38 protein-coding genes, 4 tRNA genes and 2 rRNA genes are annotated in these 45,367 nt (G+C 51.8%); 18 read left to right on the forward strand and 26 right to left on the reverse strand.

Annotated features, from left to right (window positions below):
- Positions 1 to 154: 154 nt before the first annotated feature.
- Complete coding sequence (gene polA, locus BZG20_RS14995; RefSeq protein WP_077579511.1) at positions 155 to 2,905, reverse strand: DNA polymerase I; 2,751 nt, start codon at positions 2,903 to 2,905, stop codon at positions 155 to 157.
- 453 nt (positions 2,906 to 3,358) lie between these two features.
- Here polA and elbB point away from each other — a divergent pair, with 453 nt between their 5' ends.
- Complete coding sequence (gene elbB / locus BZG20_RS15000; RefSeq protein WP_046074457.1) at positions 3,359 to 4,009, forward strand: isoprenoid biosynthesis glyoxalase ElbB; 651 nt, start codon at positions 3,359 to 3,361, stop codon at positions 4,007 to 4,009.
- Between the two features lie 559 nt (positions 4,010 to 4,568).
- Here elbB and BZG20_RS15005 read toward each other — a convergent pair.
- From BZG20_RS15005 to recQ, 4 genes are all read right to left on the reverse strand, one after another.
- Entirely contained in the window at positions 4,569 to 5,003 is a 435-nt protein-coding gene (locus BZG20_RS15005; RefSeq protein ID WP_077579512.1) for a GNAT family N-acetyltransferase, read from the reverse strand.
- A gap of 61 nt (positions 5,004 to 5,064) precedes the next feature.
- Positions 5,065 to 5,733 carry a 7-cyano-7-deazaguanine/7-aminomethyl-7-deazaguanine transporter gene (locus BZG20_RS15010; protein ID WP_046074459.1) on the reverse strand — a complete coding sequence of 223 codons (669 nt, stop codon included), beginning with the start codon at positions 5,731 to 5,733 and terminating at the stop codon, positions 5,065 to 5,067.
- A gap of 112 nt (positions 5,734 to 5,845) precedes the next feature.
- Entirely contained in the window at positions 5,846 to 6,148 is a 303-nt protein-coding gene (locus tag BZG20_RS15015) for a DUF3630 family protein (protein WP_046074460.1), read from the reverse strand.
- On the reverse strand, positions 6,135 to 7,949 hold the full coding sequence (gene recQ / locus BZG20_RS15020; RefSeq protein ID WP_198531505.1) for an ATP-dependent DNA helicase RecQ: 1,815 nt from the start codon (positions 7,947 to 7,949) through the stop codon (positions 6,135 to 6,137). Before recQ ends, BZG20_RS15015 begins: the two co-directional genes overlap by 14 nt.
- A 237-nt stretch (positions 7,950 to 8,186) precedes the next feature.
- Between recQ and rarD the strand changes: the two genes are divergently transcribed.
- Together rarD and BZG20_RS15030 are read left to right on the forward strand one after the other, a co-directional pair.
- Positions 8,187 to 9,119 carry an EamA family transporter RarD gene (gene rarD, locus BZG20_RS15025; protein WP_077579529.1) on the forward strand — a complete coding sequence of 311 codons (933 nt, stop codon included), beginning with the start codon at positions 8,187 to 8,189 and terminating at the stop codon, positions 9,117 to 9,119.
- Positions 9,116 to 9,760, forward strand: coding sequence for a LysE family translocator (locus tag BZG20_RS15030; protein WP_077579513.1), 645 nt, complete (start codon positions 9,116 to 9,118; stop codon positions 9,758 to 9,760). The genes rarD and BZG20_RS15030 overlap by 4 nt, the downstream gene beginning before the upstream one ends.
- A gap of 86 nt (positions 9,761 to 9,846) precedes the next feature.
- Here the strand turns inward: BZG20_RS15030 and uvrD are convergent, their stop codons facing one another.
- Positions 9,847 to 12,027: a DNA helicase II gene (gene uvrD, locus BZG20_RS15035; RefSeq protein WP_069360776.1), complete on the reverse strand. Its 2,181-nt coding sequence runs from the start codon at positions 12,025 to 12,027 to the stop codon at positions 9,847 to 9,849.
- A 241-nt stretch (positions 12,028 to 12,268) separates the two neighbouring features.
- Here uvrD and BZG20_RS15040 point away from each other — a divergent pair, with 241 nt between their 5' ends.
- From BZG20_RS15040 to BZG20_RS15055, 4 genes are read left to right on the forward strand one after another with little or no spacing between them, the layout of a single operon-like run.
- Entirely contained in the window at positions 12,269 to 12,529 is a 261-nt protein-coding gene (locus tag BZG20_RS15040) for a DUF2282 domain-containing protein (RefSeq protein ID WP_046074463.1), read from the forward strand.
- A gap of 54 nt (positions 12,530 to 12,583) precedes the next feature.
- Complete coding sequence (locus BZG20_RS15045; protein WP_046074464.1) at positions 12,584 to 13,423, forward strand: DUF692 domain-containing protein; 840 nt, start codon at positions 12,584 to 12,586, stop codon at positions 13,421 to 13,423.
- Positions 13,420 to 14,160 (forward strand): DNA-binding domain-containing protein, encoded by a 741-nt coding sequence (locus tag BZG20_RS15050; RefSeq protein ID WP_077579514.1) that lies wholly within the window; start codon positions 13,420 to 13,422, stop codon positions 14,158 to 14,160. The genes BZG20_RS15045 and BZG20_RS15050 overlap by 4 nt, the downstream gene beginning before the upstream one ends.
- 3 nt (positions 14,161 to 14,163) lie before the next feature.
- Positions 14,164 to 14,607, forward strand: coding sequence for a DoxX family protein (locus BZG20_RS15055; RefSeq protein WP_046074465.1), 444 nt, complete (start codon positions 14,164 to 14,166; stop codon positions 14,605 to 14,607).
- Here the strand turns inward: BZG20_RS15055 and BZG20_RS15060 are convergent.
- Genes BZG20_RS15060 through BZG20_RS15955 form a run of 6 tightly spaced genes read right to left on the reverse strand, consistent with a single transcriptional unit; the run spans position 14,604 to position 19,218 of the window.
- Positions 14,604 to 15,332 carry an HAD-IA family hydrolase gene (locus BZG20_RS15060; RefSeq protein ID WP_157891182.1) on the reverse strand — a complete coding sequence of 243 codons (729 nt, stop codon included), beginning with the start codon at positions 15,330 to 15,332 and terminating at the stop codon, positions 14,604 to 14,606. The two genes, BZG20_RS15055 and BZG20_RS15060, sit on opposite strands and share 4 nt — an antisense overlap.
- 1 nt (position 15,333) lies before the next feature.
- Positions 15,334 to 16,305, reverse strand: a complete 972-nt coding sequence (xerC, locus tag BZG20_RS15065; RefSeq protein WP_077579516.1) for a tyrosine recombinase XerC — start codon at positions 16,303 to 16,305, stop codon at positions 15,334 to 15,336.
- Positions 16,302 to 16,994 (reverse strand): DUF484 family protein, encoded by a 693-nt coding sequence (locus BZG20_RS15070; protein WP_077579517.1) that lies wholly within the window; start codon positions 16,992 to 16,994, stop codon positions 16,302 to 16,304. The genes xerC and BZG20_RS15070 overlap by 4 nt, the downstream gene beginning before the upstream one ends.
- Complete coding sequence (gene dapF, locus BZG20_RS15075) at positions 16,991 to 17,821, reverse strand: diaminopimelate epimerase (protein ID WP_077579518.1); 831 nt, start codon at positions 17,819 to 17,821, stop codon at positions 16,991 to 16,993. The genes BZG20_RS15070 and dapF overlap by 4 nt, the downstream gene beginning before the upstream one ends.
- 8 nt (positions 17,822 to 17,829) lie before the next feature.
- Positions 17,830 to 19,083, reverse strand: a complete 1,254-nt coding sequence (lysA, locus tag BZG20_RS15080; RefSeq protein ID WP_046074470.1) for a diaminopimelate decarboxylase — start codon at positions 19,081 to 19,083, stop codon at positions 17,830 to 17,832.
- Positions 19,084 to 19,107: 24 nt separating this feature from the next.
- On the reverse strand, positions 19,108 to 19,218 hold the full coding sequence (locus BZG20_RS15955) for a lipoprotein (protein WP_046074471.1): 111 nt from the start codon (positions 19,216 to 19,218) through the stop codon (positions 19,108 to 19,110).
- 77 nt (positions 19,219 to 19,295) lie between these two features.
- Here BZG20_RS15955 and cyaY point away from each other — a divergent pair, with 77 nt between their 5' ends.
- Positions 19,296 to 19,607, forward strand: a complete 312-nt coding sequence (gene cyaY, locus BZG20_RS15090) for an iron donor protein CyaY (protein ID WP_046074472.1) — start codon at positions 19,296 to 19,298, stop codon at positions 19,605 to 19,607.
- A gap of 42 nt (positions 19,608 to 19,649) precedes the next feature.
- Here cyaY and BZG20_RS15095 read toward each other — a convergent pair whose 3' ends face one another.
- Positions 19,650 to 22,235, reverse strand: a complete 2,586-nt coding sequence (locus BZG20_RS15095; protein WP_077579519.1) for a class I adenylate cyclase — start codon at positions 22,233 to 22,235, stop codon at positions 19,650 to 19,652.
- Positions 22,236 to 22,624: 389 nt separating this feature from the next.
- Between BZG20_RS15095 and hemC the strand changes: the two genes are divergently transcribed.
- Genes hemC through BZG20_RS15115 form a run of 4 tightly spaced genes read left to right on the forward strand, consistent with a single transcriptional unit; the run spans position 22,625 to position 26,637 of the window.
- Positions 22,625 to 23,560 carry a hydroxymethylbilane synthase gene (gene hemC / locus BZG20_RS15100; protein ID WP_046074500.1) on the forward strand — a complete coding sequence of 312 codons (936 nt, stop codon included), beginning with the start codon at positions 22,625 to 22,627 and terminating at the stop codon, positions 23,558 to 23,560.
- Positions 23,557 to 24,321, forward strand: a complete 765-nt coding sequence (locus tag BZG20_RS15105; RefSeq protein WP_046074474.1) for a uroporphyrinogen-III synthase — start codon at positions 23,557 to 23,559, stop codon at positions 24,319 to 24,321. Before hemC ends, BZG20_RS15105 begins: the two co-directional genes overlap by 4 nt.
- Positions 24,314 to 25,444, forward strand: coding sequence for a uroporphyrinogen-III C-methyltransferase (locus BZG20_RS15110; RefSeq protein ID WP_046074475.1), 1,131 nt, complete (start codon positions 24,314 to 24,316; stop codon positions 25,442 to 25,444). The genes BZG20_RS15105 and BZG20_RS15110 overlap by 8 nt, the downstream gene beginning before the upstream one ends.
- Complete coding sequence (locus tag BZG20_RS15115) at positions 25,441 to 26,637, forward strand: heme biosynthesis HemY N-terminal domain-containing protein (RefSeq protein WP_077579520.1); 1,197 nt, start codon at positions 25,441 to 25,443, stop codon at positions 26,635 to 26,637. The genes BZG20_RS15110 and BZG20_RS15115 overlap by 4 nt, the downstream gene beginning before the upstream one ends.
- 93 nt (positions 26,638 to 26,730) lie before the next feature.
- Here BZG20_RS15115 and BZG20_RS15120 read toward each other — a convergent pair whose 3' ends face one another.
- From BZG20_RS15120 to BZG20_RS15155, 8 genes are all read right to left on the reverse strand, one after another.
- Complete coding sequence (locus tag BZG20_RS15120; RefSeq protein ID WP_077579521.1) at positions 26,731 to 27,525, reverse strand: SPOR domain-containing protein; 795 nt, start codon at positions 27,523 to 27,525, stop codon at positions 26,731 to 26,733.
- A gap of 122 nt (positions 27,526 to 27,647) precedes the next feature.
- Positions 27,648 to 28,586, reverse strand: a complete 939-nt coding sequence (locus BZG20_RS15125; protein ID WP_077579522.1) for an ABC transporter permease — start codon at positions 28,584 to 28,586, stop codon at positions 27,648 to 27,650.
- A 3-nt stretch (positions 28,587 to 28,589) separates the two neighbouring features.
- Positions 28,590 to 29,567, reverse strand: coding sequence for an ABC transporter permease (locus BZG20_RS15130; protein WP_046074479.1), 978 nt, complete (start codon positions 29,565 to 29,567; stop codon positions 28,590 to 28,592).
- A 60-nt stretch (positions 29,568 to 29,627) separates the two neighbouring features.
- Positions 29,628 to 31,181 (reverse strand): ABC transporter substrate-binding protein, encoded by a 1,554-nt coding sequence (locus tag BZG20_RS15135; RefSeq protein WP_046074480.1) that lies wholly within the window; start codon positions 31,179 to 31,181, stop codon positions 29,628 to 29,630.
- A gap of 88 nt (positions 31,182 to 31,269) precedes the next feature.
- The gene (locus BZG20_RS15140; RefSeq protein ID WP_046074481.1) at positions 31,270 to 32,988 is read right to left on the reverse strand and encodes an ABC transporter ATP-binding protein; all 1,719 of its coding nucleotides are present in this window, start codon (positions 32,986 to 32,988) and stop codon (positions 31,270 to 31,272) included.
- A 794-nt stretch (positions 32,989 to 33,782) separates the two neighbouring features.
- Positions 33,783 to 33,859 (reverse strand) — tRNA-Pro (locus BZG20_RS15145).
- A gap of 25 nt (positions 33,860 to 33,884) precedes the next feature.
- A tRNA-His gene (locus BZG20_RS15150) sits at positions 33,885 to 33,960 on the reverse strand.
- Between the two features lie 35 nt (positions 33,961 to 33,995).
- Positions 33,996 to 34,072 (reverse strand) — tRNA-Arg (locus BZG20_RS15155).
- Positions 34,073 to 34,395: 323 nt separating this feature from the next.
- Here BZG20_RS15155 and BZG20_RS15160 point away from each other — a divergent pair.
- The gene (locus tag BZG20_RS15160; RefSeq protein WP_046074482.1) at positions 34,396 to 34,830 is read left to right on the forward strand and encodes a cytochrome c5 family protein; all 435 of its coding nucleotides are present in this window, start codon (positions 34,396 to 34,398) and stop codon (positions 34,828 to 34,830) included.
- 46 nt (positions 34,831 to 34,876) lie between these two features.
- Here BZG20_RS15160 and rep read toward each other — a convergent pair whose 3' ends face one another.
- On the reverse strand, positions 34,877 to 36,898 hold the full coding sequence (rep, locus tag BZG20_RS15165) for a DNA helicase Rep (protein ID WP_077579523.1): 2,022 nt from the start codon (positions 36,896 to 36,898) through the stop codon (positions 34,877 to 34,879).
- Between the two features lie 167 nt (positions 36,899 to 37,065).
- Here rep and BZG20_RS15170 point away from each other — a divergent pair, with 167 nt between their 5' ends.
- The 4 genes from BZG20_RS15170 to BZG20_RS15185 all read left to right on the forward strand — a co-directional run bounded on the left by BZG20_RS15170 (position 37,066) and on the right by BZG20_RS15185 (position 42,219).
- The gene (locus BZG20_RS15170) at positions 37,066 to 37,626 is read left to right on the forward strand and encodes a TetR/AcrR family transcriptional regulator (protein ID WP_077579524.1); all 561 of its coding nucleotides are present in this window, start codon (positions 37,066 to 37,068) and stop codon (positions 37,624 to 37,626) included.
- A gap of 21 nt (positions 37,627 to 37,647) precedes the next feature.
- A complete protein-coding gene (locus tag BZG20_RS15175) occupies positions 37,648 to 38,754 on the forward strand; it encodes an efflux RND transporter periplasmic adaptor subunit (RefSeq protein ID WP_046074485.1) in 1,107 nt (368 codons plus the stop codon).
- A gap of 12 nt (positions 38,755 to 38,766) precedes the next feature.
- On the forward strand, positions 38,767 to 41,859 hold the full coding sequence (locus tag BZG20_RS15180) for a multidrug efflux RND transporter permease subunit (protein WP_046074486.1): 3,093 nt from the start codon (positions 38,767 to 38,769) through the stop codon (positions 41,857 to 41,859).
- 93 nt (positions 41,860 to 41,952) lie between these two features.
- Positions 41,953 to 42,219: an accessory factor UbiK family protein gene (locus BZG20_RS15185; RefSeq protein WP_077579525.1), complete on the forward strand. Its 267-nt coding sequence runs from the start codon at positions 41,953 to 41,955 to the stop codon at positions 42,217 to 42,219.
- 73 nt (positions 42,220 to 42,292) lie between these two features.
- On the opposite strand, the gene ilvC is transcribed toward BZG20_RS15185, so the two are convergent.
- Positions 42,293 to 43,777: a ketol-acid reductoisomerase gene (gene ilvC / locus BZG20_RS15190; protein ID WP_077579526.1), complete on the reverse strand. Its 1,485-nt coding sequence runs from the start codon at positions 43,775 to 43,777 to the stop codon at positions 42,293 to 42,295.
- A gap of 132 nt (positions 43,778 to 43,909) precedes the next feature.
- Between ilvC and ilvY the strand changes: the two genes are divergently transcribed.
- Positions 43,910 to 44,773 carry an HTH-type transcriptional activator IlvY gene (gene ilvY / locus BZG20_RS15195; protein WP_077579527.1) on the forward strand — a complete coding sequence of 288 codons (864 nt, stop codon included), beginning with the start codon at positions 43,910 to 43,912 and terminating at the stop codon, positions 44,771 to 44,773.
- Between the two features lie 181 nt (positions 44,774 to 44,954).
- On the opposite strand, the gene BZG20_RS15200 is transcribed toward ilvY, so the two are convergent.
- From BZG20_RS15200 to BZG20_RS15210, 3 genes are all read right to left on the reverse strand, one after another.
- Positions 44,955 to 45,031 (reverse strand) — tRNA-Asp (locus BZG20_RS15200).
- 59 nt (positions 45,032 to 45,090) lie between these two features.
- A 5S ribosomal RNA gene (gene rrf, locus BZG20_RS15205) occupies positions 45,091 to 45,206 on the reverse strand.
- 86 nt (positions 45,207 to 45,292) lie between these two features.
- Positions 45,293 to 45,367, reverse strand: a 23S ribosomal RNA gene (locus BZG20_RS15210); the annotation flags it as partial.

Below are 45,367 nucleotides of genomic sequence, written 5' to 3' on the forward strand. Positions count from 1 at the left end.
GTATTGAAAAGTATCTTACGTAATTTTTTTTCATAAAAATAAGGTGTTTTAGAGTAAAAACGCCAAAGATCAGGTGGATAGTGACCAAAAAAAAGCCGATAAAAATATCGGCTTTCGGTATAAAACGACAGAAAGGTCAATAAAAACCCTGAACTTAGTGGGCTTCTCCCCAGTTATCCCCGAAACCGGCTTCGGCAATCAAAGGGACATCCAAGTCAGCCGCTGATGCCATCAATTTCCGTACTTGGCTTTCAACTTTGGACATTGATGACGTTTTGACTTCCAACACCAGTTCATCGTGAACTTGCATCACTAGGCGAGCATCATCCGCCGCATTGGCTTGAATCCATTGATCAACCAGTATCATCGCACGCTTGATAATATCGGCGGCGGTTCCTTGCATCGGCGCATTGATTGCCGCGCGCTCTGCCCCTTTACGACGCATGCCATTACGCGATTTAATTTCTGGCAAATAGAGGCGACGACCAAAAATGGTTTCCACATAGCCTTTTTCCGCTGCTTGTTCACGGGTGCGGTCCATGTAGGCCTTCACGCCTGGATAACGCTCAAAGTAAGTATCCATATAGCTTTGTGCTTCATGGCGACCAATCCCTAATTGACGAGATAAGCCAAAGGCACTCATGCCATAAATCAGGCCAAAGTTGATTGCTTTGGCGCGGCGACGCTGTTCACTGGTGACTTCATCGAGGCTTACCCCCATCACTTCCGCTGCGGTGGCGGCGTGAATATCTTTGCCCTCACGGAAGGCTTCTAGCAAGGCTTTATCACCGGATAAGTGCGCCATAATCCGCAATTCGATTTGCGAGTAATCGACCGCCAAAATGGTGTGATCCGGTTCCGCGGTGAAGGCTTCTCGAATACGGCGACCCTGTTCGTTACGAATAGGGATATTTTGTAAGTTCGGATCGGTGGACGATAAGCGCCCTGTTGCAGTAACGGCTTGATGATACGAGGTATGCACACGGCCGGTTTGCGCATTGATCATGCGCGGCAACTTGTCCGTGTAAGTCGATTTGAGTTTTGCCAACCCACGGTATTCCAGAATCCGCGCTGGCAGCGGGTAATCGAGTGAGAGCTCTTGCAGCACTTCTTCATTGGTTGAGGGGCTGCCTGATGGGGTTTTCTTTACCACCGGTAGGCCCATTTTCTCAAACAAAATCGCTTGTAGTTGCTTGGGCGAGCTTAAATTGAACTCCTCACCAGCAATCTCAAACGCTTCACGCTCAAGCTCAATCAAGCGAGTATGTAGTGCCTCTGATTGGGTCGCCAACTTGTCTTTGTCGATTAGCACACCATGACGTTCCATACGCGACAACACGCTGACTAACGGCATCTCATAGCACTCAAAAATGGTTTTCAGTTTCTCGTCACTGGTGACTTTACCAATCAGGTATTGGTGCAAACGCAACGTAATATCGGCATCTTCCGCCGCATAAGGTGCCGCTTGCTCAAGAGGAATTTGATTAAAGGTCAGTTGTTTCTTGCCTTTCCCCGCTATCTCTTCAAAGCTAATGCAGGTGTGCTGCAAGTAGCGCTCAGCGAGGCTGTCCATGTCATGGCGTCCCGCGACACTGTTGTAGACGTACGACTCGAGCATGGTGTCATAGGCAATCCCTTTTAAGGTGATCCCGTGACGCGCAAACACACTGGCATCATATTTCAGATTCTGGCCAACTTTCGCCGCTGAAGGGTCTTCCAACCAAGGGCGTAACACCTCCAGCACTTCATCCAGCGATAACTGCGCGGGCGCTTCCAGATAATCATGAGCCACGGGTACATAGGCCGCTTCACCTGGCGCGACGGCAAATGAAATCCCAACCAGATTGGCTTCCATATAGTTGAGACTATCGGTTTCGGTATCGACCGCCACCACCTCAGCGTCACGAATTTTCTTCAGCCAAGTGTCTAGTGCGTCCCGCGTTAATAGCGTTTGGTAGCCACTACGGTCAATCGTGGTCGCTTGCGAGATAGGTTCATCAGACACCACTTCTTCCGGCGCATCACCTTCATCCAGCTCTTTGAGCCAGCGGCGGAATTGCAAATCACGATACATGGTCACCAAGGTGTCATTATCAGGCGCTTGCTTGACCAGCTGTTCAGGGGTGAAATCGAGCGCTACATCCAGTTTAATCGTAGCGAGTTGATATGACAGGTAAGCGGCTTCTCGATGCTCAGTCAATTTCTTCGCCATGCTTTTGGCGCCGCGGAAGCTGAGCTCAGCAATCTTATCAAGGTTGGCGTAAATATCGTCCAAGCCACCTAGATTGGCAATCAACGCGGTCGCGGTTTTATCGCCCACACCCGGTACGCCAGGAATATTATCGACTTTGTCGCCCATCAGAGCCAGATAATCAATAATATGCTCAGGGCCGAAACCATACTTCTCACGCACCGCCTCAGGATCCATCACCACATTAGTCATGGTGTTGATTAAGGTGACATGCTCATCCACCAACTGCGCCATGTCTTTATCACCCGTACTGATAAGCACCGGCATCCCCGCTTTCGAGGCTTGAGTGGCGAGCGTGCCGATAACATCGTCGGCTTCCACGCCCTCTACCGCCAGTAAAGGCAAGCCCATCGCGTTGATAATCTTGTGCAAAGGTTCAATTTGCCCGCGTAGATCCTCTGGCATCGGTGGACGGTTGGCTTTGTACTGCTCGTACATGTCGTCACGGAACGTCTTCCCTTTGGCATCAAAAATCACCGCCACATGCGAATGCGGGTACTGTCGCAACAGGCTGCGCAGCATATTCACCACCCCAAACACCGCGCCAGTGGGTTCGCCTTGGCTATTAGTGAGATTGGGAGACGCATGGTATGCCCGGTAAAGATACGAAGAGCCATCCACAAGGATTAACGGATTGTCGGGAAGAGTTGCCATATCAGAATATTGATCGCCAGTTAAACACGTTAGCCGTTAAGCATGCCACGAGTCTCGACCCCTGTTAACCATGGTTTTTCCCACAAGGTCGCCAATCTGTGGATAACTTTGTTGGTAATTATTTTATAGGATTTTGATTTTGTCTAAACAAGCATGAAAAATTGATTTTTTATTAAATAAAAACATCAACTTAAATAAAAAAACAGGATCTAGATCTTGATCGAAAAAGGATCCTGTGGTGTGGAAAAAGAAATCGCTATCGGTGTCAAAGGTTGCAGAGAAAGTCATCACAAACTGCGGAGATAATCACCAATTTATCTTGCGATCTTGACTACTATTTCGCATAAGCCCTTGGCCAATGCGACACTGTCAAACGCCATTAAGCGTAGACGATGCTTTATGCATTGCCCACTCTGATTGCAATATTGTAAATGCCGATACAAGGAGAGCGTCATGAAAAAGGTTGCTGTGATCTTATCTGGCTGCGGCGTGTTTGACGGTGCCGAGATCCAAGAAACTGTGTTATCCCTACTTGCCCTTGAGCAAAACGATGCCCAATGGCAGTGCTTTGCGCCAGATATCGATCAGCACCATGTCATTAACCATCGTACTGGCGAGGCGATGAGCGAAACGCGTAATGTGCTCACTGAAGCCAGCCGCATTGTACGTGGAGATATTCTTCCGCTGACCGATCTGAACGCCGATGACTTCGACGCCTTACTGGTTCCCGGGGGCTTTGGGGCAGCGAAAAACTTGTCGGATTTTGCCTACAATGGCGATCCGGTTCAGGTGCACCAAGATATGTTTGCGGTGTGTCAGGCCTTTGCCCGTTCCGAGAAGCCTGCTGGCTATATGTGTATTGCCCCTATTATGATCCCGCAGATCTACCCGAAAGGCGTCAAAGGCACCATTGGTAATGAGCCCGATATCGCCGCCGCCTTTAACCGTATGGGCGGTGAACATATAGAGTGTCCGGTATCGGATTATGTGTTAGACCAACGTCACCATCTGCTTTCCACCCCCGCCTATATGCTCGCGACATCCGTCACTGATGCGGCCGTTGGTATCAATCGTATGGTAAAAAAATTGGTTGAGCTCGCCTAAGCCACGCTCATCCACAAAGAGACAAAGAAGAGAAAAGAAAAAAGCGACGCCGAGATGGGCGTCGCTATAACAAGTGAGCGCAAAGTCAAAGCTGTCTTAGTAACAGTTTGCTGGCCCCAATACACTGGAAGCAATGTGAGCAATGTCGTGCCTTCAGCGCTGAGCATGTGGGCTTGGCCCTGAAGACAAGTTAACAATAACCATTCTCATTACCGTTTTCAACACTTAATTGAGAATCTTTTTCATTTGTTGATCTTGTGCGCAGACTCTCTCACTGTCATCAAACTGTCATTGCACCCACAGCCATCACACCAACAACCCAGGTTCGAAAAGCCCTTGCCCAGAAAAGAAAAAAGCGACACCCCGAGAGGTGTCGCCTAGCAAAAATAGGCTAACTTAATCACTGTCTGATAAGCGCCCCGCTAATACACTGGAAGCAATGTGAGCAATGTCGTGCCTTCAGGGTTAAGCATGTGGGCTTGCCCTGAGTGCAAGTTAATAATAACCATTCTCATTATCGTTCATCAAGAAGAAAATGCGATTATTTTGCATTCACTGCTCAATTATTGATCTTCTTCTCAAAATAAAGGCGATAGTCAGCAGGCTGACCCTTTTCCTCCAACGCCACAATCTGATAGCCATGACAAACCAGCATGCACACCATCGCGGTAAAGCGGTTGCGTGATTTAACCGCAAGCGTTTGATAACCCGACTCATCAACCCACGCTTCTTGAGCCTTGAGTAGCGCTTTCGCCACCCCTTTGCCACGGGCCGCTTTGGTCACTCCGCCGAGCCAGCTATAAAACTGGGTCTCACTGGTGGCATAGCCTATTTTCGCCCCCACAGGCTCACCGTGTAGATATCCCACCAATACCAATGCCGTGCGTCCGGCTAATCGCGCGTGGCATTGCTCCAAGGATACACCCGCATCCAACTCGGGCACGCTGTTAAGCACCGTTACCGCCTCCTCTAAGTGCCCAGCACGAATTTCCATCTCACCTCCCCGCATTGATGTAAAAAAAGAGCCGCGATGCGACTCTTTATTCTGCTACTAATTAGGACGTTTGCTGTACCGTCGCCGACGGCGTCACCTGTGTGATTCGTCGAATAATCAAGTTGAGTAACACCCCATACATAGGAATAAACAGCCCCAAGCTAATAATCAGCTTAAAGGCATAGTCTACCAAGGCAATTTCAACCCAATGCTCGGCCATAAAGGCATCCTGGCTTTGGTAAAACGCAATCGCAAAGAACGCGAGCGTGTCTGACGCATTACCAAACAAGGTAGAACAACTCGGCGCGACCCACCATTGGCGTTGCTGGCGTAACCGGTTAAACACATGAATATCTAAGATCTGGCCGAGCAGATAAGCCATAAAGCTGGCAATCGCAATTCGCGCAACGGTGAGATTAAACGTACCCAGCTGTTCCATGCCTTGATAGCTGCCTTGGTAAAACAAGACGGATAATACGTAAGAAATCAGCAGCGAAGGTACCATGACCAGCAAGATAATACGGCGTGCCAATGCTGGACCATAGATCCTGACCGTTAAATCCGTCGCCAAGAAAATAAACGGAAAGGTAAACGCTCCCCACGTGGTATGAAACCCCCATACCGTAAAGGGGATCTGCACCAAGTAGTTGCTGGAGGCAATGATCAGTAAATGAAAAATCACGAGGTAGCCCAGCGCTTTACGCTGCTGAGCAAGAGAAAAGTGGCTCATAGTGCACCTTTTTGTTATTGGGGGCGAGGGAACCCAAAAAACTTAGCTACCTGTCTGCAGGTAGCGCGAGGTGGCGAATTATACAGCAATCAATCGACGGTGCCAGTGCAATTTAGAGAGGCGGATGACGCGTCCACCAGCGGCGCAAAAAGCTAATCACCTCGTCGCCCTCCTCATCCAGCGCTTCTAACCACACGCTCTGGGTATAATGTGCCGCTTTAAGCATCAAGCGCGTGCCTTCAAAATCAATCAGCCAGGTCATCATGTCAGCGTCTTGTTGCCACTCAAGCACAGAGGCTGCGAGGGTTTCTAACAATGGCTGACAGACTTCTTTAGCATTATCCGCATCCAGCTGCGGCTGATAAAACGCCAAGGCGCCGTCGGACGCCATCAGTTGCCAGTTACTCGGTACCATAACCAAATTCACTCACACTGAGATGATCATCAATTAAGTCCAAAAATGCATCGCCGAATTTTTCTAGCTTGCGCTGCCCCACGCCACTCACCGCCAGGAGCTCTGCTTGAGATGACGGCAGCATCTCGGCCATTTCCATCAAACTGGCATCGTTAAATACCACGTAAGGCGGAATATCTTCTTCGTCAGCAATGGCTTTCCGTAACTTACGCAGCTTGGCAAACAGTTTTTTATCGTAATGGCGCTGGCTCAGCTTGTTGGCTTTGGTGCGAGGGCTGAGGCCAATACGCGGCACCGCCAGCTCGAGGGCAATCTCGCTGCGCAGCAATGGTCGCGCTTGTTCGGTCAACTGCAGCACCGAACTACGGGCAATGTTTTGCACCAGATAACCGCGGTGGATCAATTGGCGAATAATACTCACCCAGTATTCATGGCTCCACTCTCGCCCGATGCCATAGGTAGAGAGCTTGTCGTGACCATGATCTTTAATGCGCTGATTTTGCATCCCGCGCAACACTTCCACCACATATCCAACCCCGAAGCTTTGGTTAACACGGTACACGCACGACAGCGCTTTTTGTGCTTGTTCGGTGCCATCAAAATGGGTGGGTGGGTCGAGACAAATATCACAGTTGCCACAAGGGGTTTGGCGATGCTCGCCAAAGTAGTTTAGGAGCACTAAACGGCGACAGGTTTGCGCTTCAGCAAACGCGCCCATCGCGGTCAGTTTATGGCTTTCGACCTGCTTTTGGGGCCCATCCGGCTTTTCTTCCAAGCAGCGATGGAGCCATCCCATATCGGAGGGGTCATACAACAACACCGCTTCAGCCGGCAGTCCATCTCGCCCTGCTCGGCCGGTTTCTTGGTAGTAAGATTCAATATTGCGCGGCACATCATAGTGCACCACAAAGCGGACATTGGGCTTATTGATCCCCATCCCAAACGCCACAGTCGCCACCACAATGTTGACATCGTCACGTTGAAACGCCTCTTGCACAGAGCCGCGCGCCTCAGTGCTCATTCCCGCATGGTAGGCAGCGGCGAGCATATTGTTATCACACAGTTTTTGAGTGACCTGCTCAACCCGCTTACGGCTATTGCAATAGACAATCCCTGATTGGCCGCGTTGACCGCTCAGAAACTGCACCAATTGCGCCAAAGGTTTGTGCTTTTCCAGCAAGGTGTAGCGAATGTTAGGGCGGTCAAAGCTACCCAGATGCACCAAGGGATCGTGCAGAGCAAGGCGGGATAAAATATCCTCGCGCGTGGTGGCATCCGCGGTGGCTGTCAGCGCCATCACAGGCACATCAGGAAAGTGCTGTTTGAGCTGGCCTAAAGAGGCATATTCGCGGCGAAAGTCATGGCCCCATTGGGAAATACAGTGCGCTTCGTCGACCGCAATCAACGCCAGTTGCCACTCCGTTAAGCGATGGATAAAGTCGCGCCCTAACGCGCGCTCAGGCGACACATAGAGTAGCTTCACCTCCCCCTGATTTAACGTGCGCAAGGTGTCCGCTTGCGCCTCAGGCGTCATCGCTGAGTTTAAACACGCCGCGGCAACACCATTGGCATTAAGCTGGTCAACCTGATCTTTCATCAATGAAATCAAAGGTGAAATCACCACGGTCAAGCCAGTGCGCACCAACGCAGGGATCTGATAGCACAGTGATTTCCCGCCCCCGGTCGGCATAATCACCAAGGCGTCACGCCCCGCAATCGCCGCATCAATCACCGCTTGCTGACCCTCGCGGAACTGGTGATAACCAAACACTGCTTTGAGTACCTGATGGGCAGGACTCATGGCAGGATCAGCGGTAGCGACGTCAGTTTCGGTTGACGCATCGGCATGGGCGGGGGTGGCGGACATAATCAAGCTCATTACTCAAACTGGCGCTCATTCTACCGACACCCCGTAAGCGATGAAACCCTGAGCACAGAGAAAGGTGCTTGCGCCCGCCCTTACAACTTGTTACATCTAGGCAACATGCACACGTTCGTGTTCATCCCTGACCGACACTTATAACGAGACTGCGCTGTGATTCCTGATCCAAAACGCACACGCCAAGGCGTGTTACTGGCCCTTGTGGCCTACATTATGTGGGGTATCGCCCCCATGTACTTTAAAACGGTCAACCATATTCCGGCGCCGGAAATTTTAGCGCACCGGGTATTGTGGTCGTTTGTTTTTTTGGCATTACTGCTTTTTTTCACCCGTCGTTTTTATCAGCTCAAGCCGATTATCCGCGAGCCGAAAAAGCTGTTGATGTTGATGCTCACCTCTTGCTTTATTGGCTGTAATTGGCTGATTTTTATCTGGGCGATTGTCAATAACCGCATGCTAGATGCCAGCCTTGGCTACTACATTAATCCACTGGTGAACGTAGCGCTGGGGATGATCTTTCTTGGTGAGCGTTTCCGCCGTCTACAGTGGCTTGCGGCCGCGCTAGCGTTGGTAGGGGTATTAGTACAACTGATCACCTTTGGTTCACTGCCTTGGATTGCGTTGGTGCTGGCCAACAGTTTTGCGATTTACGGCTTACTGCGCAAAAAAATCAATCTCCCTGCGGTGCCGGGTTTGTTTGTGGAGACCTGCACACTCTTGCCCGTTGCGCTGATTTATCTGTGGCAGTTTGCCGATACACCCAGCGCCAACCTGCTCGATAATCCCATCAGCCTGAATATGCTACTGGCCGCTGCCGGTTTGATCACGACGGTGCCTTTACTGTGCTTTACCGGCGCCGCCACCCGCTTACCCTTGACGGTATTGGGCTTTTTCCAATATATCGGCCCCAGCTTAATGTTTTTACTTGCCGTCGGCTTGTATGACGAACCCTTTACCCCAGATAAAGCCACCACCTTTGCCTTTATTTGGGCCGCCTTGGCGATATTTAGCTTTGATGCCTATCGAGCGAAACGACAGCAAGAAGCCAAGATAGAGACCACGCCTTTGTCAGCAGGAAAATCAGGATGAATGAGTTCGCTATTCTCGCCACGCTGGCGGGGGTACATATGGTTGCGCTGCTCAGTCCCGGGCCCGACTTTGCCTTGGTGCTCCAAAATGCGACCCGTTATGGCCGTGCCACTGGCTTGGCGATTGCGCTGGGGTTATCGCTCAGTATTTTGGCGCACACAATACTGAGCATTACCGGCATCAGCCTGTTGGTACATCAGCACCCGCAACTGTTTATGTGGGTGCAGGTGGCAGGGGGCAGTGTGCTGATGTATTTAGGTCTTAGCGCGATTAAAGGTTTGCTCGCCGCCACCACAGCGCCAGTGCAAACCGCCAATGATGCGCCTGCGGTACGCGGCCAAAAACAGGCCTTTTGGAAAGGGGTGCTGACCAACCTTTTTAATCCGAAAGCCTTGGTGTTTTTTATTTCGTTGATGAGTACCTTGGTGCCGGCCAGCATGTCTGCCAGCGGCAAAGCCATGGCCGTGGCGGTGGTGTTTCTGCTCTCATTAGGCTGGTTTTCGTCACTCGCCTGGCTGCTATCAGGCAGTCGCGTACAGCAAGTGCTCACCAAAGTCGCCCCAGTTATCGATGGCCTGTGTGCGTTGTTGTTTTTGCTGCTAGGTGGCGCGGTCGTTTGGCAAGCCGGCGTGTTCGGCTAACGATGCAGCTGAAAAACGCAGGTGATAGGATAAATACCAACACGCCCAGCCGAGGCTGGGCGTTTTTTGGCGTTAACCGGTCGAGCTTAAAGCGCTTCCAGTTTGGCGTACTGAGTCACCAACCACTTAATCCCTTCCCCATTAAAGGCAACTTGCACGCGGCTTTGTCCGCCACTGCCTTCAAAGTTGATGATGGTGCCTTCACCAAATTTAGGGTGTTGAACCCGCTGACCCAAACTAAACCCGGTTTGGTTAAAGTTCTCCTGAGTCTGCGTTTTGGAAAAACGGCCACCGCTTGCGGCAGGGCGTGAGACATTGGCACGCATCCGCACTTCTTCCAAGCAGGCCTCGGGCAGCTCACGAATAAAGCGCGAGATCTTATGGAACATATCTTTGCCGTACACACGGCGCATTTCTGCGTAGGTCAGATAGAGCTTTTCCATCGCTCGCGTCATGCCGACATAGCAAAGGCGACGCTCTTCTTCTAAGCGGCCCGCTTCTTCGGCTGACATCTGGCTGGGGAACATACCCTCTTCCACCCCGACCATAAAGACTAAGGGGAATTCGAGGCCTTTGGCACTGTGTAAGGTCATCAATTGGACCGCATCATCAAACTCGTCCGCTTGGCCTTCACCGGCCTCAAGGGCGGCATGGGCCAAGAACGCCGACAGCGGTGTCATCCCTTCCGCTTCCGCCTCTTCAGGAGGCGTAAATTGGCGCGTAGCCGTCACCAACTCTTCCAAGTTATCGACACGCGCTTGCGCTTTTTCACCTTTTTCTTGCTCGTACATGGCGCGCAAGCCGGAGTGACGGATCACCGCATCGGTTTGTTGATACAGTGCCATGTCACGGGTGTCATCTTCTAGCGCATTGACCAGCTCGATAAACCGGCCCAGCGCATTGGCTGCGCGTCCTGCCAGTGCTTTTTCTGCCAAGATTTGCTCGGCCGTGTGCCATAAGGTTTGGCCACGATCGCGCGCCGCGCCACGAAGCGTCTCAAGGGTGCGATCACCAATCCCCCGAGTGGGCGTGTTTACCACCCGCTCAAACGCCGCATCGTCATTGCGATTCGCCATCAAACGTAAATAGGCCAGCGCATCTTTGATTTCCTGACGTTCGAAAAAGCGCATGCCGCCGTAGATACGATAAGGGAGACCGGCTTGAATTAAGGCTTCTTCCAGCACCCGAGATTGGGCGTTGTTGCGGTATAAAATCGCGCTGTCGGTGAGCGCGCCGCCTTCGTCTTGCCAGGTTTTGATTTTCCCGACCACAAAACGCGCTTCATCCAGCTCATTAAAACCGGCATACACAGAGATGGGCTCACCCTCTTTGCCCTCGGTCCACAGGCTTTTGCCCATCCGGTCGGCATTGTTTTCAATCAGGGTGTTCGCCGCTTGCAAAATCGTACTGGTTGAGCGGTAGTTTTGCTCCAAACGAATGGTCTGCGGGGTGGTGAAATCATCCAGAAAACGCTGAATATTTTCGACTTTCGCGCCACGCCAACCGTAAATGGATTGGTCGTCGTCACCGACAATCATCACATGCGCCTGTTGGCCGGCCATCATACGCAGCCACGCATATTGGATGTTGTTGGTATCTTGGAACTCATCCACCAAAATGTGCTGGAAACGCGCTTGGTAGTGTTCGCGGATCACCGCTTTATCGCGCAATAACTCTAACGTTCGCAGCAAGATCTCGGCAAAATCCACCAAACCGGCGCGATCACAGGCTTCTTGATAAGCCTGATAAATCCGCAGCCAAGTACTTTCAACCGGATCATGGCGGGTATCAATGTGCTTGGGGCGCAAGCCTTCATCTTTTTTGCCATTGATATACCAACTCGCTTGCTTGGCGGGCCAGTGTTTTTCATCCAAGTTTTGCGCTTTAATTAACCGACGTAGCAAACGCTGCTGATCGTCTGAATCAAGAATTTGGAAGTCTTGTGGCAGGTTGGCGTCTAAATAGTGGGCACGGAGAATACGATGGCAAATGCCGTGGAAGGTGCCACACCACATGCCAGAGGCGGTGCCTTGCATCAATTGCTCGATACGACCGCGCATTTCCGCTGCCGCTTTGTTGGTGAAGGTGACCGCCATCACCGAGAACGGCGATGCCTCTTCGACCCGCATCAGCCAAGCCATACGATGAACCAGCACCCGGGTTTTACCACTGCCAGCACCTGCCAACACCAAATGGTTGCCGAGCGGCGCGGCCACGGCTTCACGCTGTTTGTCGTTGAGTCCGTCAAGAAGAGTTGATACGTCCATCGCCACCTGCCATTTTACTGGGTATTTATACACTGGTTAGCGATTATACCAGCTCGCCACTAAATTGCGCGCCCGATCCCGACGCAACTTTTTTAAACAATAATTCAGCAGGTTAGCCACCAGCACGCAAAAAATCGCTTAAGTGGTGAAAGATTGCGCAGTGTTTTCCTATCTTGGTTTATATGCCCACCACCAATCAGTGGGCTGATAACACCAACACGGAACAAGAAGAGGAAGCATGATGAAACATACTAACCTAGCGGTTGCCGCCGCTGTCACAGGATTGCTGGCCGTAGGCGCGACCACACTCACTAGCGCACCGGCCCATGCGGCAGAAAAAGAAAAATGCTATGGCGTCGCCAAAGCCGGACAAAATGACTGCGCCACCAACACCAGCTCCTGCGCGGGCACCTCCACCGAAGACGGCCAAAAAGATGCGTTTGTGATGGTACCAAAAGGCTTATGCGATCGCTTAGCCGGCGGCAGTACCTCGTCATCGTGATATGGCGCGCCCGGGCTAACCCCGGGCTTTGTCATTTGACTACAAGGAGCAACCATGGATGAGGCAACCGTTTTGACCGGCGTGGGGCTCAGACAACCACATCTCGCCTACTTCGACCAATATCGCCCAAAGCTTGGCTGGTTAGAAATTCACAGTGAAAACTATTTCCGTCCCCACCGTCCTGCCTTCTCAACCCTGATGCGGTTACGTGAGGATTACGCCATCAGCTGTCATGGCGTGGGATTATCGCTGGGGAGCGACGAGCCGCTTGATCGGGCACATTTAGACAAATTGTGTACACTGGTCAAACACGTCGAGCCACTGTTTGTGTCTGACCATTTAAGTTGGAGCCGGATAGACGGGCAGCACTTTCACGATTTACTCCCCCTCCCTTACACCGAGCAGGCATTGCGGGTGTTTTGCACCAATGTGCAACAGGTTCAAGACGCGCTGCAGCGTCCTCTGCTGATTGAGAACCCATCGAGCTATTTAAGCTTTGCTCAGGGTGACTACCACGAATGGGACTTTCTCGCCGAAGTACACGCTCGCACGGGCTGCGATTTACTGCTCGATTTAAATAACGTTCATGTCAGCGCGTTTAACCATGATTTCAGCGCCAGCACCTACCTTGACGCGATTCCCGCCCATGCGGTGAAAGAAATTCACCTTGCTGGGTTTACCGTCAAACACACCCCCGCAGGAGAAATTTGGATAGACACCCATAACCAGCCGGTTAGCGAGGCGGTGTGGACGCTCTATCAACAGTGGATTGACCGCCACGGCCCTCGCCACACCCTCATTGAGTGGGATAGCGACTTGCCCGCGCCCGAGCGATTGTTAGCAGAAGCAGCCAAAGCCCACCACCGACTGGCTCGACATAAGGAGGCGGTATGACGCTGGCAACCTTGCAGCAGGCCTTTGCTGCCACATTGCGAGATGACCCTCAGCCGCTGCCGATAAAAGATGGTCGCGTTGCCGCTGACAAGCGATTGCAGATTTATCGCAACCATTATGTGATCACCCTCACTGACACGCTAAAATGCGTGTATCCCAAGACCTGTGCACTACTGGGTGAGGCGTGTTTTGATGCGGTAGCGCGTCATCATGCGATGGTGCATCCCCCGCAAACCGGGGTGATGGAAGACTATGGCGCACAGTTCGATGCGACCTTGCGCGCCCTGCCCAATATTATCGAGCCCGTGCCTTGTTGCGCCGAACTTGCCCGTTTTGAGTGGGCGCAAGTGGTGCTCACTCTCACCCCTCCCTCTCCGGCGTTTGAAGGCAGCGCGCTCGCGTCGCTAAGCCCTGAGCAACAAGCGCAGGTTTGTTTACCGCTCAACCATCAAGCGCGTCTATTTGAAAGCGACTACGCAGTCAGTGACGTGTGGCAAGCGATCGCCACGGAGCAGTTCGAAGGCTTGGTGGTCGAGAAGCCGCAAGCTTTATTACTGGTTGCTAACCAAGACAAGGTGCATTGGTACGCGCTCAATACCCATCATGTCAGTGTGCTCAACGCCTGCCCACACACTCCATTAGGCGCCCTGTCAGAGACGCAACTGGCATGTGTGTCTGAGCTCGCGGCCATGAATGCATTTACCACCCCAACGACTGCCTGCAATGCTAAGGAGTAAGCCATGTGGCTAACCACAATCAATCACACCTTCGCCCGCGCGCTTACCCCACTGCAACCGCTACTTCTTCTGGTGGGTCGCGTCTATGTAGCGTGGATTTTTTTTCAATCCGGGCTGATCAAATACCAAAATTGGGACAGCACCCTATACCTGTTCGAGTATGAGTATCAAGTGCCGTTGCTGCCGTGGCAGCTGGCCGCTTATTTAGGGACCGCGGCGGAGCTGATTTTGCCGATATTTGTTGCTTTGGGCCTGCTCGCACGGCCAATGACGTTGGCGTTATTTGTGTTCAACATCGTCGCGGTCGCCTCCTACCCACTGCTATGGGAGCGTGGCTATGATGACCACATTATGTGGGGCGTGATCTTGTTGGTGGTCAGTGTGTGGGGGCCGGGTTGGCTTAACCTCGATAACTGGCTAACCCGCAAACCAAGCGGCACCCATTAGCGGTGCCGTTGCTGAATAAGGGTATCGAGCTCAGATAAATCGTCGATCGCCACATCCGGTAAGGTGCGTCCTTTATGCATCATGGGGGATTGGCGCTCTGGGCGGATCCAACATGCTTGCATGCCCGCTTGGCGCGCGCCAGCTACATCCGAACTTAAGTGATCGCCCACATGTAAAATACGCGCCGGGGCGATGCCTAAGGCCTGCGCAGCTTTATCAAACATCTCTGGACTCGGCTTGGCCGCCCCGTGTTCACCGGCACGGAAAATATGCTGGAAAAACGGCGTCAGGCCAATCGCATCGGTGTCGACGTTACCGTTGGTGATGGCCACCAATGGCAGTTTCTCGGACCAGGCTTTTAAGTAAGCCAAACTTTGCGCCGGCGGAGTAAAGTCACTGCGATATCCGCAAAAGAAGGTGGTCGCCGCTTGGGCTTGTGCGCGCGCCTTCTCCGCAGTTAAACCAACATGTTCACCGGCAAGCGTCAGCTGGGCAACCCGCATCGCGGTAACATCAAAGCGTTGGGCAGGGTTCTGGTCACGGGCTTGGCGGCGAAATCCCGCAAGTGTGGCTTTATCAAGCGCGGCGAGCGGCGGGCAGTGCTCACTCAAATAGTCGTTTAGCGCCGCCTCCGCACGTGCGATCACCGGCCAGTTATCGTACAAGGTATCATCCAAGTCAAAACTCACCGCATCAAACGCGTTTAAGCGACGATAAAATTTCATATCACGACTCCGAGTTGTTTTTTTTACCTGCGCGAGGTTTGCTAGCCCCTGTGCTGCGGGCACGGGGATGCGCCGCGTCATATACTTTCGCCAAGTGTTGAAAGTCCAAATGGGTATAGATTTGTGTGGTACTTAAATCGGCATGGCCGAGCAGCTCTTGCACTGCGCGCAAATCCCCGGACGACTCCAGCATGTGAGTGGCAAAACTATGACGCAGTTTGTGAGGATTAATGTGGCTATTCACCGCCTGCTTTTGTCCCCACTCCGCCATACGTTTTTGCACGCTACGGTGCGAAATTCGCTGGCCAAGTTTAGAGATAAATAGCGCCTCTTCTGGCCCTTTGAGGAGCTGGTTACGCACTTTCAGCCAGTTCATTACCCAAGTTTTGGCCATGCCGGAAAAAGGCACGATGCGCTCTTTTTCCCCTTTACCGGTGACACGCAAATCCCCTTTACGTACCGAGACATCACGCACGTTTAAATCAACCAGCTCGGCTAAACGCAATCCTGCGCCATACATCAGCTCCATCATCGCCCGATCACGCACCGACAGCGGGTCGTCTTGATCCACCTCGAGCAGTTGATTCATTTCATCCACATCAAGGTTTTTCGGCAACTGACGCCCTTGCTTAGGCGCGGCGACCCCTTTGGCCGGATTAGCCGCGAGCTGCTCGGTGAGAACGAGGTAGTCGAAAAAGCTGCGCAGTGCGGACAGCCGCAACGCAATACTGCCCGGTTTAAGGCCATCGCGTTTGGCTTGGCTCGAAATTTGTCGCACCCAATCCGCATCCACGTCTTGCCAATGGGCGATACCCCGCGCGGTCAGAAAGTCGACAATCTTATCTAACTGGCGCTGATAATTGCGTTGCGTATGGGCACTAAGGCCCCGTTCGCTGAGCTGATATTGATAAAAGCGGTCGAGCGGGACCGTCAGTGAACGGGGAGCAGCTTGGTCAGGCGTTACCGCTGTCACTGACGCTCACCCTTTTTCGCCCATTGGCTGCATAATATGGCCAAGTGCGAGGCCAGCTGTTCGATAAAAAGGGTGTCCATGTCTGGTTGAAAGTGCCCGCCATCTGCGCTTGCAAAGCTCAACAGTCCCCACTCTTTGCCTTCCCCTTTAATCGGTACCAGCGCAAAAGAGCCTAGCTCCGGTGGCGTTGCCATCACCGCTTCTGCATCCACACGGCGTAAGCGCCCAAGATAGCAACGACGACCAGCAAAATGATGGCTTTTTAATTGATCCACCGCCTGACGCGAGATGGTCTGCAGCCCATCGATAGGCGCATATACCCGTAAACTGACGGTCAGTTGCAGTTGCTTGCTAAGTGCCGTTAACGCCGCTTGCACCGCCTGTGGCGTGTTGGCACGCAACAGTGCCTGATGCGCTTCAGCAAAAGCTCGAAACAGCGCATCGTTTTTCGCCCCCAGGCTCATCAGTTGGGTAATGTCTTCTTCCAACTCCGCCACCCGCTCACGCAGGCGCTTGAGTTGAATCTCCACCAGCGATACCGCGCCTTGCTCACCGTGTGGCACGGTCAGCTGCGTCAGCAAATCGCGATGGCGAATAAAAAAATCTGGATTGTCTTTTAAATACGCCGCCACCGCCTCGTCGCTTAGTGGCATGGTTTCCAGTGTCGAGGCTTCTACCCCATCATTCATAATTGCAATTGTCCATCAAATACATGTGTCGCTGGGCCTGTCATTGATAAGGGATGGCCCGGCCCACGCCAGCGAATGCGTAGATCTCCACCGGGTAAACTCACCGTTACTTGCTCATCCAGCACGCCTTGTATAATCCCGACCGCAACCGCGGCACACGCGCCACTGCCACAGGCTTGGGTTTCGCCGGCACCGCGTTCGTACACTCTAAGCTTAATCGCATTGCGTGAAAGGATCTGCATAAAGCCGGCATTGACCCGCTCAGGGAAGCGTTCGTGACTTTCAAGTAACGGCCCCAAGGTGTCCACGTCGGCGTGGTCGACATCCTCAACCACGGTCACCACATGCGGGTTGCCCATGCTCACGGCGCCAACAAATAAGGTCTGCTCCGCCACCCGCATTAAGTAGGTTTTCTCTTGCGAGTTGGCACGAAACGGAATTTTTCCCGGCGTGAACTCCGGCTCGCCCATGTTCACGCGTACTTGATTGTCGTTTTCAATGTGCAGCAGCATTTTACCGGCTTGGGTGCTCACGCTGATCTGATGCTTATTAGTCAGGCCTTTCATTCGCACAAAGCGCGCAAAGCAGCGCGCACCGTTTCCGCATTGCGAGACTTCCGATGCGTCAGGGTTAAAAATTCGGTAGTGGAAGTCTGTTTCGGGATCGTAGGGCGGCTCAACCACTAAAAGCTGATCAAATCCCACCCCACGATGACGATCGGCCAGACGCCGAATCAGATCCGGCGAAAAGAACGCGTTTTGCGTGACACAGTCAACCACCATGAAGTCGTTGCCCAGTCCGTGCATTTTTGCAAACTGTACCTGCATGCCAATCCTTATTCTGGTAGGCGCTGTTCAAGCTGCCATAACGACGCCAAGTTCTCGCGCTCGCGCACAAGGTGTGCCTGGTCGCCATCGACCATCACTTCGGCAGGACGGCAGCGTGAGTTATAGTTTGACGCCATCACAAAGCCATACGCGCCGGCTGAGCGCACCGCCAGCAAATCGCCTGCTTCTAACACCAGCGAGCGATTTTTACCTAAGTAGTCACCCGTTTCACACACCGGGCCAACCAAATCATAGGTTTGCGGTTCACCGTCGCGCGGCACCACGGGAATGATCTCTTGATAGGCTTGATACAGGGACGGACGAATTAAGTCGTTCATCCCCGCATCGATAATGGCAAAGTTTTTGTGCTCACTGTGCTTGAGGAATTCGACCTTGGTCAGCAACACCCCTGCATTGGCAGCAATCGCACGGCCCGGCTCAAAAATCAGCTCAAGATGACGATGATTGTCCAAACGCGCCAACAGCGCTTTGGCATATTCCGATGGCTGCGGCGGTTTCTCGTCGCTGTAGGTCACGCCTAAGCCGCCACCCACATCGAGATGGCGAATAGAAATGCCTTCATCGCCCAAGGTATCAATCAGCGCCAGCAAACGGTCAGTGGATTCAATAAAAGGCGCTAGCTCGGTTAACTGCGAGCCGATATGGCAATCAATACCTTCGACCTTAAGGTGTGGCAAGCTGGCCGCATAACGGAAGCTCGTCAGCGCTTGATCAAAGGCAATGCCAAACTTATTGTCTTTCAACCCGGTAGAAATATAAGGGTGAGTATTGGCATCCACATCGGGGTTAATACGCAGCGATATCGGCGCTTGCACACCCAACTCGCCCGCCACTTGGTTTAAGCGATCGAGTTCAGAGTGAGATTCCACATTGAAGCACTTGATGCCTACTTCCAGCGCACGACGCATCTCTGCGGCCGTTTTGCCCACGCCAGAAAACACCACTTTCGCGGGATCACCACCGGCGACGAGCACGCGCTCAAGCTCACCTTGAGAGACAATATCAAACCCTGAGCCCAAGCGTGCCAGCACATTTAATACGCCAATATTGGCGTTCGCTTTAACGGCATAACACACCAAATGCGGGTGGTCGCCCACGGCGCGGTCAAACGCGTGCCAATGGCGCTCAAAGGTGGCACGCGAGTATACGTACAAGGGCGTGCCGTGGTCGTGGGCCAGTTGGGTCAAGGGCAGTGATTCAGCCCACAGCTGGCCGTCGTCCTGATAATTGAAATAGTCCAAGGTGCTCTTCCCTGTCGTCGTTGGTTATTGATTTTGCGTCGGTTGTTGGTCCGGATAATACAGGGGCCCTTGTTGGCCACAGCCGGTCAGTGTCATGATGCCAGTGAACATCAGTAAAATGACGAGTTTTCGCATAGTGAATGCCAGTGATTATCGAGTCAATGCCCTCTATAATCGCATCACAACCATGAAAAGCAATAGGATGTAACGGGATGAACACAACGGAATATCATCAGTTGGTCGATTTACAAATGCAGGCCATTGAAGAAGGTATCGATGACTCAGGCGCCGACATCGATTATGAGAGCGTTGGCAACGTGATGACGCTGGAGTTCGATGATGGCAGCCAGATCATCATTAATCGCCAAGAGCCCATGCAAGAAATTTGGGTGGCGTCAAAAAGTGGTGGGTTCCACTTCGCCCTCAAAGACGGCGAGTGGACCTGCAGCAAAACCGGCTTGATCCTGATGGATTTAGTTCAGCAAGAGTGCAGCAAGCACGCTGGCGAACCTATTTCTTGGTGATACATGGTCACGCATAAGCGCCCGCGGCTCGGGCGCTTATGCTCACTTAAATGATGCGACTTGCCCGGTAAACCCGCCTTGAGAAGGCGGACGTGGTGGCTGCCACTGACCATCACATTTAAAGGGCAAGGCTTGGGTGTCGCCCCCGTCATCGGTGACAATCTGATAAAACTGCGGCAAATTAAAGTTAATGAAGTTCGCGCTGTAGCTGTAACGGTCGTGGGACGAGGTATAAAAACGGTTTACGCCCTGTACCATTTCGGTTTTATCCCCGCTGCACTGGCGATACACTTCCACCCGATTGTTCTCGTCGAGAATATAGAGGTTGTAACCATTGGTACAATCTTCAAAGAAAAACTGTACTAAGCCCTCGCTGGCATACGCATCCACGACTTCCGGCGGATGCACATCCTGCGGATTATCCACCACCATCACTGGCGTGCCGTTTACCTTGTTGGTGGAAATACAGCGATAAAAGTCGACCGAGTTTTCCAACCGCTGGACTGACACACCACGACGCTCAAAGAACAAACCATGAGTTTGCTTGCCGATGCGTAAGGCTTTAAAACGACGACGCTTCTCTTTTTCAACCGGCTTTAAACGTAATTCAATGCACTCAGCCACCAGTTGGTAAACCAAGTTTCGGATTAAACCGCGCATTTTGCTCGAATAACAGAACACATCGACTGACTCAGGCGGCACCGCATCCTGGTGCATTTTACCCAACATGGTTTTTAGCGCTTCCAAAATGGCATCGTCGCCACGGTAATTGAGCGTGCGCACTTCGTTCCATGAGTTGCGGTAAACGAGGTCAACACTCCCCACCAAGCAGGTTTGTTCAGGGCCATAGCTAAAAATATCGCTATTTTTAAAATCAAAGCGCATCGACGGCTTTTTGTAGGCTGATGTCGGATCGTGCTCCAGGTTGACAAACAAGGCGAGCTGACGGATTTCGCATGGGCTCGACAACGCATCCAGCGTCGGACGTGGAGGGTTGAGCGAGAAGGTATTACGAATATCACTGACCAGCTGATACAAGGTATCAATATCAACATCGGCGTCGCGTACCACGGTATCCAGGCGTGTAGACTCTGTTAGCAGCCCATTGAAAAATGCCCAAGCGACCAGCTTGGAGAGGTAGCTGTTGTGCTCAAGTGGGGCACGACCGATGATATCGACCGGATCAAGCGAGTGCTTATACAAATACCATCCCGGCGCATTAGTGCGCCCCTCCGGTACTTGAATAAAGGTGAGATCCGGTTCGTGTAAGTCTGGCGAAATTTGCGGGTTGAGCAAGGTGACTTTACCCGGCAACTCTTCAAATGCCGCGTAGAGCTTGCGGGCGAGAATGCTGATGTCTTGCGGGCTAATCGCGGATGTAATGTCGTTACGGCGCGCAAAGCGGATCAGGTTCCGATAACTTTGCATCAAAGCATCAAGCAATTCATTGTGGGCGTGCTGTACTTCCTCGACTTTCCAATGGCGACGATTATCGAGATACGCCAATGCCTGTTCATCCCAGCCCCACTCACGCGCCAATAAGCGCAGCACTTCGCGGCGCCAAGCGACCGAACCAGTCGCTGGGGACTGGGTCAATTTCTCATGGGTTTTAAGGTAAAAACAACGACGAACCAAATCTAAACGGCGCGTGTCACCAATCGACTCCAAGTAACGGGTGACTTTTTCCAGCATCAGATAATAAGCATCAGATTGATACACATCGACCCAGCCTGCATAGAAGCGGCGTTTGCCATCCACACTCAAAAGCTGGGTGCCGGGATACTGCCACGAGTAGGCCTCGAGCAAAATCGCTTTGAGCACCGACTTATACGGCGAATCAATGCTTTTATACAGCTGCCACAAACTCGAGCCAAAATATTCTTCGGCCGGGATGGTCGGCAGGCCGCCAAAATCGACCCAATCACGACGGTCAAGGCCATGTTCGGCTACCAGTGTGTCGACGTACTCTTCATAACAGCCTTCCATCTCTGGTGGTACCATGTACCACAACAGCTTTTGCCCGGCGAGTCGCATAGAGGAGCGATAAAACTCGTCCAGCAAAAGGAAATGCTGGCTGGTGCCACAGTTATCGCTGGTCATCGCTTGGGAGAGATGATGACGAAAGCGCCCCTCACAAACCACAAAAAAATTGGCTTCTATCCCTTGGCTTAACGCCCATTCCGAGATCGCCATGCATTTGGCATCAAGCTTATCGCGCTGAGCGGCCGTTACAGAGGCATCGATACACACCCAAATATCGAGATCACTGGTGAGGCTTTGCCCCATCGAGCCGGTACTGCCCATGGTATACATGCCTTTGATCGGATGGCGCTCACGACCTTCCACGCAGGCGGTTAAAGAAGAGAAGCGGGTGTTTGAGTGGATCAGGCAATCAGAGACAAACTCTCGTTGTGTCTCATCGAGCGCGTAATCAGCAATACCGAAAGGCACGCTGTCGCCACAAAACCCGGGTAATGCGGGGTGATTTAGATGTAAAAGCACTGGCAGCACATCAAAGATAGCTTGCGCCTGACGGCTCATCGCGGACCGCGCGCGATCCATTCTCACGCGGTTAAACGCTTCTATGCGCTCAGTTTGCTGTTCTACGTATGTTTGCAAGGCAATCATCCAGATTCGTTGACATCCCGGTCAACAGGTCGACGTTACTGTCTTCACCGTATCCGCCCAATTGCAGATAACAAAACGTGATCAATGTAACACTCTCGACAACTCGGGTAAAGCCAATAACCCCGATGCCTGTGTGGTGGTATCAACATCGCACTATAGGTGCTTTTTGAGACCAATATCAACTTTTTTGCTCTACTACCTTAGTCGTAAGTCAGCCATATTGCCGCCTTCAGATCTCATTATTTGCGCAAATAATACGCTATCGATCACATTTTTTCACCTATATGACCATAACGCCGTCATAAATCGCCAAACCGCATGGCAGAGATTACGAGTCGTCCAGCGCCAATGTTACGATGGGTGTTATGAACCAAGAAGGAAAACAAACCATGTACTCAACGCCTGTACGCATTGCCACGCGCAAAAGCCCTTTGGCTCTCTGGCAAGCTGAATTTGTTAAAGACGCATTAGAGCGCTCTCACCCGGGGCTAACGGTTGAACTGGTGCCGATGGTCACGAAAGGTGACGTGATTCTGGACACGCCTTTGGCGAAAATCGGTGGTAAAGGCTTGTTTATTAAAGAGCTTGAACAAGCCATGCTCGACGGCCGCGCAGACATTGCGGTGCACTCAATGAAAGATGTCCCGGTTGAATTCCCCGAAGGATTAGGGCTGGTCACGATTTGTGAACGCGGCGACCCACGTGATGCGTTTGTCTCCAATCACTACGACAGCATTGACGACTTACCTGAAGGCGCGGTGGTAGGTACCTCTAGCCTGCGCCGCGAGTGTCAATTGCGCGAGCGTCGTCCTGATCTGGTCATTAACACATTACGGGGCAACGTGGGGACACGCCTCGGTAAACTCGATGACGGCCAGTACGATGCGATTGTCCTCGCTGCCGCTGGCTTAAAACGATTAGGTTTGAATGAACGCATTCGCAGCGAAATCCCACCAGAAGTCATTCTACCCGCCGTCGGCCAAGGCGCCGTAGGGATTGAGTGTCGCCTTGATGATGAACGCATTCGCACCTTGCTCGCGCCCTTGTCTGATGCCAGCACCACGCAGCGCGTCTTATGTGAGCGCGCAATGAACAACCGCCTAGAGGGCGGCTGCCAGGTCCCGATTGGTAGCTATTCAGACATTCAAGGCGATAAAATCTGGCTACGTGCGTTGGTCGGCGAACCTGACGGCTCCACCATTTTACGTGGCGAAGTCACGGGCCCGCTTGAAAAAGGCGAACAGCTCGGCACCGATTTGGCAGAGCAGCTTCTTGCTCAAGGCGCGCGTCAAATCTTGGATAAGCTTTATCAAGACGACGCATGACCACGGTTGTTGTTCGCCCCGAGCCAGACTGCAGTCAGTTAGTCGCCCTACTCGCCCAGCAAGGGCTAGCGGCGATCCCCTGTCCACTGGTCAGTTTTACGCCGGGGCGAGGCTTACCGTCTCTGGCCAGTCTGCTCGTCTCACTGCCTTCCGGTAGCATCTTGGTCGCAGTGAGCCCGCGCGCCGTGGCATTTGCTCATCAAGCCTTGCAACACCAAAACGGGAGGTGGCCTGTTGACTGTCACTACGTCGCGGTTGGGCAACGCACTGCCAACGAGTGGCAGGCCGTCTCAGGGCAGCCTATCTTGACCCCCACCCGAGAAGACAGCGAAGGCATGCTTACACTTGCTCCTTTTAGTGCCGTGACAGGGACGCAAGTGGTGATTCTGCGCGGGGAGAGTGGACGCGATATGATGGGGCAAACGTTACAAGCACAAGGCGCACAAGTTCACTATTGCGAGACCTATCGGCGACAATGGGCGATTGAGCCTTTAGTATCGCAAGTAGTAAGCTGGCCGCATGACGCTATCGACACAGTCGTTATCACCAGTGGCCAACAATTAGCCTACTTTGATCAACTTATCACACTGAGCGGACAGCACTGGCTGCGCCAATGCCGTATACTGGTGCCCAGTAAAAGGATTCAAGATCAAGCCACTGCGCTTGGTTTTGACACGATTACGACCGTTGACAGCGTGGCCAATGATGCACTGGTTAACACGCTGCTCAGGTTAAGTAAAACGGGACTTTCGGATGACTGACAACAAAAATACCGACACCAAACAAAGCAAGGCCACCACGCCATCTTCACCCAAGACCCACGCGACAGATGCGCCGGCGCCTGAAAAAGCCAGCCAAACCTCATCGGGGGGACGTGGCGGCATATTACTCGGCGCTATCGCCATCGCCTTAGCCCTCGGCTCCAGTGGCTGGGTATTTTATCATGGCCACCAGCAAGCCACCGTGTTGCAAAACACCGTATCCGCGCAACAATCTCATATCTCGCGCCTTGAACAAGATCTTAACCAACAAAAGCAAGCGGCAGAACAAGCGCGAGAGCAACTGAAAGCCACCACTCAAACACGTTTGAACCAGCAGGACAGCAGTTTATCTAGCTTGCAAAAAGCCGTCGCTGAAGTGAAAGGCCGACGTCCCAATGACTGGTTACTGGCAGAAGCCGACTATCTGATCCGAATGGCTGGGCGTAAAATTTGGCTCGAACAAGATGCACAAAGCGCCACTGCCCTGATGGAAGCGGCCGATCACCGCATTGCTCAGCTCAACGACCCGTCCTTGATGCCGATTCGCCAGGCGATGGCTGACGATATCACCGCGTTAAAGGCGGTGAAACGGGTTGATAGAGATGGGATTGTACTGCGCTTGACCAGCATGCAACAGCGGGTCGAAAATCTTCCGCTTGCCAGCGCGGTCATTCCCGACGCCGAGGCGGTGGACACGCCTATTGTCTCTGAGTCAGTGAATGACTGGAAAAGTAACCTCACCACTTCAGTCAAAGACTTTGTCGATAACTTTGTCACCTACCGCAAACGTGACGGCAACGTGGTGCCCTTGTTATCACCCACCCAAAGCTACTACCTGCAAGAAAATTTAAAAAACAAACTCGATCAAGCAATGCGCGCCGTGTATGAAGGCAATGATACCCTGTATCACGAAGCGCTAGAGATGGGAAAAGACTGGACACTGCGCTTTTATAATCAAGACGCCAATGCCACTCGCCGCTTTGTCGAGCAGCTTGACGAGCTGAACCAACAAACCATTGGCGTCGACCTGCCGCAAAAACTGAAAAGCCAGTCGCTAGTCAGTGATGAAATTAATACCCGACTGCGTCGAGACATTGCACCGCTGACAGGAGGCCAATCATGATTAGGTTGCTTTTGCTCGTCCTTGTGCTGGCGGCAGGGCTGGTGGTTGGCCCTCAATTAGCCGGACAGCAAGGTTATGTTTTGATCTCCGCGGCAGAACAAACACTGGAAATGAGTGTTACCACCTTGTTGGTACTGATTGGCATGTTAATCGCGGTATTATGGGCACTGGAGTGGCTACTGAGAAAGCTTTTATCCATCAGCAGCACCGCAACAGGCTGGTTATCCGGCCGTAAGCAACGCAAAGCGCGCCAACAAACCCAAACTGGCTTAATTAAGTTACGCGAAGGGGAGTGGAAAAAAGCCGAAAAACTCCTCGCCAAAGCCCGGCCTCACAGCGATGCGCCTATGCATAACTTATTGGCTGCCGCGGAGGCGGCACAACAGCGACAAAACCTGCAGGCGCGTGACCAATACCTGCAGCAAGCCGCTGATCTTAACGCCAATAGCTTGGCTCTCGCCCTGACTCGTGCGCAGCTCCATAGCCAAAGTGGTCAGCACGAAGAAGCCTTGGCCTCGTTGCGTGCGATTAAACGTCAGCATCCTCGCAACCCGGTGATGCTGGCGCTGCTAAAAGACACCTATATTCATCTAGAAGATTGGTCAGCGCTTCTTAACCTTCTGCCCACCTTGAAAAAGGCTCAACTGCTTGATCATGAGCAATTTGATGCCCTACACGAGCGAGCTGAGCTAGGTGTAATGACCCATGTCGCCAGTCAACAAGGCACCGAGGGACTGCTGGCGCATTGGAACCAACTCCCTAAAGCCAAACGCAACCAGCCTTCACTCTTAGCGGGGTTAGTCAAACATCTGGCGGCGCGCAATGCCGACTCAGAAGCCTACATTCTGCTACGCGAGGCCTTGAAAAAGCGCACCGATGATCGCTTGATTGCCCTGATCCCGACGCTAAAATTGCCAGATAACTACCCCGCGGTGGTGATGCTGGAAGAGTTGCTCACGCAAGATAGCCGCAACCCTGTACTTCACAGCGCCCTTGGGCAACTGCTTATGCAGTCGGGAAAATGGCAAGATGCGCGCAGCCACTTTGAGAAAGCCCTGGAGTATCGTGCCGACGTCACCGACTATGCGTATTTGGCTGATGTGTTGGATAAGCTTGATCAGGGAAAAGCCGCGAGTGATGTCTCACGTACAGCGTTAAAGTTAGCACTGCCTGAACAACCTCCCGCGGCATAGTATTTCCGCCAGCCGAAAAGGCCGTCAGTCAATTGCCTTCGAATGAGAAAAAACGCCCCGCACTGCGGGGCGTCTTATTATTGCGGATAGCGACTACCGCTTTTTACACAAGACATTGAGCGCCGCATCGGCGTTACGTGTCACCACTTTGCCACTTCGAGCATCTACGCCCTTGGCGCCTTGTACCCAGTACGGTAAGCGCATGGGGAGCTGATCTGTCGCCTGCGCCACTTGCACCAATTCCTGCTGGGAGGCCAACACCATCCCTTCACGTTGACAGCGGGGTGCCGCCTGCGCATAAGGGACACGCAACCAACTCATGGATTTTTCGGTGTATTGCTTATCGCCAGCTTCTGGCTCTGGTAAGCCAAAATGGCTCAAGGTAATCGCCGTTTCCATCGGCGCCGACTTTTCAGCTCCCGAGGTCGATTGGGTTTGAGACAGCGGCGGTAAGCGGATCACGGCCGGTTGCGACAATGGCTGACGGGTTTGTCTTAATACCGCCTGCTTGGTTGGCCCAAATTGACGAACCCGTTTTAGCACCAACTGAGCCACGTCTAGGTTAGGATACGGACCAATTAAGCAACGTCCTCGGCCCTCACGCACCTGCACTTGAAACGGCAAGTCCGGTAAGCCTTGACGCAGAGACTGATAGAATTGGCGTGATGGCACGCCTTGCGTGGCGCCGCATTGCACCCAAAACGCCGTGCTCTGCGGATCCGGAGATTGATTGCCCCACAACCCTTGTCCGATATCACATGTCTCGCCAATGATTGGCCAGCCTTGTTGGCGGTCGATAATGGCGCAAGGGTTCTGTTCTGCGCGCACTGGCGCACTAATTGCCCACACTGCTACCACACTGACAGCCAAACCTCGCCACCGCCCCATGAGTCGCTCCCTTGATAATCTAATCTGCTCAGCTTAAGCAAAGTCACACATTGACTCAAGCAAGGGATCACCAAGCTGTCAGACAGCCATCAAAAAAATGGCTGCGAACGCAGCCATTTTCCTTACCCTTTGTAGATTTTGGGATTGAAAACATCTCGTAGCCAATCGCCGAGCAAATTGATCACTAGCACCAGTAAGACCAGCACAATACCTGGGAAGGCGGTTATCCACCACGCGCCGGAGAAAATATAATTAAAACCGATGCTGATCAATGAGCCTAGTGATGGCTGATCGACAGGCATCCCCAGCCCCAAGAAAGACAGTGCCGCCTCAGACATAATCGCATTGGCAACCTGCACGGTTGAAATCACCAAGATGGGCGACAAGCAGTTGGGAAGAATATGACGGAACATGATCCGTGGCGAGCGGAAACCCATCACTCGCGCTGCTTCCACATATTCTTTTTTCTTTTCTGCCAGGACAGAGGCACGAATGGTCCGCGCATACTGTGGCCACTCGGCAATCCCGATAATCACCACCAGCATTAAAATCGCGTATTGGCTATAAAACTCACTGCCAAAGCTGGCTTTAAAAATCGCTGAGACAATAATAGCGACCATCATGGTCGAGAAAGACAGCTGGATATCGGCGATACGCATAAAAAAGCTATCAATGCGGCCACCAAAATAGCCGGCACTCAGACCAATCACCGTCCCCAGAATCAACTGCAGGCCGACGGCACACAAACCTATGGTCAAAGAGATCCGCAAACCATAAATAATGGTCGACAAAATATCTCGCCCTTGGTTATCCGTGCCGAGCAAAAAGCGCGGATCGCTCCACTCCATCCAGACAGGGGGGAGCTCAGAGTCCATAATATCAATCGCCATTAAATCATAGGGATTGGTTGGGGACACTAAGGGCGCAAAGACCGCGAGCAATAAGAACACCATGAAAATGGTGAAGCTAGCGATCGCCACCTTGTCACGCTTAAAGTGGTAGAAGAAGTCAGAGTCCAAGAAGCGCTGCCAACGACTTGGTGTTGTATTCGCTTGTGTCATCGCTTACGCCTCCTTGCCGGTTAAGTTAACCGTTGGGTTAATCAAGCCATACAGCAGATCGACAATAGTGTTGGTCACCACAAAGATCAGCCCGACGAAAATCACGTAAGCGGTAATCAACGGCGTATCTACACGGTTAATCGCTTCAAGGAACAAAAAGCCCGTCCCCGGCCACTGAAAGACGGTCTCGGTCAAAATGGTATACGCAATCATAGTACCGATTTGCACACCACCAACCGTTACCACCGGCAGCATGGTGTTCTTCAGCGCATGCTGATAATAAACCTTGTTTTCGGGCAACCCTTTAGCACGTGCAAATTTCACATACTCGGTTCCCAAGGCTTCCAGCATTTCAGAGCGCACCAAGCGAATGAACAAAGGTAGCATGATGGATGCCAGCGACACGGAGGGCAGCACCAAATGTGCTAAGCCATCCAGGGTGAAAAAGCCGGACTCCCAGCCAAGCCAATTGGCCGTTTCTCCACGCCCATAAGAAGGCAGCCAGCCCAACTCAATCGAGAAGACATACATGAGCATAATCGCGGTCAAGAAGACAGGTATCGAGATACCCACGATACTAAAGCCCATGATTATCTTGGTGAGCATGCTATTGGGGTGAATCGCCGAGTACACCCCGAGTGGAATCGACACCACGACAATGATCAGTGCCGCCCCCGCCACGAGTTCTAGCGTTGCCACCAATTTATCTAAAATGACGTCCACGACTGGACGCTTAAAGAAATAAGAATTGCCTAAATCCCCTTGTAGGGCCTTGCCTACAAAGCGGGTATATTTGGTTAAGAAGGGATCGTTAAGCCCCATTTCATCACGCAGCGCATCACGCTCCGCTTCTGATACTGATTGCCCCACCAGCTCCCGCAAGGGGTCGCCGAGGTTGTCTTGGATAGCAAACGCCACCAGACTGATGACAAACATCACAATCAGTGCCTGTACCAGACGTTTGACTAAAAACGTTACCATGTGTGCCTCTAAGCGATTGGATAATCAGGGCCCCAGCGGTTGGGGCCCTGTTTTAGTCCATTACTCGACCACTAGATCGCCGAAGTAAGGGAAGTTCATACCGTTAACGATCGGCTCGATGTTAACGTTATTTTTGGCTGCCCATGATGGATCTTGCCAGTGCAGAGGTAAGAAGGCCGCTTCGTCATACAGGATCTTCTCGACCTTTTGCAGCATCGCACTACGCTTTTCCAGATCCGTTTCTGAGTTGGCTTCCATCACCAGCTTATCCACTTCGCTGTTCGAGTAGTGGCCACAGTTATACTGACCCTTACCGGTGTCCGCATCACGTGTCATGGTGAGGAACTCGGTGAAGTTGGCAGAATCTTCTGTATCTGGGTGCCAACCGATCATCTGCATGCCCGCTTCGCACTTATCAAACTCAGGCCAGTACTGCGCTTTTGGCATGGTTTGCAAGTCAACCTTGATACCAATTTTCGCCATCATTGCCGCCACCGCTTGAGCGATTTTTTCATCGTTCACGTAACGGTTGTTAGGGGCAATCATGGTGATTGAGAAACCATCTGGGTAACCGGCCTCTTCCATCAGTTTTTTCGCTTTCGCCAGGTCATAACGTGGCTCGAGATCAGGATTATAGCCTGCATACCCGACTGGGCTTTGCTGGCTCGCGGGCGTGGCCGCCCCTTTCATGATCTTCTGCGCGATACCTTCGTTGTTGACCGCATAAGCCACCGCTTGGCGAACACGTGGATCTTTAAACTCATCCACCACACTCTGGTTCATTTGGAAGGTGATGACCCGCGTCCCTGGCATGGTCACCAATTGCAGCTCGTCGGCACGTTCGATACGGCGATAGTCGTTAGGAGAAACAGGCGCAATCATGTCGACATCACCAGACAGCAGCGCCGCGACGCGGGTGGCATCTTCTTTGATCGGACGCAGCGTGATGTTATCCACATTGCCTTCGCTGTCTTTGTCCCAGTAATTCTCATTACGGTCAAACTCGACAACCACGCCTTGTTCACGTTCGTCAACCACATACGGCCCGGTGCCTGACAGGTGTGTCGACGCATAGGTTGAGCCATTTTTCTTCAGCTCAGATTTATCACGGCCGTCTTCTGTCTCACCACTGTAGAACTTGCTGTCCATCGGGAACACGTAGGTCATGACGTTTTCTACCAGCGGGTAGGTACCGTCCGTCACCACATCCACCGTGTGCTCGTCGACTTTTTTGATATCAACGATTGGGGTGAAAATCCCTTTAAAGTCGGGGGATGATTTCAAACGATCAAAGGTCCACACCACATCGTCGGCAGTAAACGCGTTTCCGGAATGGAACGTCACGCCTTCGCGAAGATTGAAACGCACGGTTTCATTATCGATACGCTCCCAAGACGTGGCGAGGCGAGGCTCAAAGTCCATCTCTTGGGTAAAGCGGACCAAGGGGTCGAAGACCATGTGTGATAGCTGTAGCGTACCACCGGAAAGCTGCTCATGAGGGTCCAGTGAAACCGGATCCGCATCATACGCGACGGTGATATCTGCAGCCGCGGCACTAACGCTCAGGCCGGCGGCCATAAGCGCCACGGCAATCTTGCTCTTCATTGTTTTCATTGCATAGCTCCTTTATGCGTAGGGGTTGCCCCCTGCTGTGTTTGCATCATGGATGAGGTGCGGCGCAATGCCGCGTCGACATAGCGTGCTATGCCGGTTGCAAACCTTCCGTGCTCATTCCCTTAAACTCTGGCATCAATGAGATAAGCTGACGGCTATATTCGTGTTGTGGGTTAGTAAACAGTTGCTCTGTCGGTGCCACTTCTAACAGCTGGCCTTTGCGCATCACACCAATGCGGTCACACATTTGGCGAATCACCGGCAAATCGTGACTGATAAACAACATGGTGAGATTGAGCTCGTCCTGCAGATCTTTGAGCAGGTTCAAAATTTGCGCTTGTACTGACACATCCAACGCGGATGTCGGCTCATCGCAAATCAGTAAACGCGGACGCGTCGCCAATGCGCGAGCAATCGAAATACGCTGGCGTTGCCCCCCAGAGAACTCGTGCGGATATTTAATCCCTGCGCCGCGACCCAGGCCAACGTGATCAAGCAAGTCGCCGACGATTTGGCGGATTTGAGACTCGCTTTCGGCCAAACGGTGAAAACGAATGGGCTCAGCGATAATGTCGTATATCTTCATCCGTGGGTTCATGGATGAATACGGGTTTTGAAACACCATTTGCATTTGGCGACGGATAGGACGTCGGGCGCGTTCGTTTTTAATCGCAGTCAGATCGATATCTTCAAAAATGATTTGCCCCGTGTTGGGCGGATAAAGCCCGGTGATCGCGCGCGCAATGGTCGACTTTCCTGAGCCCGACTCACCGACAAGACCAAAGGTTTCCCCCTCAACCACGTCAAAGCTGACATGATCAGAGGCTTGGACGTATTCGCGGCGGCTCGCAAAGAGAGAATCCTTAGTAATAAAGCGCAAGGACACATCTTTCACCTGCAGTAGCGGACCGCTGTAAGCGCGCTGATCTTGGCTTTGCCCCAGCCAGTGATTCTTGACATCAAGCTCAAGGGTTTCACCGGCTTCCTCGATATAATTGACCAGCGGAAAGCGGTCCAGCTTGATATCAGAGCGTGGCACCGCTGAAATGAGACTTTGCGTGTAAGGATGCTGAGGCTCACCTAACACCTGCTGGGTGGTGCCTAGCTCCACCAAATCACCACGATACATCACCGCGACACGGTCGGTCACATTGGCGACCACGCCCATATCATGGGTGACCAGCATACAGCCAACATTTTTCTTTTGGCATAAGTCGCGGATGAGGTTAAGGATTTGATCTTGGATGGACACATCCAACGCCGTGGTCGGCTCATCGGCAATGATGAGATCCGGCTCCCCGGCCAGCGCAACCGCAATCACCACGCGCTGACGCATCCCGCCGGAAAACTGATGGGGGTATTGTTTGATGCGCAGCTCTGGCTCAGGGATCCCCACCTGCTCCATTAAATTAAGCGCGCGCTGATAGGCCTGTTGCTGCGTCACATTCAAGTTGGTCAAAATGGTTTCGGTAAGCTGCTGCTCGACCGTAAACAGCGGATTCAGGGAGGTCATCGGGTCTTGAAAGATAAACCCAATTTTATCACCGCGCACTTTGCGCATTTCGTTGGGGGTTAGCCCGGAGATTTTTTTACCGTCCAGATACACATCGCCACTGGCAATGCGACCCGGCGGACTGAGCAAATCAATCACGGCATTACCGACCGTGGACTTGCCCGCCCCAGACTCACCCACCACGCCAACAATCTCACCGCGCTCAATCGTTAATGACAATGACGTCACGGCGGCGTGAACGCCATGGCGAGACGGGTACTCTATTCGTAGATTATTTACTTCTAGCAGTGACATTTTTCATCCTTGATATCGTCTTAGGTGACGATCGACTTCCTTACCAAAACAAGGTGATATGATCTTGCCTCGGAGAGATGCGGATTTAATCTGGCAAACATTTCACAAAAAATCAACATCACAGCAGAAAATGCCATAATGACACAGTCGGCTCGAATATTCATTCACTTGGCTACGATTGTGTACCCAAGCGTCAAACAAAAAATACACTTCATATCATAAAGATATAAGGTATTACGCTTTCCCCTGTTTTAAAGCAAATCGCGCATAGAATAAAGCAAAGTTATTTAACAGCGTGTAAACAATGACAGCGATAAGTACCAAAAAAAACGCGTTTGTCGAGTTAATWGATTACTTAATAAATGAAAGGCAGTTTTTTGAACCACACAATGATAGGTATAGCAGTCACATCAAAAGGTGTGGTTTTTATTGCTGATTGGTGACTTTTTATCTATCAGAATCTTGATAGAGTTCTAATTTCTGCATTTTATCCTCTCTCAACGTCGCCACGTAGAGAAAAGAATCATCAACACGTACTCGCAAAGCGATATAAAGCCGTCCCATAACAGGGAAGCTTGAGGAGTAAAGACATGGTCATAGGGAGGAGGGCCAAACAAAAAAAACCCAGCCATTAGGCTAGGGTTTGTAATAGTGGTCGGTGAAGAGGGATTCGATGGGGCGGCCTACCGCGCGACCGGGCTTCCGTTGGGCCGGCTTCCGGCCCCCGACCCTCGCTCTCCAACGAACAGGCATAAACAAAAAAACCCCAGCCGTTAGGCTAGGGTTTGTAATAGTGGTCGGTGAAGAGGGATTCGAACCCCCGACCCTCTGGTCCCAAACCAGATGCGCTACCAAACTGCGCTATTCACCGACATATTCGCTGTTAGCGAAAATAATGGGGTGGCTGACGGGACTTGAACCCGCGACAACTGGAATCACAATCCAGGGCTCTACCAACTGAGCTACAGCCACCACTGATTTTTTGCCAATTTCCTTTATCCCCGGAATGGCGCGCCCGACAGGATTTGAACCTGTGACCTTTGGCTTCGGAGGCCAACACTCTATCCAACTGAGCTACGGGCGCTTGCCCCGTTGGCGGTGACGAATATTACGGATATCACCACCAGCCGTCTAGCACTTTTTTTAATTTTTTTACTGACTGGTCTCTTTTTCAACAAATTGCGTAGAAATCGTCAGTAAGGTCTCTACTATAACGGTTTAACGTAACAATCTAAAGCGCTATAATCACCTAATCTTTACACGGAGTTAACCCAGCAACGTTGGCAAATCCGTTAAGACGAGACTGACAGGCCGCAACCGAATCACCCTTGATTGATTCACCCCCTTAGGTTGGCGGCAAATAAGATAAAAAAGGCGTTAAGCCACCAGTAATGTGGGAGTGTCATTGTGAGCGCAAAGGGAAAAAGTCTAGGTCAAATTATGGTTGCCACCGTGGCGGCCCTGTTATTTGCTTCTGCTGCGCAAGCGCTAGAAGTGTCTGAGCAAGAAAAAGCCGCTATTGCTGAACGCATTGCCCCGGTTGGTGATGTGTATATTGACGGCGAAGCGCCAACGCAAACCGCCGCCGCAGAGCCGAGTGGCCCACGCAGCGGCGAGCAGGTCTACAACACCTACTGCACCGCGTGTCACGGCACAGGCGCAGCCGGCGCGCCCAAAACAGGCGATGCCGCCGCTTGGGGGCCACGTGTCGATAAAGGCATGGAAACGCTGACCACGCACGCTATCAACGGCTTTAATGCGATGCCTGCCAAAGGGACGTGTATGGATTGCTCGGATGATGAGATTGTGGCGGCCATCGAGCACATGCTCGACGCACTTTAATACCGCCGCGCATTGCCAGTGTGACAATAACGCCGCCCTTGCGGCGTTATTTGTTTTTATCCAGCATGGCTTTTAGGTTGGCGATCGCGGCTTGCCCTTTCTCCATCCGCTCTTCTTGTGAAACAGGCTTTCTTTGCGACTCCCACTCCACATCGTCAAAAGGAAGCTCTTCCAGGAAGCGGCTTTGCTGAGGTTTAATCACTTCACCAAATTGACGCCGTTCTCGACACACTACAAAGGTCAGCGCCTTTTGCGCACGGGTCAGTCCGACATAAGCCAAACGCCGCTCTTCATCGATATTGTCTTCATCAATGCTCGACTGATGCGGCAATAAACCTTCTTCCATGCCAATCAGGTAGACATAAGGAAATTCGAGCCCTTTGGAGGCATGCAAGGTCATCAACTGGACTTGGTCTGCGTCATCATCGTCTTCCCCCCGCTCCATCATGTCACGTAGTGTAAGGCGCTGAACCACCTCTCTTAAGCTGCGTTCGACCTGATCGGGGTTATCACCTTCTAAGTCGGCGACAATCCAACTATAAAGCTGTGAGACGTTTTTCATCCGCATTTCAGCCACTTTAGGGCTTGAAGACGTTTCGTACAGCCACTCTTCGTAGTGAATGTCACGCAAAAGCGCCCTCACCGCCGCCACGGTATCGCCTCGCTCGGCTTGATCGGATAATTCTACCACCCAGCGGGTAAACGCTTGTAGCGACGCCAAACCACGTCCCGATAAATGTTGACTAAGCCCGAGCTCGAAGCTTGCCGCAAACAAGCTCTTTCCGCGTTGGTTGGCATAACTGCCGAGTTTCTCTAACGTCACAGGGCCAATCTCACGTCGTGGCGTGTTAACGACTCGCAAGAACGCGTTGTCATCATCGGGGTTCGTGAGCAGGCGCAGATAGGCCATGATATCTTTGATTTCTGCACGTGAGAAAAACGACGTCCCACCCGAGATCTTGTAAGGAATGCGGTTTTGCATCAGCGCTTTTTCGATTAAACGCGATTGGTGGTTTCCGCGATATAGGATGGCGTAATCTTTGTATTGGGTACGTCCGAGAAAACGATGGCCTATCAGCTCGCCGACCACGCGCTCCGCCTCATGTTCTTCATTATTGGCCGTCAATACTTTGAGCATGTCGCCATCAGGTAAAGCAGAAAATAAGGTCTTTTCGAATACATGGGGATTATTGGCAATCAAGATGTTGGCCGCGCGGAGGATGCGACTGGTTGAGCGGTAATTTTGCTCCAACTTCACCACGTGCAAACGCGGAAAGTCTTGCTGAAGATACACCAGATTTTTCGGCTGAGCCCCTCGCCACGAGTAAATTGACTGATCGTCATCCCCGACCACCGTGAAACGTGCACGCTCACCCACTAGCAGCTTCACTAACTGATATTGACTGGTGTTGGTATCTTGATATTCATCGACCAATAAATAACGAATGCGCGCTTGCCACCGCTCGCGTACGGCTTGGTTTTGGCTAAGTAGCGCGACCGGCATCAAAATGAGATCATCAAAATCCAGCGCGTTATACGCACGCATTTGTTTTTGGTAGCGCGCGTAACAGGCGGCAAACAGTTGCTCACGCTCGCCTTGCGCCTGAGCCAGTGCTTCATCCGGCCCCAACATGGCATTTTTCCAGTTGGAAATGGTATGCACTAACTGACGGAGCAAATCTTTATCGTTATCCAACTCTTGTTCGGTCAGGGCTTTTAACAAAGCTAATTGGTCTTGATCATCAAACAGCGAAAAGCCTGCCTTGAGCCCCAAGGTTTTATATTCTCGCCGAATGATATTGAGGCCCAAGGTATGAAAGGTCGACACCATCAAACCACGCGACTCTTGCTTTCCTAAACTTTGTGCTACCCGCTCTTTCATCTCGCGTGCCGCTTTGTTGGTAAAGGTTACCGCAGCGATATGGCGCGCTTTATAGCCACATTGCTGAACCAAATAGGCAATTTTATGGGTAATGACACGTGTTTTTCCCGAGCCGGCCCCTGCCAAGACCAAGCAAGGTCCAGAGATATGTCGTACGGCATCGGATTGCGCGGGGTTAAGTTTCATGGTGACAACACCTCATCAGTGGCTGAATGAGCATTGTAGAGCGAATCCAACTGATGTCTATCTCACCGCAGCAGAGTGCATTTTGCTTGCTACACTTTATGCTTGTCATTTGCGCGAAAAAACCTCTAAAATGAATGAACGTTCATTCATTGCTTGGTGCATTATCTATGGACAAACGTACGCAAATCTTTGCCGCGACCGAGCAATTAATCGCGACGGTCGGGCTCGATAAAGTCTCAATGCAACAAGTGGCGACACAAGCACACGTCGCTGCAGGGACCATTTATCGCTATTTCAAAGACAAGGATGATTTGCTTCGCCAACTGTCTTCACACCTGATGATGCAGTGTGCGACCCATATCCAGCAAGGGGTCAAGGATGAGCCAACACTCAAACGTCAGTTTGAACGCTTATGGCGCAATACTTGGACCATGATGCTACAACGCGATCATCTGCTATTGTCTCGAGACCAGTTTGATGCGCTGCCACGGGACGACCAGTTACACGCTCAGCGGGAGCGAGATGCCTTCTCCGACCTTTATCAAGTCTTTCAAGAAGGTAAGCAACAAGGCGTGCTCAAGCCCCTCGATGATGAGGTATTAATCACCTTGGGACTCGAACCCGCTTTTTGTTTAGCTCGCAAACAGGTTCGGGGTGTTATAACCCTGGACAGTCATGCTATCGCAGATGCGATCCACGCTTGCTGGGATGCAATTTCTCTTCACTAACGACGTTCGGAGCTTACTTCGATGAAAAAATGGTTTTTCTTTATGGTTATCCTCGCGCTGCTGCTGTTTGGCAGTGTGATTGGCTTTAACCTGTTCAAGCAGCAAAAGATTGCAGAGTATATGGCAAACATGCCAGAGCCCACCCACCCAGTCACCGCGGTGACGGTTGAGGCTGAGCCTTGGACACCAACGCTTGACGCCATTGGTTTTGTTGAGCCTAACCAAGGGATCACCTTAACCACCCAAATTGCCGGTGTCGTCGATGTGATTAATTTTGAGTCTGGCCAAACCGTTGAGCGTGGGCAAAACCTGGTCGAGCTCGACTCGAGCGTTGAAAAAGCCAATTTAGCCAGCACCCAAGCGCGCCTACCGGCGGCGGAAGCCAAGTTTAAACGCTACCAAGGACTGTTTGCTAAAGGCTCTATCTCTAAAGAAGCGCTGGATGAAGCCGAGGCCAATTATCGTTCGCTACAAGCTGACATTAACGCACTGAAAGCCACCATTGCCCGTCGTAATATCCAAGCACCCTTCGATGGTGTGATTGGCCTGCGTGATGTTTTCTTAGGTGAATACTTGCAGCCAGGTACGGATATTGCTCGCCTCGAGGATACCTCGGTGATGAAGCTGCGCTTTACCGTGCCACAAACAGATATTTCTAAAATCCGTCTGAGCCAGCCGTTGCGCATTACTGTCGATGCGTATCCTGAAAAGGAATTCATCGGCTCTATCAGTGCCATTGAGCCTGCGGTCAACAGCCAGAGTGGTCTTATCAAGGTGGAAGCGAATATTCCGAATAACGATGGTCAGTTGCGCTCAGGGATGTTTGCCCGTGCCGATATCGTTCTACCTACCATTGAAGAGCAAATCGTGATTGATCAAACCGCGATTAATTTCACCTTGTACGGGGAAAGTGTGTACGTGATCCGCGAAGAAGAAGGGGAAAAACGCGCGTTCCAACAAGTGCTCAAAGTCGGTGAGCGTCGTGGCCATCAAGCACGCATTATCGAAGGTCTGCAGCCTGGCGATCAGGTCGTCACCTCCGGCCAAGTGCGGTTAAGCAATGGCTCCAAAGTGAAAATCGTCGAAAACGACGCTCTCACACCACCAGAACAATTACCTCAATTGTAAGACGAGGATGTGATGCGCTTTACTGATATTTTTATCCGGCGCCCCGTGCTAGCCGCGTCAATCAGTATTCTGATTGCGCTGCTCGGCCTGCAATCTTTATTTAAGATGCAAGTCAGGGAATACCCGGAAATGACCAATACCGTGGTCACCATCACAACCAGCTATTATGGCGCCAGCGCCGACTTGATTCAGGGCTTCATTACGACGCCACTCGAACAAGCCGTGGCCCAAGCTGATAATATTGACTTTATGACCTCAGAGTCGGTGCTTGGTTCTTCGACCATTACGGTCAATATGAAGCTTAATACCGACCCTAATGCCGCCTTGGCCGATATTCTCGCCAAGGTAAACTCGGTGCGTGCTCAGCTCCCCGCTGAAGCCGAAGATCCGTCAGTATCGATGTCGACCGGTTCGACCACCGCGGTGATGTATGTTGGTTTTACCTCACCCGAGCTCGACTCCAGTCAGATCACCGACTACCTCGAACGCGTGGTCAAACCTCAGCTGTTTACCGTGGATGGTGTTTCCAAAATCGACCTTTACGGCGGGGTGAAGTATGGCCTTCGCGTGTGGCTCGATCCGGAGAAAATGGCGGCATTTAAGCTGGCGGCCACCGACGTGATGTCCGTGCTTGATGCCAACAACTACCAGTCGGCCACCGGTCAGGCGATTGGTACCTTTATGATCTATAACGGCAGTGCCGATACCCAGGTCTCCACCCCTGAAGAGCTGAGTAACTTGGTGGTGGATACCCAAGATGGTCGTGTCGTACGCCTCGGAGACATCGCTAAGGTCTCACTCGAGAAAAGCCATGATCGGGTACGTGCACTGGCCAATGGCTCTGAGGCGGTTGTCGCCGCGATCAATGCCACCCCGTCGGCTAACCCCATCAATATTGCCGCTGACGTCATGGATATGTTGCCGGAAGTTGAGCGCAACATGCCAAGCAATATCGAGATGAATGTGCTGTATGACTCATCTAATGCAATCAATGAGTCCATCAATGAGGTGATCAAAACCATCATTGAAGCGGCACTGATCGTGTTGGTGGTGATCACCCTGTTCTTGGGCTCATTCCGCGCGGTAATTATCCCTATTATCACCATTCCGCTATCCCTGATTGGTGTGGCGCTGGTGATGGAAATGATTGGCTTCTCACTGAACTTGATGACCCTGCTGGCGATGGTGCTGGCTATCGGCTTGGTGGTCGACGATGCGATCGTGGTATTGGAAAACATCGACCGCCATATCAAGCTGGGAGAGTCCCCTTTCCGCGCGGCCATTATTGGTACACGGGAAATTGCCGTGCCAGTTATCTCCATGACACTGACGTTGGCGGCGGTGTATGCCCCTATCGCCATGATGGGCGGGATCACCGGCTCGCTGTTTAAAGAGTTTGCGTTAACGCTTGCTGGGGCAGTGTTTGTCTCCGGGATTGTCGCATTAACACTCTCACCGGTAATGTGTTCGACCATGCTGAAAGCCAACGCCAAGCCAAGTCGCTTTGAACTTGCCGTTCACCGCTTCTTGGATGGAATGACCGACAAGTATGCTCATCTTCTTAGTAAGGTGATGCAACGCCGTCCTGTGGTGGTATCTTTTGCGGTCATCGTCTTTGCCTCTTTACCCGTGCTATTTAATTTTATCCCCAGTGAACTCGCACCATCGGAAGATAAAGGCGTGGTAGTCATGATGGGGACGGCGCCCTCGACGGCTAACCTAGATTACATCCAAAACAGCATGGCGGAAGTGAACCAAAAGCTCGACGAACAACCAGAAGTGGCCTTTTCTCAGGTCTTTTCTGGGGTGCCGAAATCGAATCAAGCGTTTGGTATCGCCTCACTGGTGCCTTGGAGTGAGCGGGAAGCCAGTCAGTCCGAAGTGGTAAAACGCATGGCTGACGAAGTGAAAGACATTCCGGGTATGAAGGTCACCACCTTTGAAATGCCAGAACTGCCCGGTGCCTCCTCCGGCTTGCCGATCCAATTTGTGGTGACGACCCCGAATAATTTCGAAAGTCTCTATCAAGTGACCGCCGAAATTATGTCCGAGGTACAATCTAGCCCGAACTTCGTCTATTCGGAGCTGAACCTTAACTTTGATTCGGCCACCATGAATATCAGCATTGATAAAGACAAAGCTGGGTCATATGGCGTGACGATGCGTGATATTGGCGCCACCATTGGCACCATGATGGCGGATGGCTACGTCAACCGTATCGACTTTGATGGCCGCTCATATGAGGTGATCCCGCAAGTGGAGCGTAAATATCGCCTCAACCCTGAGTCCATTGAGAGCTACTATGTTCGTGCGGCCAACGGTGATTCCATTCCGCTGGGCTCGCTGATTGACATTGAAGTCACCGCGGAGCCTCGCTCACTCCCGCACTTTAATCAGCTAAACGCTGCGACCATCAGTGCGGTATCTGCGCCCGGTGTCACCATGGGTACCGCGGTGGATTGGTTCGAAAGCAAGGCAGCAGAGTTGCCTAAAGGCTATCAGCACGATTACCTCGGTGAGTCTCGCCAATACGTGACAGAAGGCAGCGCGCTGTATGCCACCTTCTTGTTCGCCTTAGCGATCATTTATCTGGTACTGGCGATTCAGTTTGAATCCTTGCTCGACCCACTGGTGATCTTGGTCTCTGTGCCACTTGCGATTTGTGGTGCCTTAATTGCTCTCGCGTGGGGGCTGTCATCAATGAACATCTACTCACAAGTCGGGTTGATAACCTTGATAGGTCTGATTACCAAACACGGTATTCTGATCTGTGAGGTGGCTAAAGAGCAGCAACTGCATCATCAAGCCAGCCGAATGGACGCGGTAAAAGAAGCGGCCAAAATTCGTCTGCGTCCGATCTTAATGACCACTGCCGCGATGATTGCAGGCCTCATCCCGCTAATGTTCGCCACCGGCGCAGGCGCCGAGCAACGCTTTAGCATCGGGATTGTGATCGTAGCGGGTCTCGCTATCGGTACGTTATTCACGCTATTCGTTCTGCCAGTGATTTACACCTACCTGGCCAGCAAGCACAAACCACTGCCTGTGTTTGTCGAAGACGATGAACTTGATAAGCTCGATGAAGACTATCGCGCATCACACTAACCCAAAGGGCCTTCGGGCCCTTTTCTTTTATCATCCTTTCGACAAGCTGTGCGTATTTACATAGAATAAAGACAGTTAATAAAGGAGTATTCCATGTTTGACCCCAAAAAACTTGAGCAAATGGCCAAGCAAATTCACGACGCCATGCCTCAGCCTGTTAAAGAGTTAGGCACGGATATGGAAAGCCGTGTGCGCCAAGCCATCCAAGGCCAACTGACTAAGCTGGATGTAGTAAGCCGTGAGGAGTTTGATGTACAAACCCAGGTGTTACTGCGCACCCGTCAAAAGCTCACCGAACTCGAAGCCAAGCTGGATGCCATGGAAACAAAAGTGGGTCAATCGACAGATAACCAAGAATAACCCACGCAGATATAAAAAAGCCTGACCCTCAGGCCAGGCTTCTCTTCCGCGTTATCTCAAACGATCCGCGCTTTTATTTGTCGAGCGCAATTTGTTTCATATCGGTCATATAGCCGCGCAATTCCTCACCGATATACTCAATTGGGTGGTTGCGGATACGGTCATTGACCTCGATTAAGGTGGCGTTGTCGACCTGGTTAGAGGTTTCTCCAAGCCCTTTACCAATCACATCTGCGCTCACTGTTGGCATAAAGTGTTCGCGCAGCAGCGGTGTCGCCACGTTTGCGAATAAGTAGTTGCCGTACTCAGCCGTATCGGAAATGACCACGTTCATCTCGTACAAGCGCTTACGCGCAATAGTATTGGCAATCAAAGGCAATTCATGCAATGACTCGTAATACGCTGATTCTTCGATAATGCCAGATGACACCATGACTTCAAAAGCAAGCTCGACCCCTGCACGCACCATAGCTACCATCAAAATACCGTTATCAAAGAACTCCTGCTCATTGATGCTTACATCCGACTCGGGATAGTTTTCAAACGCGGTCTGTGCGGTTTCTTCACGCCATGTGAACAAGTCTTTATCGCCGTTTTCCCAATCGGCCATCATGGTCGCGGAGAAATGGCCAGCGATGATGTCATCCATGTGTTTGTTATAGAGGGGGCGCATCAGTTCTTTAAGCGACTCCGATAGCTCGAAAGCTTTGATCTTCGCTGGGTTGGATAAGCGATCCATCATGTGAGTGATGCCACCGAACTTTAGCGCTTCCGTAATGGTTTCCCAACCATACTGAATCAGTTTACCCGCATAACCTGGCTCAACACCTTCTGCGATCATTTTCTCATAGCAAACGACCGAGCCTGCCTGCAGCATCCCACACAGGATGGTTTGTTCGCCCATCAGATCGGATTTCACTTCTGCCACGAATGAAGAGGCAAGTACGCCAGCACGGTGGCCACCGGTTGCAGCTGCCCACGCTTTCGCAATCTCAAAGCCTTCACCTTTAGGATCATTTTCTGGATGGACAGCGATCAGCGTCGGCACACCAAAGCCGCGTTTATATTCTTCACGCACCTCGGTACCCGGACACTTAGGTGCCACCATAACCACAGTAATGTCTTCACGGATACGCTGACCGACTTCGACAATATTAAAACCATGTGAGTAACCGAGCGCGGCGCCCTCTTTCATCAGTGGCATCACGGTTTCGACGACATTGGAGTGCTGTTTATCTGGTGTAAGGTTAATCACCAAGTCTGCCTGTGGGATCAAATCTTGGTAGCTACCCACTTCAAATCCATTCTCAGCCGCGTTCTGATAAGAAGGACGCTTTTCATCAATGGCAGCCTGTCGCAGTGCATAAGCCACATCAAGACCCGAGTCGCGCATGTTTAAGCCTTGGTTGAGCCCTTGCGCACCACAGCCGACAATCACCACTTTTTTACCTTTGAGAAATTCGGCCTCGGTGGAAAATTCGTCACGATCCATAAATCGGCATACGCCTAATTGTCCCAATTGTTGACGCAAATTCAGGGTATTAAAGTAGTTCGCCATGGGGTGCTCCATTGATTCAAATCCGTGATTGGGTGTGTTTTCACCGCGTATTTTTGATACTACCCTAACCACTATATTGCCTAAAGTGATATATTCACAATATAACATTGCAATTACAGCAACAATAAAATCATGAATGCAAAGCAACTCACGGGCTTCCTCCATCTCTGTGACACCAAAAGCTACACCCGGGCCGCACAAGCGATGCACGTCAGCCCCTCAGCCTTGAGCCGAATCATCCAACGTCTTGAAGAAGATATCGGTCAGCCGCTGTTTATTCGCACCAATAAAGCGGTCGATCTCACCCCAGCAGGTAAAACGCTGCTTCCCGTCGCACGCGATATTCTTCAGCTTTGGCACACCACTAAAGCCAGTATCAATGAACATGCCTCTTTGCTCGGCGGTAAGCTCACGCTCTTTTGTTCGGTCACTGCAAGCTATAGCCATTTACCTGAGCTCCTCGCGCGGTTTCGTCAACAATACCCAAATATCGAGCTACAGCTTCTGACTGGCGATCCCGCCCAAGCAGAAGAGAAGGTGCAAGACAATAGCGCCGACATTGCCATTGCCGCTAAACCCAAACGCTTGTCATCCAGCTTGGTGTTTCAACCGATTGATACAGTCAGTTTGTCGGTTATCGCACCGGCAATGGCCAGCAGTGGCATTGACCTACAAGCCATTGACTGGCAGCACACACCATTAATCTTGCCCGAAGCAGGGACAGCGCGCGAACTCGCTGATCAATGGTTGACCAGTAAAGGTATCGAGCCAAACGTCTACGCACAAATAGCAGGCCATGAGGCGATTGTCAGTATGGTGGCATTGGGCTGTGGTATTGGTGTCGCGCCCGATGTAGTGATTGATAACAGCCCAGTAAAAGACAAGGTTGAGCGATTACGCCAAGAAATTGTGCAACCTCTCGAACTGGGCCTTTGTTGTAAAGCCGCCCGCGTTAAAGAGCCTTTACTCAACGCCCTACTCGATGTCATGCGATAAACACAAAAAGCCCCAACACAATGATGCTGGGGCTTAAATGCAAAAAACCCCAGCTTTTCAGCTAGGGTTTCTAAGTAGTGGCGGAGGGCCGGGGTTGCGGGCAACCGGGACTCATTCGCCCGCAGGGCGAACCTGCCAATAACAAAAAAACCCTACTAAAATTAGCAGGGCTTCTAAGTAGTGGCGGAGTGGACGGGACTCGAACCCGCGACCCCCGGCGTGACAGGCCGGTATTCTAACCAACTGAACTACCACTCCGCACCAATTCTGTATGACTAAAGACTTATATCTCTTTGCTTTAATCAATTGTAATCAAAGCCTGGCGATGTCCTACTCTCACATGGGGAGACCCCACACTACCATCGGCGCTGCTTCGTTTCACTACTGAGTTCGGCATGGAGTCAGGTGGGTCCAAAGCGCTATGGTCGCCAAGCAAATTCGGTAATCTAGAAAGCTGTTCGTTCTCGCCACAATCAACTGGCTTTATTCGAGTCCAACCCAAAACCTCTTGGGTGTTGTATGGTTAAGCCTCACGGGCAATTAGTACAGGTTAGCTCAACGCCTCACAGCGCTTACACACCCTGCCTATCAACG

The sequence above is a fragment of the Salinivibrio sp. IB868 genome (assembly GCF_001995655.1).
Taxonomy (GTDB): domain Bacteria; phylum Pseudomonadota; class Gammaproteobacteria; order Enterobacterales; family Vibrionaceae; genus Salinivibrio; species Salinivibrio siamensis.

What these genes read in the sequence shown, in the direction of transcription:
- BZG20_RS15110 (WP_046074475.1), top strand. Translation starts at nt 24,314, where the DNA reads ATGACTGACAACAAAAATACCGACACCAAACAAAGCAAGGCCACCACG.
- BZG20_RS15175 (WP_046074485.1), top strand. Translation starts at nt 37,648, where the DNA reads ATGAAAAAATGGTTTTTCTTTATGGTTATCCTCGCGCTGCTGCTGTTT.
- BZG20_RS15005 (WP_077579512.1), bottom strand. Translation starts at nt 5,003, where the DNA reads ATGGAAATTCGTGCTGGGCACTTAGAGGAGGCGGTAACGGTGCTTAAC.
- BZG20_RS15120 (WP_077579521.1), bottom strand. Translation starts at nt 27,525, where the DNA reads ATGGGGCGGTGGCGAGGTTTGGCTGTCAGTGTGGTAGCAGTGTGGGCA.
- BZG20_RS15185 (WP_077579525.1), top strand. Translation starts at nt 41,953, where the DNA reads ATGTTTGACCCCAAAAAACTTGAGCAAATGGCCAAGCAAATTCACGAC.
- rep (WP_077579523.1), bottom strand. Translation starts at nt 36,898, where the DNA reads ATGAAACTTAACCCCGCGCAATCCGATGCCGTACGACATATCTCTGGA.
- BZG20_RS15955 (WP_046074471.1), bottom strand. Translation starts at nt 19,218, where the DNA reads ATGCGAAAACTCGTCATTTTACTGATGTTCACTGGCATCATGACACTG.
- uvrD (WP_069360776.1), bottom strand. Translation starts at nt 12,027, where the DNA reads ATGGACGTATCAACTCTTCTTGACGGACTCAACGACAAACAGCGTGAA.
- ilvC (WP_077579526.1), bottom strand. Translation starts at nt 43,777, where the DNA reads ATGGCGAACTACTTTAATACCCTGAATTTGCGTCAACAATTGGGACAA.
- BZG20_RS15060 (WP_157891182.1), bottom strand. Translation starts at nt 15,332, where the DNA reads ATGAAATTTTATCGTCGCTTAAACGCGTTTGATGCGGTGAGTTTTGAC.
- elbB (WP_046074457.1), top strand. Translation starts at nt 3,359, where the DNA reads ATGAAAAAGGTTGCTGTGATCTTATCTGGCTGCGGCGTGTTTGACGGT.
- BZG20_RS15040 (WP_046074463.1), top strand. Translation starts at nt 12,269, where the DNA reads ATGAAACATACTAACCTAGCGGTTGCCGCCGCTGTCACAGGATTGCTG.
- BZG20_RS15125 (WP_077579522.1), bottom strand. Translation starts at nt 28,586, where the DNA reads ATGACACAAGCGAATACAACACCAAGTCGTTGGCAGCGCTTCTTGGAC.
- recQ (WP_198531505.1), bottom strand. Translation starts at nt 7,949, where the DNA reads ATGAGTCCTGCCCATCAGGTACTCAAAGCAGTGTTTGGTTATCACCAG.
- hemC (WP_046074500.1), top strand. Translation starts at nt 22,625, where the DNA reads ATGTACTCAACGCCTGTACGCATTGCCACGCGCAAAAGCCCTTTGGCT.
- BZG20_RS15030 (WP_077579513.1), top strand. Translation starts at nt 9,116, where the DNA reads ATGAATGAGTTCGCTATTCTCGCCACGCTGGCGGGGGTACATATGGTT.
- BZG20_RS15135 (WP_046074480.1), bottom strand. Translation starts at nt 31,181, where the DNA reads ATGAAAACAATGAAGAGCAAGATTGCCGTGGCGCTTATGGCCGCCGGC.
- BZG20_RS15055 (WP_046074465.1), top strand. Translation starts at nt 14,164, where the DNA reads ATGTGGCTAACCACAATCAATCACACCTTCGCCCGCGCGCTTACCCCA.
- BZG20_RS15045 (WP_046074464.1), top strand. Translation starts at nt 12,584, where the DNA reads ATGGATGAGGCAACCGTTTTGACCGGCGTGGGGCTCAGACAACCACAT.
- cyaY (WP_046074472.1), top strand. Translation starts at nt 19,296, where the DNA reads ATGAACACAACGGAATATCATCAGTTGGTCGATTTACAAATGCAGGCC.
- dapF (WP_077579518.1), bottom strand. Translation starts at nt 17,821, where the DNA reads ATGCAGGTACAGTTTGCAAAAATGCACGGACTGGGCAACGACTTCATG.
- BZG20_RS15105 (WP_046074474.1), top strand. Translation starts at nt 23,557, where the DNA reads ATGACCACGGTTGTTGTTCGCCCCGAGCCAGACTGCAGTCAGTTAGTC.
- ilvY (WP_077579527.1), top strand. Translation starts at nt 43,910, where the DNA reads ATGAATGCAAAGCAACTCACGGGCTTCCTCCATCTCTGTGACACCAAA.
- BZG20_RS15070 (WP_077579517.1), bottom strand. Translation starts at nt 16,994, where the DNA reads ATGAATGATGGGGTAGAAGCCTCGACACTGGAAACCATGCCACTAAGC.
- BZG20_RS15050 (WP_077579514.1), top strand. Translation starts at nt 13,420, where the DNA reads ATGACGCTGGCAACCTTGCAGCAGGCCTTTGCTGCCACATTGCGAGAT.
- BZG20_RS15130 (WP_046074479.1), bottom strand. Translation starts at nt 29,567, where the DNA reads ATGGTAACGTTTTTAGTCAAACGTCTGGTACAGGCACTGATTGTGATG.
- BZG20_RS15015 (WP_046074460.1), bottom strand. Translation starts at nt 6,148, where the DNA reads ATGGTACCGAGTAACTGGCAACTGATGGCGTCCGACGGCGCCTTGGCG.
- polA (WP_077579511.1), bottom strand. Translation starts at nt 2,905, where the DNA reads ATGGCAACTCTTCCCGACAATCCGTTAATCCTTGTGGATGGCTCTTCG.
- BZG20_RS15095 (WP_077579519.1), bottom strand. Translation starts at nt 22,235, where the DNA reads ATGATTGCCTTGCAAACATACGTAGAACAGCAAACTGAGCGCATAGAA.
- BZG20_RS15010 (WP_046074459.1), bottom strand. Translation starts at nt 5,733, where the DNA reads ATGAGCCACTTTTCTCTTGCTCAGCAGCGTAAAGCGCTGGGCTACCTC.
- BZG20_RS15115 (WP_077579520.1), top strand. Translation starts at nt 25,441, where the DNA reads ATGATTAGGTTGCTTTTGCTCGTCCTTGTGCTGGCGGCAGGGCTGGTG.
- BZG20_RS15180 (WP_046074486.1), top strand. Translation starts at nt 38,767, where the DNA reads ATGCGCTTTACTGATATTTTTATCCGGCGCCCCGTGCTAGCCGCGTCA.
- BZG20_RS15170 (WP_077579524.1), top strand. Translation starts at nt 37,066, where the DNA reads ATGGACAAACGTACGCAAATCTTTGCCGCGACCGAGCAATTAATCGCG.
- BZG20_RS15140 (WP_046074481.1), bottom strand. Translation starts at nt 32,988, where the DNA reads ATGTCACTGCTAGAAGTAAATAATCTACGAATAGAGTACCCGTCTCGC.